This is a genomic window from Pseudohalioglobus sediminis (genome assembly GCF_008370495.1).
Classification (GTDB): Bacteria; Pseudomonadota; Gammaproteobacteria; order Pseudomonadales; family Halieaceae; genus Halioglobus.
On sequence record NZ_VTUX01000009.1, the window covers coordinates 172,274 to 228,147 of the forward strand.

A 55,874-nucleotide genomic window follows, 5' to 3' on the forward strand; every position below is an offset into this window, starting at 1 on the left:
TGTTGGAGCGGCTACAGCCGCGATTTGGTTTTGGTTTTTTCAAATACCGTTTGTTTTTCTGGGTTTATCGCGGCTGTGGCCGCTCCTACAGGGTTTGGGTCGGACCGTAGGAGCGGCTATAGCCGCGATGTCCTTTTGCCTTAACCCAACCTTGGTGTATTGCACCGACCTTATCGCGGCTGTGGCCGCTCCTACATGGCCTTGTTTCTGGATTGGTACTCTACCATCAAACGCTGGTCCTGCGGGTGCGCGGGGCGCCAGTCCAGGGCCTGTTTCTGGGCTTTTATGGCTTCTTTTGCCAGCGCGCCGCTCTGCTGCCAGTAGCTTTCCCAGGCCAGCTGGCTGGCCTGCAGGGCGTGGGCGCGGGCATCCTTCGGGGTGGCGGCCACCAGTTGCTCGATGCCGGCGCCGGTGCGTTCGCGGGTGCGCTCGGTGGGCAGGTATGCGCCGCGGCCCCAGAAGCTCACTTCGGTTTCCAATTGGGTGAAGGCCAGGTGCTGGCGCATCTTGGCCTGCGCCTGCCAGGCCAGTGCCAGCAGCAGGGCCAGGGGAATCAGGGCAAGCGGGCGCATGGCCATAAGCGGGCAGGCCTGCGCTTACAGGCTCAGCTCGGCCTCGATGAAGTACACGTTGCGGGAGTAGTCGAAGCTTGGCCGGTCGGAATCCCTGTCTTCGTAGCGGTAGCCGCCGCCGATGTCGAACCAGCGGTCCACGTTGTAGAGGTACTTCGCTTCCAGCTGCCAGCGTTCGTCTTCGCGGGTGTAGCCGGTGTAGTCGTCGTCACCCCACAGGCTGCGGACCTCGGTGCGCGAGCGGCCACTCCAGTCGTGGTCCCAGCGGATCTGGTACTCCTCCACGTCGATGGCGTCGCCGAGGCCGTTGGTCTCCTCGCTGAAACGGCGGGTGCCAAAGTTGAAGTTGGAGTAGCTGCGCGGCTTGTAGTCCACGTCCACTTCCCAGGAGAAGCCGTCGTCATCCGAGCGCCGGCGCGAGTCGTAGCTGCGGTCGTACCAACCCAGGCGCACGCTGCCGGAGGTCTTGGCGGTGGCCTGCCATTCCACACCCGCGAAGTAATTCCACTCCTCGCTGTCGTAGGAGCCGCCGGGGTCAGCCGGGTTGATTCTGTCGTATTCGTTGTCGATGTAGCGCACTTCCACCAGCGCGTCGGTGCGCGGCGCCACTTTCCAGAAGAAGGTGCCCTTGAGGGTGTCCTGCTCGCGGTCGCGGTACCGGGTGACGTCGCGGAAGTTCTGGTAGTCCAGGTCGAGGTAGTCGTAGGCCACGGTCAGGCGGCCGTCGGCACTACGGCTGCCGTAGGTGTAATCGCCGCCCCAGCGCCATTGCTCGTATTCCACCGGTTTGTCGATGAGCTGCGCAAGGCCGCCCTCGGCCAGGCCGGTACCGCGCTCTTCGTGGGCGTCAAAATATTCGGCGTAGGCGTTCAGGGTGTTGCGGGCGTTGAACTCGTGGTGGATGTCCAGGTTGACGCGGTGGTCGGTGTAGTCGTCGTCGTGGCTGGAGAAGTAGCGGTAGTCGGCCAGCTCATAGGCCAGGGAATAGGTGTTGTTGCCGTTTTTCAGCCAGGCCTGCACGCGGGGGCGTACGTCGGAAACCCAGGAGCTTTTTTCATCGCGGGCGCTGCGGAAGATGTTGTCCACGTAGCGCGCTTCGGCTTTCACGGTGGGCACGATGTAGACCGGGCCCGCCTTGATCGGCGCCGGTTCCACCGCCAGTGCGCCCTGGGCACACAGGTTCCCTACGGTGACCACTGCTAAAGTATAACGTTTCACGTCCTGGTCCCAGTGGGGGCCGCCACGTGCCCCTCTCATGTTTTGTCAATTATAAAGTTGATTTTACGGGAATTGAACGGTGATAGGTCACAATTTGCCTAAGTTTTCGCCTATAAAGCCTTGTTTCGCGGCAAGTTTCCGGAAATATACGCTAGCGCGAGCAAACTTACGAAGGTGAGCGCGTTGGCGGGGATCTGCAGGTTGAAATCCACCGTGGAGTGAATCGCGGCCCAGATCACCGCCATGGTCACCGCAAAACCGGCCCCGCGGTACAGCGGGTGGTGCCGTTTGCGCTGCACCTGCACCGCCTGCCACAGGCACAGCGCCACAAAGGCCACCAGCGCCAGCGCCGCCGGCAGGCCCAGCTCCGCGCTGAACTCCAGGTAGTCGTTGTGGCTGTGCAGGTAGAAGCCGCGCAGCTGCTCGCCCTGGAAGTTGGGGAAAATACCGTAAAAGGAGCCGCCCCCGGAGCCGGTGAAAGGAAACGCGCGGATGTAATCCAGGGTGTAGAAGTCCATCCAGTAGCGGGAGAACTCCTCCGCGGCCTTGCCTTCCAGGCCTTCCAGCCGCTCTACCAGTTTATCCAGCCCGAACCAGCGCCCGAGGATGATCATGTCCACCACGAACAGGCTGGCGAGAAAGCCCACCATGCGCCAGGAGAAGCGGCGCCCGCTGTACAGGGCCACGCAGCCGGCCAGGGCCAGGGCGCTGAAAAAGGCCACGTTGCCCATGCGCGAGCGCGTCAGCACCAGCGCCACCACCATCACCGCCAGGTAGAGGCGCAGGCGGAACTTGGGGCTGAGCAGCAGCCGCAGCCAGCTGCGCAGGCGCTCTTTCCAGCCGTGAATACGCTGGCGCGACAGCTGCGACAGCAGCAGCCCGGTGCCCGCCGCCAGGCACATCACCAGGTAGCCGGCGAGGTGGTTGCGGTTGACGAAGGTGCCGGTGGCCACGCCGCGGCCGGCGTACTTCTCCACGAAGAAGCCCAGTTCCAGGCCGCTGAGCACCATGAAGGCGCCATAGGCCGCCTGCGCGGTGCCGCTGAACACCAGCACCTGCAGGAACAGCCGCACCCGGCGCTCGCTGTTGACCAGGGCCAGCATCAGGAAAAACCCGAGGGTGATGCCGCAGCCGCGCAGCAGGTAGTAGTGGGTGGCGGCCCAGTCCAGTGACAGCGTGAGCCAGCCCTCGCGCACATGCCAGGCCGCCGCCCGGGGCGAGAGCGCCTCGATGACCGCCGGGGGCAAGGGGGTAATCTGCAGCAGCACCCAGGCCTGCACTGCCAGCAGGATGTACAGCGGCACTTTGGCGCGGCGCCAGATGCGCGGGTGGACCTGCGCCCTGCCGGCCAGCCACAGGGCCACCCAGGCGGCGGCCACGGCGGCCAGCAGCAGGGTGAGCAGGGAGCCGGCCCATTCACGGTTGGAGGCAAAGGGCAGCGGCGCCCACACCAGGATCGCCATGAAGGCGGCGAACAGTGCGCCCTCTAAAGCGCTGTGCTTCGTAGGAGCGGCTACAGCCGCGATATTTTTAGTGCCCTGGCCCGAAATCATGGTTTGGTTTTTGCGGGGGGTGATCGCGGCTGCAGCCGCTCCTACAGGGGGAGCGGCGACGGGGTGTTTGGGGGTTGGGTGCTGCGGGATCAGGACGCAGGGCTACCGGGCGGTAACAGGCCGCCGCCGGGGCGCGTGCCGCCACCGTGGCTGGTATCGGTGGGCGCGTAAGACGGCGGTGGGCGCAGGTCCTCGTCGTCATCGTCACAGCCGCCGGTGTCGTAGCTCGCAACCAGTGACTCTACCGTGTCGACCATGTCACCGCTGAGTTCGGTCAACAGGTCGGCGGCGATCCGCTCGGCCTCGGTGCTGTCCGTGGCGGCGCAGATACCGGCCTTGGCCAGTGCGGGCTGGTTCTCCACAGAAGCGGCGGCAACGGCCAGCATAGTGGCGGCGTCGAGTGTGCGCCCGTCATCGCGCAGCATCTGGATGATGCTGTCGGCAGATTGCCCACCGGCCAGTGCGTCCTGCACGGCCCGGGTGGCCTCGCCATCGGACATCGCGGCCACGGCGGCCAGCGGCGCAAGGGCCAGTGCGGCGATGAGGTTACGAGCGTTGATCATGACGGCTCTCCGTAGCGGCATTGATAGTCCTCGCCATGATAGGGGGCAAGGCCGGGAGGGTAAAGCGGCACAATTCACGGTGCCGGCGCGGCATCCTGCACAGTTTTGATCGCAAGCGAACGGGTTTGATGTGGCGTGAGCCCAGGGCCTGCATGATCATACGGGTAACATGAGATTATGGTATGGCCGCAATCGCGTTTGATACACTGAAGTTCGTCCGCCGGCTGAAAGAGGCGGGCGTACCCGAGACACAGGCGGAAGCGCAGGCGGAACTGATGGCGGAAGCGTTCGTATACAACATGGATTCGCTGGTAACAAAGGATCACCTCGAAGGGGCCCTGGATGCCCGATTTGCAGCGCAGGATCTCAGGTTCGAGAACCGTGTTTCCGATCTGTACCTGCGCATGGCAGACATTCGCGGAGAACTGAAACTGCAGCGCTGGATTCTTGCCGCCATCGCCGCCAGTACCGTCATTCCGGCCCTGATGACCCTGTTTGCCCCCTGAGCGGGCCACTGGCGCAGCCCTCTCCCACCCCGGCGGCGTGATCGCGCAGGGCCCGGTATACGGCGTCCATGCGCTCCAGGTTCCAGGGGCGGTGCACGCGGTACACGGGAATGCTGTCGGCCAGTTGCGCCAGCCAGCGCATGCGCTGCTCCTGCAGGAAGCGGAAGCTGTACAGGTAGTTGGGGATCAGTTCCTCGAACTTGCGAAAGCCGGTGACCTCGGTGATGGCTATCTCCGCGTCCGGCTCGCCCTGCTCAAGCAGGTAAACCGCGTGAATCGGCCTGGCGCGGGTGGCGAAGTTCTGCACCCGGTCGCCCAACACCTCGTATTCCCGCCAGGGGCGATGGTGCGGGTGCGAGGGCACCGCGTAGTACTGCCCCCCGTGCATCACGGTGGCGACCTTGTCATCGGAGAGCAGCGGGTGGCCCTGTTGCAGGAAATAATCCGCCAGTGTCGATTTGCCGCCGGTAGAGGGGGCCACAAACAGCACAGGCCGCGACGCCACTTCCACCGCCGCCGCATGCAGGAAATCGTGCCCCCGCTCCAGGGTGAGATACAGCGGCAGGAAGATGTGCACAAACCAGAACACCAGCCGCTCCTGCGTGCCCAGTGCATGGCACTGGTAATGGACCAGGTTGTCGCCACCACGCCAGTGAAAACTCACCACGTCGTTGACATCCATGCGCCATGACTGGCCCGCCACACTGTGCGCCAGCGCACGATCGCTTTGCAGGGACAGGTCGCGATTGTGGGCGTGGTAAAGCGAGAAGGTTTCCGGCAGTGTCGGCAGGGGCTGTTGCGCAGGCAACTCGCGCAGTTGCAGCGGCGCCTGCTCGGTAAAACCGGCCATCGCAGATGCTGCCGCGAACAACTCGAAGCCCGTGCGCACCGGCACGCCGTACAGCACCTGCTCAGCCATGTGAAGCGCCCCAGCGGAACGTGGACACCACGGTGAAAGCCTCGTGCCCTGCCCCGCCGTTCACAATCTGCGCCCCGCACTGCAGCCAGGCATGGGCCGAAAGCCCGGTGGGGTCGGCGCTGCGCTCGCAGCCGCGGCGTACGCCCAGGTAAAACTGGCCGGGTATGCCCTGCGCCGCCAGCAGCCGCTGCAGCACCAGCACCTGGGCCAGGCAGGTGCTCTGCCACGGCGTGTGGTTGGCGGCCACCGCTACCAGGTAACCCATGCGGCTGGCGGCCTGCAGTTGCTCTGCGCTGGGTTCAGCAGCAGGGACCGGCTGCGGCAGGTGTTCCAGTGAGGCCACCAGGCGCTTGAACGGGCGGGTGAGAATGGCAAGGCGGGCACAGCCGAGCAGCCACGTGGCGCGCAGCAGGAACCACTTGTCGGCAGCGTCGAGAGACTGAAACCTGCTGAGTTTACCGGGCACGGTTCAGCCAAACTGCTGCGCCAGGGCGCGCATAAACTGCAGGGCCTCGCGCTCGGTGGCGAAAGCGCCCGGGTACTGGCGGGTGATGGCCTGCGCCAGCTCGGCGCTGCTGCGGCTGCCGTCCATGTGCTGCAGGGCCCAGGCGACCGCCCTGCCCTTTTCGCCCAGCCGCGGCTGGTAGGCTTCGGCGCGCTTCATCAGGTCTGCCGGTTTCAGTGGCAGTGACAGGAAGCTGCTCTGGCGCTGGCTGCTGCCCTGGTGGCTTGTGATCCAGCTCCACTCGCCGTATTCCGGGCGGCTGAGGGTGAAATCGATGGTGTCGCCCTGTTGCAGTGACAGGGGCTCGGCCAGGGGCAGGAACACCTCGCTCCAGTGGGTGGGGCCGGCGGCGCGGCTGGTGTCGTACCACTCGTCGAGCAGGCGCATGGCGAACCAGCCCTGCCAGCCGTGCTGGGTGCCGGACTGCCCGGCCTGCACGCTGACGCTGGCCTTGCCGCCGGCGCGGTCTGCGCGGGCGAGGTCGAGGACCATCAGTTCTGCCGCCGGCGCCAGCGGTGTGACGGGCTGCTTGTCGCCACCCACGTCATACAGCAGGGTGTTGGCGGCATAGGGGCGCGCTGCGCTGTAGTCGATTGCGGGCAACTGGTTGTCGGCGCAAAAGTCACCGTAGCGCGCCCAGGTCTCCACCTTGTCCTGGTACACCGCCGGCGCCGAGGCCGGGCGCACCAGGATGCGCGCGGTATCCGGCAGCAGGGTGCCGCCGGGCTTGAGGAAACGGTCGCGCGCGTAAAACAGGGAGGGCAGCAGGTCTTCACCGAACAGCAGGTTGCCGGTGAACACCGAGATCAGCACATCCGCCTGGATGTCCTCCTGCACCTCTTCCACGCGGGCGCGCAGGCAGGTCACGTTATCCAGCCCGGAATCCCTGGCCGCCTGGCGCGCCACCTCGATGACCGGTTCCGGCTCCACCAGGTACACGTGCTTCGCACCCAGCCGCGCGGCAAACAGGCCCAGCACGCCGAGGCCGGCGCCGATGTCCAGCACCACGGTATCCGGGGTGACCAGCTGTTCCAGCGCGCGCACGTAGGCGGCGTTGCGCCGGGCGTCGTAAACCATACTCTGGTGGGAGGTAACTTCTGCGTAACTCATGGTCGCCCGATGCGGTTGCCAGTGGCGATTATTCGCGAGGCAAGGGGGGCAATGCAAATGCCGGGCGTGAGATCCACCACGGCGGTGCTGGCGCTGGGGCGCTGGCTTTGTGTAGGCTTGCGCTTTGCATACACCTTCGGCCCGCCATGAGAGAACTGCTGCGCCACATCACCCCGCCGCCCCGGGCGCTCGCCCTGAGCGTGCTGCTGATGCTGGCCGGCACGGTGCTGACCCTGCTGATCCCGCTGTTTGCCGGCCAGCTGACGCGCAGCATCCTCGCCGAGCCGGGGGTGGAGGTGTACCCGCTGCTGTGGATCGTGGTGGCCTGGGGCGCGGTGATGGTGTTGCGCACCGGGGTCAACCTGGCCGAAACCTACTACCTGGGCATGGTGGGGGAAAAGGTCGCCACCGGCCTGCGCGACCGGGTGTACGCGCACATGCAGGCCCTGCCCCTGCCCTGGCACCAGGCGCGCAAACGCGGCCAGGTGCTGAGCCTGCTCACCAGCGATGCCGATGAAGTCAGCGGCTTTGTCACCGGCACCCTGCTGCCGCTGTTGCCCACACTGCTCACCCTGCTCGGTGCCTTCGTGATGATGGCGCGGCTGGACACGACCCTGGCGCTGGCGGTGATCATCGGCCTGCCGGCCTACTTCCTGGCCATGAAAATCATCGGCCGCGAGATCCGCCCGCTGGCCCGCGCGTGGATGGACCAGTACAGCCAGCTGGTGGCCCGCGCGGAGGAAAACCTGGCCGTGCTGCCGGCGCTGAAGGCCTTCGGCCGCGAGCGTTTGGAGCAGCAGCATTTCCAGGGCGACAACCAGCAACTGCTGGCCATTGCCCAAAGGCAACTGCGCAGGCAGGCGCTGCTGTCGCCGGCGGTGAACCTGCTCGCAGGACTGGGGATACTGTTGCTGTTGTGGCTGGGCAGCCAGCGTATTGCCGCAGGCAGCCTGGAACCGGCGGACCTGGTCAGCCTGCTGCTGTATGCCGGTTTGCTGATGTCGCCGCTCAGCTCCCTGGCCGGGGTGTACGGGCAGGTACAGCGCGTGCGCGGTTCGGCAGAACGGTTGATCGGCTTTTTCCGCGAGCAGGGGGAAGATCTCGATGCGGGCGAAGCCCTGGGCGAGGTGCGCGGTGAAGTGCGCTTTGACAAGGTCAGCTTCGCCTACCCGGAGCGCGAGCCGATACTGCGCGGCCTCAACCTGCATATTGCCGCCGGGGAGACAGTGGCCATTACCGGGGTCAACGGTGCCGGCAAATCCACCGCCGCCCACCTGCTGCTGCGTTTTATTGCCCCCAGCGCCGGGGCCGTGTATCTCGACGGCATCGATATCGCCGGGGCCTCCATCGCCAGCGTGCGCCAACAGGTGGGACTGGTCGCCCAGCACGTGCAATTGCTGAACGGCACGGTGATGGAGAACATCGCCTACGGCCGCCCGGAGGCCTCGGCGGAGGACATCGAGCGCGCGGCGCGTGCCGCCCATGCCGATGAATTCATTGAGGCGTTGCCGCAGGGCTACCAGACCCTGATCGGCGACGAAGGCATCAAGTTGTCCGGCGGCCAGCGCCAGCGGCTGTCACTGGCGCGCACCCTGCTGCGCGACCCGGCGGTGCTGATTCTCGATGAGGCCACCGCCATGTTCGACCCGGCGGGGGAAGCGCGGTTTATTGAGGAGTGTCACCAGGTATTGCACAGCAAGACGGTGATTCTGATTACGCACAGACCGGCGAGCCTGGCGCTGGCGGATCGGGTGTTGGAGATGCGAGAGGGTGTGTTGGTGGAAGGTTCCGGTCAGGAAAAACCCGTTCAGGCGTGAAGCCGGCCGGGCATCAAACCAGGGCTGTCACATCATCATCTGCATGTCCGCCCGATTCATATTCACGCCGCCGTCGCCCAGGCTGCCACCCGAGCCCAGGGTCAGGCCCTGTACCGGGCCGAAGCGGGTCAAACGCGGGCTGGAATAGGTGGCCCTGGTCTTATCGACCGGCTGTCGCGGTGCCTGGCTGTCTGTTTTCTTGCTCATAGTGCCCCGTGGCGTAGCGCCACCTTTTCGTCTTGTCCTGGGGCGCAATCTAACGCAATACTGCTTGCTTGACAATTGGCGCAGCGGCGCGTTGCTGCGCGGCCATACAGCTGAACAGGAACCACAGGGCCCAGTCAGCTGTACCCGCCGGGCCGGCAAGGGCTGCCTGTAAACGGGCATCGAAGGCCTCTGGCTGCACCCAGCGCGCGCCGGTGGGCAAGCCTGAGGTTTTGACCAGGCCGGCCAGCTCCGCCGTCAGGCCGCGAAACGTGAAGGAGAATTCGGCCTTGTCTTCGCGCTGCAGAATCTCCGTCGGCAGCAACGTTGCCATGGCGTCGCGGTGCAGGCTGCGATTGTACCCGGGGCGATTCAGTACCCCGCGCGGCAGGCTGATCGAAAAATCGACCGCACGCCTGGACCAGTAGGGTCGGCGCATGTCGAGCCCGGACTCAGCTGCCAGCGCCTCCATGGTTTCGTGGGCCAGCAGGGCATAGGCGTTATTGGCCTGGTGCCACAGGGGGCGCTGCCAATGCACCCGCGTTGGCGCCTGGTTGAATGCGGCCCGCTGTGTTGCCTGCAGGCTGCGCAGGTGCTGAATGATCTCCGGCGCGAGGTGCTCCTCGTCCTCATCGGCGGCAGTGAGCAAATCACGCAGCGCGTGCCTGAATGCCGGGGGCAGGTTGCCACCCAGGCCGCCGCGCGCGAGGCGACTTAGCGCGTAGGGCCAGCCGTCGCGCCCCGCATGATCGCGCAACAAACGCCACAGCATCGTGACCCGCCCCCGTCCGAGCGCCTCGGCGTAGGCGGCGTCGCCGCCATCCAGCCATTCATCGCCACCGGTGCCATTCAACAGCACGCGGCTGCCATTGCGCGCGGCCTGCGCAAACAGCCCCATAGTCATCACCCCGTTGGGCGCGTTGCAGAATTCGCCCCGGGTTTTGCCACGCTGCAGGTACCAGTCCAGCGACTGGTATGTCGGCGCCACCAACTCGATGCTGCGCCCGCAGTGCCGCCCCACCGCCTGCGCATAGGCCACCTCGTCGGCATCGCCGCAGCCGCGGAAGTCCAGGGTATAGCCGGCGATATCCGGCGCCTGCAGCCGGCCGTGCCGGTGCAGGTCATCGGCCACCGCAAACAGCGCCGAGGAGTCCAAGCCGCCGCTGACTTCGAAGGCCACCGGGTAATCGCTGCGCGTTTGCCGGCGCACGATGTCGGTGATCAGCTCCAGGTAGTGTTCGCGGTAGTCGCTGTCATTGGGATAGTGCAAGGTATGCTGGAAATCCGGCTGCCAGTAGCGCTGCAGTGCAATACGGCCCTGCTCCACCAGCAGCGTGTGCGCCGGCGGCAGGCGCTTGCAGCCCTGCCAGAAGGTGTCCTCATTGCTCACCCAGCACTGGGCCAGGAACTGGGTGACCATGTCCTGGTTGGGCTGCAGCGCGCCCTCGGCCAGGTCCAGCAGTGGCGGCAGTTCGGTCGCGAAGGCGAAAAAGTGCTTGCCCAGGTGGTAGTAGAACGGCCGCGTGCCGGTGTGGTCACGTGCGCACAGCAGGCGCTCGCGTCCCGCATCCCAGATGGCAAAGGCAAAATCGCCGTCCAGTTGCGCGGCGCAGCTATCACCCCAGCGCAGGTAGGCCGCGGCCAGTAATTCGGGGTCCGGCGTGTCCGCAGCCAGGCCCAGGCTTTGTGCCAGTTCGGGGGCGTTGTCCAGGCGGCCGTCGAACACCAGGTGCAGGTTGGCGCCGGGTACGGAATACGGCAGCGGGGTGCGCGCGGCGGTGCGGGTTATATGAAAGCGGGCCTGGCCCAGTGCAACGGGGCCAATACAGGCGTGGTGCAGGCCGTCCGGCCCGCGGTAGTCCATGGCATCGAGCATGGCGCGAACCGGGGCTGGCTGCGCCGGGCGGCCATCAAGGTACAGCAGGCCACAGACCCCGCTCACGGGGCAGCCACCGGCCTAGGACATCTTGCTCCACTCGTCGATGCTCGCCCAGCCGACATCGGTCTTGCGGCGGCCGCGGGACGTCTTGCGCCGCTCTTCGTTGCCCACCAGCACGTATTGCTCCTCGGCGAGGCGGCCAAGAGCCCGGCGGTCGCCCTTGGGCTTGCGGCGGTCAGAGTGGTGGGTGTAGTGGCAGTTACAGCGTGCGGCAGTGCAGTCCGGGACCGGCAGTGGCGGCGCGTTGCTGGCGAGAAAACGCTTGTTCTTGTAGGACTTGAGCGCCGGGCAATCGCCCACCAGCGTAACGCAGTGGTAGGGTTCGGTTTGGGTGTCGGCATCCTTGCGCTGGTGCCGTTTGCCTTTGGCCCTGGTCTTGCTGTTGCTCCTGGAGTCAAGCGCACCGGCGCCCGCAGGCTTGCGCGATTTCTCCGTCTGCCACGACTGGTAAACGCGAAAGACCACCATCGCGAGCACCACGAGCACGGCAAAGAGCATGATGTTCTGGTACATCCTGTACCCTCCCCTTGGAGACTATCCCTCTCCAGTATAGCCAAAAACCGCGGCCGTAAAGGGGAAATTGCAGCGGCTGCGAGCCGGTGCTGGGGGACGTTGCCCGGCGGTGACGGCCGCGGGTTAGCGCGGCGGGGAATCACCGGGCCATCGGGCATTCAGGCCTCGAAGGGGTGGCGCAGCACGATGGTCTCCACCCGGTCCGGGCCGGTGGAGATGATATCGATGGGCGCGCCCACGACCTGCTCGATCTTGTTGATATAGTCGCGCGCCGCCTGGGGCAGTTCCTCCAGGGTCTTCGCCCCGAGGGTGGATTCGTTCCAGCCGGGCACTTCCTCATACACCGGGTACAGGCCGTCGTAGTCGTCGGAATCAATCGGATTGGGCACCGGGTTACCGTCGGCACAGGCATAGCCCACGCAGATGCGGATGGATTCCAGGCCGTCGAGCACGTCCAGCTTGGTCAGGCACAGACCGCTGACCGAGTTGATGTTGACCGCGATGCGCAGGGCCACGGCATCGAACCAGCCACAGCGGCGCGGGCGCCCGGTGGTGGCGCCGAACTCGTGCCCTTTCTTGGCCAGGTGCTCGCCGGTGGCGTCGAACAGTTCCGTGGGGAACGGCCCCGAGCCCACGCGGGTGGTGTAGGCCTTGGTAATACCGAGCACGTAGTCGAGGTACAGGGGGCCAAAGCCCGAACCGGTGGCGGTGCCGCCGGCGGTGGTGTTGGAGCTGGTCACGAAGGGGTAGGTGCCGTGGTCGATGTCCAGCAGTGAGCCCTGGGCGCCCTCGAACATGATCTTGGCATTGGTTTCACGCAGGTGGTGCAGGATGGCGGTGACATCGGCGATCATCGGCTTGAGCTGCTCGCCCATGGCCAGGGTGTCGGCCAGTACCTTGTCGTAGTCCAACGGCTCGGTGCGGTAATAGTGCTCCAGCGCGAAGTTGTGGTAATCCATGACCTCCTTCAGCTTGCGGGCGAAGCGCTCCTTGTGCTGCAGGTCACCGAGGCGCAGGCCGCGGCGGGCCACCTTGTCCTCGTAGGCAGGGCCGATACCGCGGCCGGTGGTGCCGATCTTCTCGTTGCCACGGCGCGCCTCGCGGGCCTGGTCCAGGGCCACGTGGTAAGGCAGGATCAGCGGACAGGCGGCAGAGATCTTCAGGCGCTCGCGCACCGGCACGCCCTTGTCTTCCAGTTCGCCCATTTCCTTGAGCAGGGCGTCGGGCGCCAGCACCACACCGTTGCCGATCAGGCACTGCACGTGGTCGCGCAGGATGCCTGAGGGAATCAGGTGCAGCACGGTTTTCTCCCCCTCGATCACCAGCGTGTGGCCGGCGTTGTGGCCACCCTGGAAGCGGACCACGGCGCTGGCCTGGTCAGTGAGAAGGTCGACGATTTTGCCCTTGCCCTCGTCACCCCACTGGGTGCCGAGCACGACTACGTTTTTGCTCATGTTTTAGCTCTGTTCCATTCCGCCGGCGGCGGGCTTCTATGTTTCCGGTTCTGGCGGATAATCGTTGCCTGTGGTGGCAATGGCTATCCGGCGTGTGTTCTCTATTCCAGCCTGTTTCAGCGCAGCGAGCTGATCGCGGCTGCGGCCGCTCCTACAATGACTCGCTCACGAACGGCCTTGTGGGAGCGGCTATAGCCGCGATGGCCATGCCTGTTTACCGGGCACGGCCTTGCTTACCCAACCTTTTCGCGGCTGTGGCCGCTCCTACAATGACTCGCGCACGGACGGCCTTGTGGGAGCGGCTATAGCCGCGATGGCCATGCCTGTTTACCGGGCACGGCCCTGCTTACCCAACCCTTTCGCGGCTGTGGCCGCTCCTACAATGACTCGCGCACGAACGGCCTTGTGGGAGCGGCTATAGCCGCGATGGCCATGCCTGTTTACCGGGCATGGCCTTGCTTACCCAACCCTTTCGCGGCTGTGGCCGCTCCTACAATGACTCGCGCACGAACGGCCTTGTGGGAGCGGCTATAGCCGCGATGGCCATGCCTGTTTACCGGGCACGGCCTTGCTTACCCAACCTTTTCGCGGCTGTGGCCGCTCCTACAGGGGCCGGGTTTGCCATTCACCCTCTATTTCAACCAACTCGCGATCGCAGCGCGGGTCGCGTCCTGCGCCGAGACTGTTTATCACGATCTCGCCGCTGGCGCGCAGGGCCTCTGCCTTTGCCAGCAGCTCCAGGTCATCCGAATCGGGCATGCTGATGGCACCCTGGCCGGACGCGCTCGCCGGCAGCAGGTTCATCAACGCTTTCAGGTCGGTGGCGAAGCCGGTGGCCGGGCGGGACCGACCGTACACTTCACCCACGCCGTTGTAGCGACCGCCATTGGCCAGCGCCTGGCCGTGGCCGGGCACGTAGGCGGCGAACACGATGCCGGTGTGATAGTGATAGCCGCGCAGTTCGGCCAGGTCAAAATAGATCGGCAGGTCGGGACGCTGGTGGCGCAGGTCGGTGGCGACGTCCTGCAGCGCATCCACGGCGGCCAGGGCCCGGGGGGCGCGGTCTGCAAACAGTTCGCGGGCGGCCAGTAGCACGTTGTCATCGCCGTGCAGGTCCACCAGCCCGATGATCAGGGTGGCAATGTCCTCGGGCACGTCATCCAGCGCCTGCATCAGATCCGGTACGGATTTGCGCTGCAGGCAGTCGAAGATGCGCGCTTCCTGTTCGTCATCCAGTTCCGCCGCGTCCAGCACCGCCTCGTAAATGCCCACGTGACCCAGGTCCAGGGTGTACCGGGCCGGCAGTTCGGCGGCGTCGAGCGTCGCCAGCATCAGGCGAATAATTTCCACGTCGGCGGCGACACTGTCATCGCCATAGAGCTCGGCGCCCAGCTGGATGGGCGACCGCGAGGCCATCAGTGACTTGGGCCGGGTGTGCAGGGTGGAGCCGGCATAGCACAGGCGCGAGACCCCGTCCGGCGCCAGGCTGTGGGCATCGATGCGCGCCACCTGCGGGGTGATGTCGGCGCGCACGCCCATGCTGCGGCCGGAAAGCTGGTCGGTAAGCTTGAAGGTCAGCAGGTCCAGGTCCTGGCCCAGGCCGGTGAGCAGGGAGTCGGTAAATTCCACCAGCGGCGGGATCACCAGTTCGTAGCCCCAGCTGCGGAACAGGTCCAGCAGGCGGCGGCGCAGCGCTTCCACGGTAGCGGCCTGCGCGGGAAGGACTTCCTCTATGCCGTCGGGCAGCTGCCAGCGATCAACCGATGTCATGCGGGGCCTTTAATTCACCAGGTAAAGCAGGATCACGCCCAGCATCATACTGCCGAAACCGATCCTGCGAATCACGCGATCATCCATCTGCGCCACCAGTGCCAGCATATTGCGCCAGTGGTTGGGGCTGATAAAGGGCATCAGCCCCTCGATGATCAACACCAGTGCCAGGGCTGCGGGGAATACCTGCCAAAAATCCAAAATTGCTCCCCAGAATCTGCCGGACACAAAAAACCGCGGGCCCATTGTCTGCAGCGCAAACGACGAGTCCCACGGTTGCGGAATGCTACCACAATGTATCGTGGTATTACCCGTGATTTTTTCCGGTTTGGGATGGGGGTTATCGCGGCTGTGGCCGCTCCTACGGGGTTGGTGCGCTGCACCTTGTAGGAGCGGCTACAGCCGCGAGCATGGCAGGTAACCCGCCCGGGGCTTATTTACCGCCCTGCGGGTCTTTCAGGTAACGGAAGAACTCGCTGTCAGGCTGCAGCAACAACACATCGCCCTGGCCGCTGAACGACTCCTGGTAAGCCTTGAGGCTGCGCGTGAAGGAGTAGAACTCCGGGTCCTGGTTGAAGGCATCGGCGTAGATGCGCGTGGCCTCGGCATCGCCCTGACCACGGATCTGCTCAGATTCCTTGTAGGCGTTGGCGCTGATCACCGTGACCTCGCGGTCGGCGGCGGCGCGGATACCCTCGGCCAGCTCCTGGCCCTGGGAGCGCAGCTCGCGCGCTTCCTTCTCACGCTCGGCGTTCATGCGCCGATACACCGACTCGGAAACATCCGGCGGCAGGTCGATCTTCTTCACCCGCACGTCTACCACCTGCACCCCCAGTTCCTTCAGGGCTACCTCGTTGAGTTCGGTGGTGATGTCTTCCATCAGTTGGTCACGTTCACCGGAAACCACTTCCTGCACCGTGCGCACGGCCACCTGGTTACGCAGGCCGTCGTTGATACGCTGGGCCAGCAGGCCCGCGGCACGCGCCTCTTCACCGTTGGTCGCGGTGTAGAACTTGGCAGTATCGGCCACCTGGAACTTGGCGTAGGAGTCCACGATCAGCGCTTTTTTCTCCTGGGTGAAGAAACGCTCGGGCTGTGAATCCACCGTCAGCACCCGGCCGTCGAACTTGCGTACGTTGTTGACGAAGGGAATCTTCACATGCAGGCCCGGCTTGATATCCGGGTTTACCACCTCACCGAAACGCAGCAGCACGCCGCGTTCCGTTTCCTTGATCACGTACAGGGCATTGCTGGCGATGAACACCACCAGGGCCAACCCAATCAAAAGTGTCATATTACGGCTGGACATGATCAGCGACCTCCCCTGCGTGCGGTGCTGCCGTTCGCGGCATCGCGACGCAGCTGTTCAGTTACGGCGTTGGTGATTTCGCGCAGCGAATTGGTATCCAGGCCCGGTGCGCGCATGGCGCGTGACTGGCTCTGCTCGGCGAGCTTGTCCAGCGGCAGGTACATCACGTTGTTGCCGCCCTCCACATCTACCATCACCTTGCTGGTGTTGCTGTAAACGCCCTGCACCGCGTCGAGGTAGAGACGCTCGCGCGTGACCTCGGGTGCCTTGCGGTATTCGGTCAGCAGTTTGCCGAAGCGATCCGCCTCACCCTGGGCGTTGGCGATCACCTGCTCCTTGTAGGCGCTGGCTTCCTCGATCACCCGCTGGGCGGCACCACGCGCTTCCGGCACGATGCCGTTGGCGTAGGCCTGGGCCTCGTTCTTCACGCGCTCCTCGTCCTCGCGGGCCTTGATCACGTCATCAAACGCGGCCTGCACCTGGCTGGGCGGCTTGGCGTCGTCGACGTTGATCTTGCTCACCAGGATGCCGGTCTCATAGGTGTTGAGGTAAGCCTGCAGGCGCTGCTGGACATCGCCGGCAATACGCGCACGACCTTCGGTCAGCACCAGGTCCATCACGGTTTCACCGACCACGTGACGCAGGGCGCTCTGCGCCGCGTGCTGCAGCGAGCGCTCGGGGTCGCGCACCTTGAGCACGAACTTGTCGGGATCGTTGATCACATACTGTACAGACATGTTCACCTCGACGATGTTCTCGTCCTTGGTGAGCATGATTTCGCGGAAGCTGGCCGCACGTACCTTGGTGGTGTTGACCTTGATGACTTCGTCGATCAGGGGCGGGTTCCACTGCAGGCCCGGCTGCACGGTTTCGTGGTACTTACCGAAACGCAGCACCACGGCGCGCTCCTGCTCGTCGATCTGGTAGAAACCCATCAGGGCCCAGATCACCAGCGCCACGATGGCGAGCACACCAAACAGTGCGCCCGACACGGCGGGACCACCGCCGCCACCGCCACCGCCACCGCCGGAACCGGGCTTGCGGCCAAACAGCCCGCCCATTTTTTCCTGCAGTTTCTTCAGCGCCTCGTCGAGGTCAGGGGGACCCTGGTTGCCACCACCCCAGGGATCGTTAGGCCCCTTGTTGTTACCGCCACCCGGTTCATTCCAGGCCATAGTCAGCTCCTGTGTTCAAAGTCGGAAGAGTCTAGCATTGTCGATGTCATATTCGCACCCTGTGTCGACCGGTACAGGGTGCTTCGGATTTTCCTGCCCCGCGGCGAAGTGCTCGCGGCCGCTAAAACAAGGGTTCCGGGCCCTTTTTCATCAATCGGTTCCAGTCTGCGCGCGGCAGGCGCACCTGCAGGTGGGCCACGCCGTCATCACTGTAGTTTTCCGCCTCCACCGCACCCAGTCGATAGAGGGCGGCGCGCAGGCTGCCCTGTTCCGGGGTCAGCTCCAGCTCTTCGTTGACCATGTCCTGGCCGATCAGTTCGCTTACCGCCTGCAGCAACAGCTCCACACCTTCACCGGTGGCGGCGCTGAGCCAGACGCGCTCGGGCCGCCCGTCAGCGTTTCTATCTATACGCGGTGACTGCTCCAATAGATCGAGCTTGTTGAACACTTCCAGCCGCGGGATCTGGTCGGCGCCGATCTCGCTGAGCACGTCGTGCACCTGGAAAATATTGTCCTCGCGCTCATCGCTGGCGGCATCGATCACGTGCAGCAGCAAGTCGGCGTTGAGGGTTTCTTCCAGTGTCGCCTTGAAGGCCTCCACCAGCTTGTGCGGCAGATGGGCGATAAAGCCCACGGTGTCGGCCAGCACCACGGGGCCGACATTATCCAGCTCTACCCGGCGCAGGGTGGGGTCGAGCGTGGCGAACAGCTGGTCGGCAGCGTACACACCCGACTCGGTAATGTAATTGAACAGGGTAGACTTGCCGGCGTTGGTATAGCCCACCAGCGACACCGTGGGAATCTCCTGCCGGCGGCGGGAGCGGCGGCCCTGCTCGCGCTGCTTGTGCACCTTTTCCAGGCGCGCGGTGATGGACTTGATGCGCACGCGCAGCAGGCGTCGGTCGGTCTCCAGCTGGGTCTCACCCGGGCCGCGCAGGCCGATACCGCCTTTCTGCCGCTCCAGGTGGGTCCAGCCGCGCACCAGCCGGGTGCTCATATGCTGTAACTGGGCCAGCTCAACCTGCAGCTTACCCTCGTGGGTGCGCGCGCGCTGGGCAAAAATATCGAGGATCAGCCCGGTGCGGTCCAGCACCCGGCATTTGAGTTCCTGTTCCAGGTTGCGTTCCTGGCTGGGGCTGAGGCTGTGATTGAACATCACCACCTCGGCCTCGTGCAAAGCCACGGCTTCGCGTATCTCTTCCAGCTTGCCGGAGCCGACAAAGGTGCGCGGGTGCGGCGCGCTGCGCTGGCCCATGAGGTAGGCAGCCGGGTCCCCTCCTGCCGAAAGCACGAGTTCTTCAAATTCGCGGGGGTCTTCCCGCTCGGATTCGCTGTCGAGATTCAGGTGCACGAGCACGGCTCGCTCCCCGGAATCGGGTCGATCAAAAAACAAACTTACCTCGGGTGGGGAATTGTATACGGCCGCCGTGGCGGCCGGGAACGCATCGCCTAGCTGTCACCGCCCTCTTCCGGCGGGTGCTGCATGGGCAGGCGCACCACGCGGCTTGGCACCACGGTGGAAATCGCATGCTTGTACACCATCTGGCTGACCGTATTCTTCAGCAGCACGACAAACTGGTCGAAAGACTCGATTTGTCCCTGCAGCTTGATGCCATTAACCAGATAGATGGAAACCGGTACGCGTTCCTTACGCAGAATGTTCAGGTAAGGGTCTTGTAGCGTGTGCCCTTTTGACATAGCTATTTCTCCTGGAGGCTCAACTCGAGCCGAAAAAAATAAAAAACTGGCCTTCTTGCCCCGTCGCTACCCGTGTAATCACGCCCCGGGTCAGCAAACAGGATGACGGGCCCTCGATACCGCTCTGCACAGTATAGTGCATCCGCGACAAACTACATGGGGTCGCCCTGCAAATAGTTCAAGGCACCTTCAAGCACTGATGTCACCGATGAAAGAGCATACGCGCTGGCGGCCGCGGCGGATGACCCACGGGCGCTCCCCGCGCCGGCCTCAACATGCGGTGGCAGCAGCATTTCCTCGAGGTTACCCTCTTTATCGGTGTATATCCATGCAAGATCAGGCCATTTGCGCAGCCACGTCAGCTGCCGCTTGGCCAGCTGCCGGGTCGCCGCCACCGCCCTGTCCACCGCCTCCTCCAGGCTGCACTCACCCGCCAGGTGCTGCCACAATTGCCGGTATCCCACCGCGCGGATAGCGGGCAGGTCTGCATGCAGGTCGCCGCGCTGGTACAGGGCGCGCACCTCGTCGAGGAAGCCCGCTTCCAGCATCAGCTCGAAGCGCAGCGCAATGCGCTGGTGCAGCACACTGCGCGGCCGCGGGCAGATCGCCAGCTGGCGGATATCATAGGTGGCAAACGGATCCGGGCCAGCGGCCTGCTCGCGGTGCCAGTCACTCAGGCTGCGGCCGCTGGCCCGGTACACCTCCAGGGCCCGTGTCAGGCGCTGGGAATGATTGGGGTGAATGCGCGCGGCGGCCTGTGGGTCAACCTCGGCCAGCTGCGCGTGAACGTGCGGCCAGCCATGCGCCGCGGCCTCCGCCTCGATCTCCCGGCGAATGGCGGCATCCGCCGACGGCATCTGTGCCAGGCCCTCGAGAAAGGCCTTGAAGTAAAGCATGGTGCCGCCCACCAGCAGCGGGATTTTCCCGCGGGCGGTGATTTCGGCCGCCAGGCGCGTGGCATCAGCGGCAAACTCGGCGGCGGAATAGGGTTCGGCGGGGTCGCGTATATCCACCAGGTGGTGTGGGTAATCCGGCTTGGCGCTGCCGATGTCCAAGCCGCGGTAGACCAGGGCGGAATCCACGCTCACCAGCTCGCAGTCCAGCTGTGCGGCGAGGTCGATGGCAAGATCGGTCTTGCCCGAGGCGGTCGGGCCCATCAGGCAGATGAGAAGAGGTTTAGCCATGGCGTCAGCGCCCGCGCAGGAACAGTTTGTCCAACTCCTCCAGACCCAGCTGCGTCCAGGTGGGGCGGCCGTGGTTGCACTGCCCGGAACGCTCGGTTGCCTCCATATCGCGCAGCAGTGCGTTCATCTCCGGCACCGTGAGCCGGCGGTTGGCGCGCACGCTGCCGTGGCAGGCCATGGTGGAGAGAATTTCGTCCAGGTGCGCCTCGATGCGCTCGGAACTGCCGAATTCGATCAGGTCGGCCAGCACGTCGCGCAGCAGCTGCTCGACATTGGAATCGCGCAGCAATACCGGGATTTCACGAATCACCAGCGATTCCTCGCCGGCCACGTCCACGGTCATACCCAGGCGCTGGAACAGTGCCGCGTGCTCCCCCGCCACCTGCACCTCGCGCTGGCTCACCGCCACCGACTGCGGCACCAGCAGCGGCTGGCTGCGGATGCCCTGCTGGTCGCGGGCCGCTTTCAGGCCCTCGTAGGTAATGCGTTCGTGGGCCGCGTGCATGTCCACCAGCACCAGGCCGGCGGCATTTTCAGCGAGAATATAAATGCCCTTGAGCTGGGCCAGCGCATAACCGAGGGGCGGGATATCCTCCTCCCCGGACTGCTCCGGCAGCGATGGATGTACCTGCTGGTAAGAAGACACCTGGGCCAGGGCCGCGCCACCCTGCAGGGGCCGCGAACCCGGATGTGGCTGCCCGCGCCCGGTGCCGAAGGAGGCGAAGCCGGCTTGCGGGCTGCCCGGCTCCGCCACGGCGTCGCCGCGCCATGCCAGCGACGCCTGCGTGGTGATCTCGCCGGTCCGGGTGTCGATGGCCATGCCATCCTCGGCGGCCACCGCGCCTGCGGGCAGGTTGTTCGCCGCGGATGCGCCGGGGCGCACTTCCGCCAGGGCCCGGTGCAGGGTAGAGAAAATAAAGTTGTGCACGCTGCGCCCGTCGCGAAAGCGCACCTCGTGCTTGGTGGGATGCACGTTCACATCCACCTGCGCCGGGTCGACTTCAAGATAGAGCACAAAAGCCGGGTGGCGGCCGTGATAGAGCACGTCGCGATAGGCCTGCTTGACCGCGTGGGCGATCAGCTTGTCGCGAATCACCCGGCCGTTGACGAAGAAATACTGCAGATCCGCCTGGCTGCGCGAGAACGTGGGCAGGCCCACCCAGCCCCACAGGCGCAGCCCGTAAGCCGCCTCGCTGCCGCGCTCATTCTCGATATAGATCGCCTGTTCCATGAACGCAGGGCCACACACCGTGGCCACGCGACGCTGCTGCTCGACCTGGCCGGTACCGGCCTTGAGCTGGTGAATGGTGCGACCGTTGTGGCGCAGGCTGAAGGCCACATCAAAGCGCGACAGGGCCAGGCGCTTGACCACTTCTTCCAGGTGGTTGAACTCGGTTTTCTCGGTGCGCAGGAACTTGCGCCGGGCCGGGGTATTGAAGAACAGGTCGCGCACTTCCACCGTGGTGCCCCGCGGATGCGGCGCCGGTTTCACCAGCACCTCCATTTCGCGGCCCTCACAGGCGGCGGAGTTGCCCTCGCTGCCTGTTTCCGCGGCGTTGCTGGTCAGGGTGAGCCGCGATACCGAGCCGATACTGGCCAGCGCCTCGCCGCGAAAGCCCAGGCTGCCTACTGCTTCCAGGTCTTCCAGCGAGTGGATTTTGCTGGTGGCGTGGCGCGCCATGGCCAGGGGCAGGTCATCCGGCTCGATACCACCGCCGTTATCGCGAATGCGGATCAGCTTGACGCCACCGGACTCAACGTCGATATCAATGCGGGTAGCACCCGCGTCCAGGCTGTTTTCCAGCACTTCCTTGACCACCGAGGCCGGACGCTCCACCACCTCACCGGCGGCGATCTGGTTGGCAAGGCGGGTGGAGAGGCGGTGGATCCTGGACATCAGGTTTCAGTAACGGCTCGCGCTGAGGGCTGGCTGTGCCTGCGAGGGCGCAAGTCCAGCGTGGATTAGACCGGCGATGTTACTGGATTCCGCAGGGGCCGGCCACCGGGGTGAGGCTATGAGCAGGGTGCCGGGTGTGGTGCGGGGTTTATCGCGGCTGCGGCCGCTCCTACGGGTTGGTTGCTGAGCCCGCACCTGTTGGAGCGGCTGCAGCCGCGATTGCTATGCCTGTTTACCCGGCACTGCGTTGCTTACACAACTCTTTCGCGGCTGTGGCCGCTCCTACGGGTTGGTTGCTGAGCCCACACCTGTTGGAGCGGCTACAGCCGCGATCAGGTTGCCGGGATGGTCAGTTTCTGGCCCACGCGGATAGTGGAGCTGCTCAGGTTATTGGTGCTCTTGAGTACCGACAGCGACACATTAAAGCGCTGGGCGATACCCGACAGTGTGTCGCCGCTGGCGATGGTGTACTCGGTGCCGCCCTGGGACTTGCGCCAGGCCACCAGTGTGCCTGAGGGCGGGTGGGCCATCAGGTAGTTCTTGATGCCGGCGTGGATGGCGCGCGCGACCCGTTGCTGGTGGCTGCGCGTGGAGAGTTTCCTGGCCTCGGTGGGGTTGGAGATAAACCCGGTTTCGACAAGTATCGAGGGAATATCCGGTGACTTCAGCACCGCAAACCCGGCCTGCTCGACGTTGCGCTTGTGCAAGCGGGTGACGTTGTTCATGTTGCGCAGCACCTCCGCACCGACCTGCAGGCTGGCGTCCAGGGTGGAGGTCATGGACAGGTCTGCGAGCACACCGGCGAGCACGTCGTCCTTGTCCGACAGGCGCACCCCGCCGACCAGGTCCGCGGCGTTCTCGCGCTGGGCCAGGTAGCGGGCGGCGGTACTGGTGGCGCCGCTGGTGGACAGCGCGTAAACGGAGGCGCCATTCGCCTCCCGGCGCTTGAAGGCATCCGCGTGGATGGAAACAAACAGGTCCGCCTGGCGTTTGCGGGCCAGGTCGCGGCGGCCCTTCAGGCTGATGTAATAATCGCCGGTGCGGATCAGCGTGGGGGAAAAACCGGTGTCGGCCTTGAACAGGGCATAGACATCGCGGGCGATGGCCATCACCACGTCTTTTTCCCGGCTTTTGCCGGGGCCCAGGGCCCCGGGGTCCTCGCCACCGTGCCCGGCGTCGATGGCGATAACGATATCGCGCTTGCTGTTCTGGCTGGCGGTTTTCCTGACCGCCGGCTGGGCGCTCGCCGCCTGCTGGTCGTAGAGATCCAGCACCAGGCGATCGCCGGTTTTCTCGTTGGCCTTGAGAGTGAAACTGCGCGGGTCCACGGCGGCGCTGACGTCGAGCACGATACGCAGGTCATTGCCCTCGCGCACTGCGGAGCGCACCTGGCGGATCGGCGTGTCTGCCAGCGGCAGATCGGACAGGTTGGATTTCAGGCGGGTGTTCTCCACATCGAGCACGATGCGGTCCGGGTTGTTGAGCATGAACAGCTTGTGATCCACCGGACCGGTGAGGTCGAATACCACGCGTGTGTGATCCGGCGCACGCCACAGGCGCACGTCATGCACTTCCGCCGCCTGCACGGTGACGGCCGTCAGCAAACCCAGGATCGCCCCGATCCACGCCCTGCCCATGTCACTCCCGCGTTAGTACGCTTTTTTGTTATGACGCCCCTGGCTCAGGTGCGCAACTGCAGGCACTTGATCACCGCGAACCCCTCCGCGGTATTGGCCTTAAGTTGCAGCGATCGCCCCGATCCTTTGCGCTCTATGTTAATCACTAAATCCGCCGGGGGCAAAACACCTTCTCCCCGCGCCGGCCACTCCACCAGGCAGATGGAATCTGTGGTGAAGTAATCGCGAATACCCATGAACTCCAGTTCCTCGGCATCGCCCAGTCGATATAGATCAAAATGGTACAGGTTTAGTTCCCCGAGTTCGTAGGGCTCTACCAGTGTATAGGTCGGGCTTTTTACCGCGCCGCGATGACCCAGGGCCTGCACAATGCCGCGGCTCAGGGTGGTTTTGCCCATGCCCAGATCGCCCTGCAGGTATAGCACCAGGCCCGGTTGCAGCGCCGCGGCCAGGCGCGCGCCGCAGGCCACCATCGCCTCCTCGCCGTCTGCCTCCAGCACCATTTCCGCGTCGTTCATCCCAGTAACTCCCGCAATACCGGGGCCAAGTCGCTGGCGGCGAGGCCGCGCTGCCCCTCCTCGGCGGCAATATCAGCGGCGGCACCATGCAGGCATACACCCAGCGCCGCAGACTGCAGCGGGGCCATGCCCTGTGCCAGCAGTGAACCAATCACCCCGCTGAGCACGTCACCCATACCGCCGCTGGCCATGCCCGGGTTGCCGTAATCGCTGAGCAGCAGCGCGTCGTCGCCGGCGACCAGTGAGCCGTTGCCCTTGAGCACCACCACGGCGCCGAACTTGTCCTGCAGGGCGCGCGCGGCAGCGAAGCGATCCGCCTGTACCGCAGCCGTGCTGATGCCGAGCAGGCGTGCTGCCTCGCCCGGGTGCGGGGTGAGAATCATCCCCGGCCGCGGCTGTACCGCCTGCGCCGCCAGCAGGTTGAGCCCGTCCGCGTCGAGCACCATGGGCTTGCCGCTAGCCACGGCTGCCTGCAACAGGTATTGCGCCCAGGGTGATTGCCCGAGCCCGGGGCCGACTACCAGCACGTCGGCCGCCTCGAGCAAAGGCTGTAGCTCCTCGCCCGACTCGACCCCGCGGGGCATCACTTCCGGGGTGCGCGCTACCAGCGCGGCCACATGCTCGGGTCGCGTTGCCACGCGCACCAGGCCAGCACCGCAGCGCAACGCCGCTTCTGCCGCCAGCGCCGCTGCCCCGGCCATGCCGTAGTCGCCACCGACTACCAGCACCGTGCCATACAGGCCCTTGTGCGCGGTGGCCGGGCGCGGGACCAGGTCATCGAGCAGGGCCTCCAGTTCCAGTCGATGGCAGTCGGCCGGGACCTGCCGGTAGATCTGCGCCGGCACCATCAGGTCGGCAAACTGCAGTTCCCCGGTGTAGTCCATGGCCTGGAGGGTGAACAATCCGCGCTTGAGGCCGATAAAGGTCACCGTGAGGTCGGCGCGCACTGCGTGCCCGAGCACGCGGCCGGTGTCGGCGCACAGGCCGGAGGGGATATCCATCGCCAGCACGGCGGTGCCGGCGGCATTGATCTCAGCGATGGCGGTAGCGTACTCGCCGCGCACATCGCCCCCCAGCCCGGTGCCGAGCAGGGCATCCACCACCACCCCGATGGGCAGCACGGCGCCCTCTGCAAAGGGCAGGATCTCAACACCGTTGGCCAGCGCCTGTTGCCGGGCCAGCAGGGCGTCGCCGGTAATTTTTTCCGCATCACCCACCTGCAGCACCGTGGTGCGGATGCCGCGCTTGTGGGCCATGTCGGCAACCAGGAAACCGTCGCCGCCGTTATTGCCGGTACCGCAAAGTACCTGCACGCACTCCGGTTGCGGCCAGGTACTTATCAGGCAATCGAAAGCCGCGCGCGCGGCGCGTGACATCAGGGTAATGCCCGGCACCTTGTGGGTGTCGATGGCGCAGCGATCCAGCGCGCGGGTCTGCTCTGCGGTGTACAATGTTTCGAATCTGGTTAAATCCATTTTATCCTCTCCGTCACAACGGGAATTATACGCCGATGTCATCACAAGATGACCCTCAAATTCCGCTGCTGGAACGACAGGCACTGTGGCGTGATGTCGAGCGCTGGGCAGGCGAGCTTGGTTTCCAGCAGGTGGGCGTGACCGACGTGGACCTGGGTGTGCACGAGGACTACCTGCAGCGCTGGCTGGACGCAGGCTACCACGGCAGCATGGATTACATGGCGCGCCACGGCAGCAAGCGCGCGCGGCCGGCGGAGCTGGTGCCGGAAACCTGCCGCGTGTTGTCACTGCGCATGAATTACCGGGTGGATGAGCGCGCCGAGGCAGTGCTGGCCGCAAAGGACAAGGCCTACATCTCGCGTTACACGCTCGGCCGTGACTACCACAAGCTGATGCGCAAGCGCCTGGCGCAGCTGGCACAGCGCATTGAGGAACGTGCCGGCGGCGGCCGCTACCGGGCCTTTGTCGACAGCGCGCCGGTGCTGGAACGCGCCATTGCCGAACAGGCCGGACTGGGCTGGATCGCCAAGAACACCATGCTGATCAACCAGGACGCCGGTTCCTGGTTCTTTCTCGGCGAGATCTATACCGACCTGCCACTGCCGCCCACCGGGGCGCAAAAGAGCAAGCATTGCGGTACCTGCACTGCCTGCCTGGACATCTGCCCCACTGACGCCTTTGTCGGCCCGTTCCAGCTCGACGCACGGCGCTGCATTTCCTACCTCACCATCGAACACCACGGCAGCATCGACCCGCAACTGCGCCCGCTGATGGGCAACCGCGTGTTCGGCTGTGATGACTGCCAGCTGGTGTGCCCGTGGAACAAGTTCGCCCAGCCCAGCGACGAGGCCGACTTCCAACCGCGCCACGGGCTCGATGACAGCGCGCTGGCGGATCTGTTCATGTGGGATGAGGCGACCTTCCTCGCCCGCACTGAAGGCTCGGCTATTCGCCGTATCGGCTTCGAGCGCTGGTTGCGCAACCTGGCCGTGGGCCTGGGCAATGGCCCCGCCTCGGCGGCGGCCATCAGTGCCCTGCGCAGCCGCCTGGACTACCCATCGGAGCTGGTACGCGAACACGTGCAGTGGGCACTGGATCGGCTGCTGGCCTGATAGCAATAGGGGCCTTGCGGCCTTTCGCGGCTGTGTCCGCTCCTACAAGTTCACGCGACAAGCCCACCTCCGTGGGAGCGGCCACAGCCGCGAGCCCTCTACACGATGCACTCCCACGCGGCTATGGGTGCTTGGGTTCGGGGTGCAACTGCAGGAAATGCTCGCGGTAGTAGCGCATTTCCGCGATCGACTCGCGGATGTCATCCAGCGCCAGGTGGGTGCCGGTCTTGGTAAATCCGGCTTCCAGTTCCGGGCGCCAGCGCTGCATGAGAATCTTGAGCGTGCTGACATCCAGGTTGCGGTAATGGAAAAACGCCTCCAGCGCAGGCATGTGCCTGGCCATGAAACGACGATCCTGGCAAATGGTGTTGCCACACATTGGCGAGGCCCCGGCAGGGACCCACTGCTCGAGAAAGGCGATGGTTTCGGCGCTGGCGCGCTGTTCGTCGTAATCGCTGGCGCGGACCCGGTCCACCAGCCCGGAGCGGGTATGATGCGTGGTGTTCCACTCATCCATGGCGCTCAAAGTGGCGTCGCCCTGGTGGATGGCCAGCACCGGCCCCTCCGCCAGGGTTTGCAGATCCGTGTCGGTGACAATGGTGGCGATCTCGATCACCACATCCTGCTCCGGGTCCAGACCGGTCATCTCCATATCCACCCAGATCAGGTTGGTGGGGCTCTGCATCGCTATCGACCTCAACTCAAGACTTGGCCCGCAGTGTAACAAATTGCCTCGACAGGCCCGAGGGCTGCCCCAATAATGCACCCATGTCGAAACGCAAGCTCAGCCGCCAGCAGACCTGGCGAGTGGAAAAGATCCAGGAGGAACGCGCCCGGCGCGCCGCCCGGCGGGATACCGCCGCGGAGGAAGCGCTCAGCGGCGGCGAACTGGGGCCGGAACAGGAGGGCCTGGTGATTGCCCACTATGGCACCCAGGTGGCGATCGAGTCCGCGCCCGGGGTCAGCCAGCGCTGTCATATCCGCGCCAACATCGACGGCCTGGTCACCGGCGATCGCGTGGTGTGGTGCGAGGGCGAACCCACCGGCGTGGTGGTGGCGCAACTGGAGCGCAATAGCGTGCTGTGCCGACCCGATCCCTACGGTAAACTGAAAGCAGTGGCGGCCAACATAGACCAGATCATGGTCGTGATCGCGCCCTACCCGGAGCCGCATGCCAACCTGGTAGACCGCTACCTGGTGGCTGCCGAGGTGGTCGGCATCGAACCAGTGATCGTGATCAACAAGCAGGACTTGCTGGCGCAGGATCCCGCCCTGCGTGAGCAGATGGCAGCGCTGACCGCAGTCTACCCCGGGTTGGGCTACAAGGTGCTGTATACCGCCAACAACGAGGCCGGCCTTGCCGGGTTGCAGGAAGCACTGCGCGAGCGTACCAGCGTGTTCGTTGGCCAGTCCGGGGTGGGGAAGTCATCGCTGGTCAACGCCCTGCTGCCGGAAGCGGCGCTGCGCGTGGGCGCCTTATCCGAGAATCGCCAGAAAGGCACCCATACCACCACCACGGCGCAGCTGTTTCATCTCGACTGCGGCGGCAGCCTGATCGATTCACCGGGTATCCGGGAATTCGGTCTCTGGCATATGAGCAAGCAGGAAGTCGAACAGGGCTTTCGCGAGTTCCGCCCCTGTCTCGGCCTGTGCAAGTTCCGCGATTGCCGGCACGAACAGGAACCGGGCTGCGCGATTCTCGACGCAGTCGAAGAGGGCAGGATCACCGCATCCCGTCTGGACAGCTACCGCCACATCGTGTCCACGCTCGAGGCCTCGGGCTGATCGCGGCTGTGGCCGCTCCTGCGGGGACGTTTGGCGCGATGCATATTTTGTAGGAGCGGCTATAGCCGCGAGGATAGTTTCCGCCCTGGCAACATTGTACGCATTCGCGGGATTGATCGCGGCTGTGGCCGCTCCTACGGGGGAGTTTGGCGTAATACATATGTTGTAGGAGCGGCTACAGCCGCGAGGATGGTTTCCGCCCTGGCAACATCGCACGCGTTCGCGGGATTGATCGCGGCTGTGGCCGCTCCTGCGGGGGAGTTTGGCGTAATACATATCTTGTGGGAGCGGCTACAGCCGCGACAATCGTTTCCCGCTCAACAGCAAGTCCACCTGTTTTCTAGCAAGCCACCGCAGCGAACCTTAGAGCCACTGCGCATCCCAGAGTGGGTAGTCGCCCACTCGTTCTACCAGACCCGCACGCAGGGGATTGGCGATGACATAGCGCGCACAGTTGAGGATGTGTTCCTCCCGGCGCAGGGCGTGATCGTGGAAGCCCCGTTGCCATACTGGCGTCTGCGTGCCCAAACGCTGCTGAACGGCATGGGAGGATCGCGACTTCACATGGCGGATCACGGCAGAAAGGTCAGGCCCGGCCTGCAACTGCATAAGCCAGTGCAGGTGATCCGGCATCACCACAAAGGCCAGCGTGCGCGCAGCCCCATGCGCGTCACGCAGGCTGTGCACCACGCAACGCCCCAATACCAGGTCGCTGAAAATGGGTTGACGACCATAAGTCGCCGTGGTGATGAGATAGATCTGCCCCGGGCGAGAAACCCGCCCGCGTCGGAGTCGATGAGTATTGTGTTTCTGTCCCGGCATACCCTTGGACAATGAAAAGGATAGACCACAAGCTTAGGCGCCTGGCCAATGAAGCACCACGATCAATTGTGCGCATTCTCGGGATTCATCGCGGCTGTAGCCGCTCATACGGGGATACGTGGCGTGATGCATATCTTGTAGGAGCGGCTACAGCCGCGTGGATGGTTTCCGCCCTGGCAACATCGCTCGCATGCGCGGGATTAATCGCGGCTATAGCCGCTCCTACGAGGGAGGTGTTACGAAATAGCGGTGGTTGCGTTCGGTCGCCGCGCCAGCGCTTCGCCGAGGCGTGTGGGCGCGCCTGCCAGGTAGCGTTCATCCCACTCAACGCCACCCTCGGGGAACAGCAGGATAACGGTGGAGCCCAGCTTGAAGCGCCCCATCTCCTCGCCCTTGGCTAACTCAACCGCATCGGGAAGACGCTGGTAGTCGAGGCGCGTGGGTGCGCTCGGCGGCGGGGCCACCTGCCCGCCCCACACGGTCTCGATGCCGGCGACCACCATGGCGCCCACCAGGATCAGCGCCATCGGCCCCGCCGCGGTATCGAAGTAACACACCAGGCGTTCGTTGCGCGCGAACAGGCGGTCAACATTCTGCGCGGTAACCGTATTCACGGAATACAGGTCGCCCGGGATATAGGTGGTGCCCAGCAGGCGCCCTGCTACGGGCATATGTACCCGGTGATAATCGCGCGGTGACAGGTAGATGGTGGCGAATTTTCCACCCGCGAAGCGTTCGGCCCATTCGGGGTCGCCGCCCAGCAGTTCGACACAGCTGTAATCCTGGCCCTTGGCCTGGAAGATACGTCCGCCGACAATATCCCCCAATTGACTCACCGCGCCGTCCGCCGGGCAGACCACATCCGCCTCGGCAATAGGCCGTGCGCCCTCGCGCAGGGGGCGGGTAAAGAACGCGTTGAAATTGGCGTAGCGACGGTGATCAGTTTCCCTGGCCTCGCTCATGTCCACGTCGAAGTGCTTGATGAACCGCCCGATAACCCAGTTCTTCAAGGCCGCAGGATGCTCGAGCTCTGCCAGCCAGCCGGTAAGGCGGGACAGCAAATGCTGCGGCACAAGATGCTGAAAAAAGATGAATAATGTGTCCATGCGGCGTAGTGTAACGTCAATAAAGACAAAGGTAATCAGGGCGTTAACGTGAACAATTGGCTTGCCATTTCCCTGCTGGTGGCTGCAACGACGATGGTGCCGCCCGCGTCGGCGCAGTCTGCATCCGGCGCGCCCGCCGACGCCAGAGAGGAAGATGAGGTGCTCGGCTGGGAACCCGTGCTGCCTGAGGACAATGCGGAACGCATCGAAGAGGCCGAAGACGAGCTGGTGGAAGTGCCCTGGGCCGATGAGCCCGAGGACGTGCCGGTCAACTGGGTGGATACCAGCCACGCCATAGCCACCAACCAGGCACAGGCACTCAGCGAATGGCTGGACGCCTTCTTTGGCGACCCTGAATATGACGCCGAACAGGCTGAATCCCTGCTGCGCCTCGAGTTCGTCAACGAGTGGGACGAGGACGACGGCAACGACTTCAATGTGCGCCTGCGCGGCAAGGTGCAGCTGCCAAAGATTTCCCGTCGACTCAACCTGGTATTTGCCGGCGAAGATGGCGAACCTGAAACCGAGGAAGAGCGCCGCGAGGAAGACCGCATCGGCCTGCAGTACAAGGTTCGCGAGGGTGGTCGCTCGCGTTTCGATATGACGCTGAATTACTCTTCGGGCTCACTGCGCCCGGGCGTGCGCTACCGCAATGAAGGCCGTTACACCGAAGAGACCAGCTATCGCTTCATCCAGCGCCTGCAATGGGATAACGACGAAGAATTCTTTACCACCGCCAATTACGACATCAACCATATGCTGGATGCAGACAGCATTCTGCGCTGGGCCAACCGGATACGCTGGGGCGAAGACACCAACGGCGTGGAGTGGCGCACCCGCCTGGCCCTGCGCGAACGCAAGTTGCCCGAGAGCAGGCGGCCCATTGCGATCTCCTATTTCGGCAGCATTAACGGCGAAACGCGCCCCGACTCACTGGTGAAGAATTACCGTTTAGGCGTGGTGTGGCGGCGACAGATTTACCGCGATTACCTGTTCGCAGAAATCGAGCCGGCCTACAACTACCGCCGCCGCACGCTGGAAGACGACCGTGAACCCGCCTGGAGCATCGTGCTGCGACTGGAAGTTGCGCTGCAGCGGGATTTGCGCAGGGTGCGATAGGGTTTATCGCGGCTGTGGCCGCTCCTACGGGGGTGGTGCTGGACTTGTAGGAGCGGCCACTGCCGCGAGAGGGCTGTACGGCTAGAGGTTCTCCTCGGCAAATGCCGCCAGCCGTGAGCGCACGATGCCATTGACGTGCATGATCCCGGCATGGGGATATTGCTTGCTCTTCTCCACCAGGTAGGTCAGCCCGGAAGTGAGCGGGCTGATGTACTTGTTGTCGATTTGCGCCAGATTTCCCAGCACCACGATCTTTGAATCCGCCCCTACCCGGCTGATCACGCTCTTGAGCTGGAACTGGGTCAGGCCCTGGCTCTCGTCGATGATCACGTAGGCGTTGTTGAACGAGCGGCCACGCATGAAGTTGAGCGATTTGAACTGGATATTGGCGCGCTCCTTCACGTAATCGATACTGCCGTGACAGGACTCGTCAGTGCCGTGCAGGATCTCCAGGTTGTCATCGAAGGCGGCCAGCCAGGGCGCCATCTTCTCTTCCTCCGTACCCGGGAGGAAGCCGATCTCCTCTGCTATGGGCGGCGTGGAGCGCGCCACGATCAGCTTGGAGTACTTTTTTTCCTCGAGAATGGCATGCAAGCCATAGGCCAGCGCCATCAGGGTTTTGCCCGAGCCCGCCGGGCCGGTGAGCACGGTCATGTCCACGTTGTCGTCGTCCAGCAGCGACATCGCCATGGCCTGCTCCAGGTTCCGCGGCGACAGCCCCCAGAAACGCCTGTGCATCAGGTTGTCACGGCTGTCACAACGCAGGTACACATACTCGCTGTCCACGCGCTTGACGAAGGCCATGAATTCCTGGTCGTCATAGAGAAACTGGTTGGGGTAGGCGTTGGGCACCGACTTGCGCGGCAGCCGGTGCAGGGTGCAATCGCCCTCGCGCAGGGTATCGACCTCGCTGATACCGGACCAGAAATCACCCTCAATATGCTCATAGCCCTTGGCCAGCAGGTCGATGTCGTCGAGCACGCGGTCGCGGCGATAGTCCTCAACGTGCACCAGGCCCGAGCCCTTGGCCTTGATGCGCATGTTGATGTCTTTGGTTACCAGGCAGATGAACTCCTCGGGGTTTTCCGCCTGCAGGCGCAGCGCCACATTGATAATGCGATTGTCATTGGCCTGGTCCGGCGTGCCGTCGAGATAGGGCACATCGGTGTTATCACCGAGCAGCTGGTCCGGGAAAATGGCCAGGGTGCCGGGAGGCAGGCCCTCGATACCCGAGCCTGGCACCTCCACCCCCTCCTGTATCTCTTGCGGCGAGGCGGCATCGACGACCTTGTCAATCATCTGGATGGCGATTCGCGCCTCGCGGCTGACGGTCTTGTCGCGCCGGTCCTTGATGTGGTCGAGTTCCTCGAGCACGGTCATGGGAATGACAACGTGGTGTTGCTTGAAGGCGGTGACGGCGGTGGGGTCGTGCAGCAGGACATTGGTGTCCAGTACATAGGTTTTTTTGACAACGGGTTTCAGGGTGGCTGATTTTTCTACGCGCAGGGCGGAGCCTGAATCCATAGAGTATTCCTCTCGGGTAAATGGCAGGTTGGGTGTGGGGGATCTTGCGGCGGGCAAGGCAGGGTCACATTGCAGCGACCTGCCGATATTATGGCCGGCACGGCCCCAGGGGGGATGCCAGCGGGCTTCTTGCTCGAGATCGGGGCCGACTTCTGTGTTCGACCGGGGTTGGATGGAAACGGGTGGTGTGGTGCTGCCGGTGCTTTCGCGCCCGCGATAGTGCAGCGCGTAGCGGTTCTGGGCAGGTGAGGCCCGGTGGCAGCGCAGCAGCGCTGGTTGGATGACGCGTGACGGCCTGGTGTCACTGGCCGGCCTGCGTCGGGCACTGTTTCAAATTCAGCTTCCTGACGGATCGCGCACAGCGTGAATTTCAATATCAACACCCTGCGCCGAAACTGTCAATGCCTGTAACCGCATTAAGCAAATTGAAGCGGCAAAGCGCCGCCGCGCACTGACAGGGCAGCTGTTTTCCGCTACGATAGGCGGCTTGAATTGCTGATCTTAAGAACCCCCTTCCATGCTCAATCAGGACTCCCTCGCCCAGCTTAAGGGCCTCAAAACGCAGATGGAGGCGGAAAAAGAGCGCGCCGAGGCGGTGGTCAAGGGCACCCAGGCCCGCTATGGCTTCGCTGTGCTCGACGACGGGCGGGAAGTGTTCATTCCCCCCGACGAGATGCTCAAGGTGTTCCCCGAGGACCGGGTGCAGGTGTGCATCCGCCCGACCAAAGACAACAAGACCATCGCTGACATCGAGAAACTGATCGATTGCCCGCTGGGGGACTTTACCGGTCGCTGCGTGCGCAAGGGCAAAGCCCTGTTCGTGGAGCCGGACCTGCCGCAACTGCGGCGCTGGCTGTTCATTCCGCCCCATGCGCGCAATGGCGTCAAGGACGGTGATTACGTGCGCGCCGCCGTGCTGCGCCACCCCATTCGCGACGGCAAACCGCAGGCAAAGATTCTCAGCGTGATCGGTGATGAAACCACACCGGGCATAGAAAACCTGTATTCCATGGCCAAGTACCACCTGTCTGCCGAGTGGGCCACGGCAAGCCGCAAGGAGCTGGAACAGCTACTGCAGGATTGCCGGCCGCTGGAACAGGAACATCGTCGCGACCTCACCGACCTGGAATTCATCTCCATCGATGCGGCCAAGACCCAGGATATCGACGACGCACTCTATGCGCAGATTTCCGATGAAGGCTGGACGCTGTTCGTGGCCATCGCTGATCCCACGTCCTATATCCCCATGGACTCCAGCCTGTATCGCGATGTGGCCGCGCGCGGCACTTCGGTGTACTTCCATGGCGACGTGCTGCCCATGTTGCCCGAGGAGCTGTCACAGGAAACCTGCGCCCTGTCCGAGGGCGCGGATCGTCCGGCCCTGGTCTGCAAGATTGCGATCAACGACAGCGGCCAGGTGGGGGAATACGAATTTATCGAAGCCACCATCCGCTCCCGGGCGAAGCTGTCCTACTACGCGGTAGACAAGTACCTGACTGGCCAGAACCAGGAATTGATGATGCACGCCTCGCCGCTGGAGGCGCTCTACCAGGTGTACCGGGCCCTGCGCGGTCATCGCGAGGAACATCACCTGGTGATGGAAGATCGCCAGGAATACCGCTGGATCATGGGCGACGACAAGCAAATCGACCACATCGAGCCATTCGAGAAACTGCTGTCACAGAAGCTGGTGGAAGAGTGCATGATCGCCGCCAACCGCTGTGCCGCGCGCCACCTCGCCGAGAGTAGCGCCTCCGGCCCCTTCATCACCCACCCGGGCTTTCGCAGCGACCGCCAGAAGGAAGCGCAAAAGTTCCTGGAGATGCACGCGGCCGATGTGGCCGCTGCGGACCTGTCCACGGTGGATGGCTATCGCAAGGTCATCCGTGAATTGTCCCGGCCCGAACACGAGCTGCCCCTGCGCACCATGGTCAACCGCCTGCTGACACGCGCGGAGATCAGCGCCCAGCCGGCGCCACACATGGGCATGGCATTGGAGTACTACACCAACTGCACGTCGCCGTTGCGCAAGTACCTGGATTTCCTGGTGCACCTGCAAATCAAGGCCAGCCTGCACGAGCAACCGGCCAAGCTGGTGGACACCGCCCTGCTCGAAAACCTCGCCGGCCGCATCAGCACGGCGCGCTCGGCCACGCTGGAGGCCGAGCGCTGGCTTGCTGGCAAGCACCTCGCTCGCGTGGTGGAGCGCCAGCCCGAGAAGACCTTCAAGGCGACGGTAGTGCACGTCAACAGCAGCGGCTTCAATGTACGCCTGACTGACAACGGGCTGGATGGCTTCGTCGACCTGCGCAAGGATCCGGAAAAATTCAGCTACGACAAATGGACTGCCAGCCTGACCAGCACCACCCGTCGCTTCCAACTGGAGCAGGAAGTGGAAGTGTTGTTCACAGGTGTGGATCGGGAAAACCAGCACCAGGCCAGCTTTGAACTGGTGGCGGGCTGCGGGCTGAAACCGCCCAGGGAAGACAAGAAAGCCGAGGAATAGCGGGCGCGCTAGTGCGTCGGGCGATCCAGCATGCTTGTACGGGGCGCGCGGGACTCACCGCCGGCAGGGCTTGTCGGCATATCCAGCAGCAATTGCGCCTGCACGGCGCTGACCAGCTTGATCATTTCGCCGACGCCGAGAGCCCGCAGATAGGCCCCCATATCGCGGTGTGAATCAAAAACCACGTTGTTGTCCACCGCCCGAAAGGCCTGGATAATCAGCAGTTCCCGGTTGCTGTACTGACTCTCTTCACCAAAAATCAACTTGGTGAAGGTGTCGACGATGGCCATCTCACTGACCGGGCCCATGTGCATACTCGCTTTGACGCGTTTCATTTTCTTCCCTACCTTGCTGCGTCCGGTGCCGCCCGACTCCCTGGGTCGACATTACCTTGCCTTGTTCCGGCGCGCCTATTCTCATTGTTACGATCTCAGTATGACCCACAGCAGCGGGGCAACTGTCTAAATATTAGGCAATATTTCACATTCTGCCGCCGGAAATGGCGCTTTTTACCCGAATTGGGCAGGAAAAACGCCCTCCGGGCGCTGCCTGGGGCTGGCAGGGCGCGCTACCGGCGCCAATAACGCCGGCGCTGGAAAGGCCGCGGGAACCCGGTTCAGAAGTGCGCGCTGCCCGGCGTACGCGGGAATGGAATCGCATCGCGAACGTTTTCCATACCGGTGACGTAGTTCAGCAGGCGCTCAAAGCCGAGGCCGAAACCGGCGTGAGGTACGGTTCCGTAGCGGCGCAGATCGCGATACCACCACAGTTCATCGCGCAGGTGCGGGTCCATGCGCGCATCCAGCACCTCGAGACGCTCCTCGCGCTGGCTCCCACCGATGATCTCTCCGATGCCGGGCGCGAGCACATCCATGGCCGCCACCGTCTTTTCGTCATCGTTGAGGCGCATGTAGAAAGCCTTGATGTCCTTCGGATAGTTCATCACCACCACCGGCCTGCCCACGTGCTCCTCGGAGAGGAAGCGCTCGTGCTCCGAGGCCAGGTCCACGCCCCACTCCACCGGAAACTCAAATTGCTTGCCACTGTTCCTGAGAATGTCGATGGCCTGGGTGTAATCCATGCGTTCAAAGCTGTTGTCGATCACAGTGCGCAGGCGATCAATCACGGTGTTATCAATGCGCTGCTGGAAAAAAGCCATATCATCCTCGCGCTCGTCCAGCACCCGGGTAAACACGTGCTTGAGCAGGTCCTCCGCAAGGTCGGCGTCGTCGTTGAGGTCAGCGAAGGCGATCTCCGGCTCTACCATCCAGAATTCTGCAAGGTGCCGGCTGGTGTGCGAGTTCTCGGCGCGGAAGGTTGGCCCGAAGGTGTAAACCTTGCTCATCGCCAGGCAATACGACTCCACCTCCAATTGGCCGGACACGGTGAGAAAAGCCTCGTCGTGGAAGAAGTCCTGGCTGTAATCCACCGCCCCGCTTTCGGTGTGCGGCAGATTGGCCATATCGAGGGTGCTGACCCGGAACAGTTCACCGGCGCCCTCGCAGTCGCTGCCGGTAATGATGGGGGTATTGATCCAGTTGAAACCGTTCTCGTGGAAGTAATTGTGAATGGCATTGGCAAGCGTGGTGCGCACGCGAGTGATGGCGCCAAAAGTATTGGTACGCGGCCGCAGGTGGGCCTGGGTGCGCAGGTACTCAAAGCTGTGGCGCTTCTTGGCGATAGGGTAACTCTCGGCATCGTCCACCCAGCCCACAACCTGCACATCAGTGGCCTGGATTTCCACGCTCTGGCCCTTGCCCTGCGACTCGACCAGTTCGCCGCTGACGATCACAGCGCAGCCAGTAGAGAGCCTCAGCACATCTGACTCGTAATTTTCCAGGGTGTTTGGCACCACGGCCTGGATGGCGTCGAACGCGGTACCGTCATGCACCGCCAGGAAAGAAATGCCGGCCTTGGAATCCCGTTTACTGCGCAGCCAGCCCTTCACGGTAACCTGGCTACCGGTGTCGACATGGCCCTTTAACGCGGCGAAAACGGTGGTGAATGCTGACATGGACTGTTCTCCTGTAGTTCAAGCCGCGGAGGATACCGGAATCAGTTTGTAGCGTCATGCGGGAACTGCGCTGTTTGGTTCTACCGGCATTACGGCAGCCGCTGATGGCCACTTTTCAGGGGGACAGGCCCGCGTGCTCTGTGTTTCCTCCTGAAAAACGCAAAAGCGCCGTCCATGGCAGCTCGGGCTCGGCCATCCCTGGCCTCGCACGTTTTCTGGAGCAAACACAGAGCCCACAGGCCTCTATCTACAGGGAGGCTCTGCCCAGTCGGAGGCCACGATCATGCGATGCAGGCCGGCGTGTAAAGCAGCGGCACCCGCGACTACCGGGCCAGACGCGTAATCTTCGACCCCTCCAACGTCAGGTTCGCCATCAGGCCCTCGTTGGAGAAAATAAAGGCGACCACAGGCTTATCGAATTCCCGCGTGGAGAACGTCGCCCCGCCACCGGCATTGAACAACGCCACGCTGGTGTCGACACCAACCTCCCAGCCACGGTTTTTGCGGAACGCCGCCAGCGCCTCGTCGGTGCGGAACACAATGACCTTGGACTTGATCTGTGCGCCCAGTTGCAGCCCGAAGGATGCGCCGGAGGTCGCGTAATACGACTGCGGCTCGTCATCCACCAGCAGCACGCCTTCACCGTATTCACCGCCGACGCCAAAACCCAGTTTGACGATGTCGGGAAACACCAGCACACCCGCGGCGGTATTGATCAGCTTGTCAGTGCCCTCGACATGAGACTGCAGGGCATCGAGCGCGGTACTGCTGCCGGAGTTGATCTGCTCAACGGAGTCAGCGCGCAGCGACTGGGAGACCAGGGCGAGCGCCAGGCAAAGTAGAGCAAGTATTTGTCGGTATGTTGCCATGGTCATTTGCTTATTCCTTGAAGTTAAAACGTTGACCCACCAGTGCTTCCGAGAGCTGCCACAGTTTGTCCGCCTCGCCCGGGTCCAGGGCGTAGGCCTCCACGCCGCCCTCCGCCTCGGCTGTCGCCGGCTCGGCGACATGGCAATCCTCCAGGTAGAGCCCGCCCTTTCCATCCAGGTCTGGCGAGGTAGCAGCCCAGACACTGGTAGCGGAACCCTGGGCAACCGATTTGAACGGCAGTTCCTCGGGTTTGCGGCCACGAGCGATCAGTTCGAAATCGGAGGCCTCCATATGCCGACCCAGCTCGGTCATGATCATCCCCGGGTGGACCGCAAATGCGCGCACGCCGTGTTCCCGCAGACGCTGGTCCAGGCCTACCGAAAACAGGGCGTTGGCCGTCTTGGACTGGCCGTAGGACTGCCACTTGTCATATTCCCGCTGCTGGTAATTTGGGTCATCCATATCCACCGGCGCGAAGCGATGGCCGGCGGAACTGAGATTCACCACCCGTGCCGGGGCGCCGGCCAGCAGGGCCGGGGCCAGAAGGCCGGTGAGCAGGAAGTGTCCGAGATGATTGGTGCCAAACTGCATCTCAAAGCCCTGCGCGGTGCGCGAGAGCGGGCAGGCCATTACCCCGGCATTGTTTACCAGCAGGTTGATCACGGGCGCTTTCTGCAGGATATCGGCAGCACCCGCGCGCACGCTATCGAGGTCGGCCAGGTCCAGCAGCGCCGTATCGAGGGTCGCTGCAGGCACGGACTCTCGCACCTCGGCAACCGCGGCTTCGAGCTTGGCCGCATCGCGAGCCACCATCAACACGGCGGCACCGCGGCTGGCCAGTACCCTCGCCGTCTCCACCCCCAGGCCGGAAGACGCGCCAGTGATCACCGCCCGGCGCCCGCTGAGATCTATGCCCTCGGCGACATCTTCTGCCGTGGACTGGAAACCAAATTCGCTCATCGCTGCTCTCCTTCCGGGTATAACCTGTTATTGTCATGGGGCATTTGCCCTTGAATTATCATGGCGCCCAGGCGCCCGTGTCCCGGAGAACAGCTTCAACCATGAATGCGCAACAAATCAAGCAATTTGAGGCCGGAGAGTACATGAGCTTCGCCACCCTGAAGAAATCCGGCGATTTCGTGGCCACACCGGTGTGGTTCGCACCACTGGACGGTGCCTACTACGTATTCTCGGCAGGAGACGCCGGCAAGGTAAAGCGCCTGCGCAACTTCAGCGATGCGCGCATTGCCCGCTGCACGGTGACAGGCAGGGTTACCGGCGAGACCTTCGACGCCGATGCCTACCTGCTGGACACCCCGGAAGACGAGGCCACCGCACTGCGCGCGCTGCACAAAAAATATGGCATGAAAATGAAATTTACCGATGTGCTGTCGGCCCTGACCGGCAAAAAACAGAAACGGGCGTACATCCGCGTGGTGCCGCGCTGAAGCCGGGCTAGCGGGATGCCGCCAGCTGGCGGGTCAGCTCCAGCCAGGTCGCTTCGTAGCTCTGCTTTTCTGACATCAGTGAGGCCTGCTCGCGCGCCCGACCCACGTAGCGCAGGGCGGCCCTGGGCTCACCCAGTTCCCGGTAAATCAGGCCAACGCTGAATAACAGGCCCGCGTCCTCCGGTGCCAGCGACAGGGCCTGGCGATAATGGCCCAGTGCGCCCCGCCAATCGCCCTCCTCAGCGGCCTGGTCGCCCAGCCAGGCATGGTAGTAGGGATTGCCGTCGCGGTGGCGCTCCACCCGCGCCTGCCAGTAATCACGCTCTTCGTGCCGGCCCTGCAGTTCGTACAGCACCGTGAGGTTGTTCATGGCGGAGCGCTCGTGCGAGTCCAGGCCCAGGGCCGCCAGATAGGCCGTTTCCGCCGCGTCGTACTGGGCGGAACGCCGGTAAACCACACCCAGATTGACCCAGAGGTGGGGCATTTCCGGGCTCAACTGCAGAGCGCGCATGGCATTTGCCCAGGCCTGCTGCAGCTGCTCGTCCGCCAGCGCATCCATGGCCACATTACTGTGATAGAGGGCCTGTGCGTCCCGGTCACTGATCTCCCTGGCATCGGTAATGTCCCGTGACGGCAGCGGATCAAGATCTACCATGAAGCGATCCCTGGCGCTCAGGTGCACCACCGCGTTGACGTGCAGCCGCACTGCCACCCGCTCGCCCATGCGCGTCCACTGGGGACGCACATCAAGCCACTGGTAACGGGCATCAAGGCCGGCCTCGCGAGCAAGGGCGATGAACAGGTTGGCGTAGGAAAGACAGTTGGCGGTTTGCGCATGAAAGGCTTCGCTGGCGGTCCCCTGCGCCGCGGGATCATAGTCGATACCCAGTGTCGCCCGCCCCCTGATGGCCCGGTGCAGGCTGAGCAGGCGCTGGCGTTCGGAGCCGATATCGCCGGTATAGCGGGCCACAAAATCGAGCATGGCGTCGTCGGTGTGCAACAGCTCCGGCGTCGGCGCCAGTGCGGCCACCTCGCTGATCTCGACCCGCCGGTCCTGCAGTTGCAACGGTGGCATCTGCGCGAGCTTGGCACCACCGACACCGCCGGTCACGCAGGCGGAGAGCAATACGCTGCAGGCCAGCAGGAAACAGCGCCCCGCGCGCACCCACACTGCAACCCTCTGCGTCACCACGGTTACCTCACCTCCCACACCAGTATAGCGGAGTTTGATCGAGGTCAATGCACAGCGCGCCGGCCGGGCGCAGCCTATACTGGTGAGACGTGTATCCGACTAACTCTAAAAATGGAGCATGGACATGACGCAACATATACTCGAACAGGATACCCTGGAAGACACTCGTACCATGAGACGCCTGGCCGCGGTGATCGGCGGTTTCCTGGTGGCCACCGTAATCCTCGCCCTGGCCGTGGGCATGGCGATGGGGTGACCGCGCTGCGGCTGAGGTATCAGGCCGCCGTGTGCAGGCCGCATTCGCGGCCGTCGTGAACCTTGGTGGGGTCGAAGTAGTGGCGGCAGGAGGGCAACTCGTGCTCTTCCATATAGGCTTCCACATCGTCTTCTGACCAGTTGAAGATCGGGGCCACCTTGATAATGCCCCGATTATCCAGTGAGACGATATCCAGCGTCTTGCGGTGCTCTGTCTCCTCGCGGCGTATGCCGGTCAACCAGATATCCGGGCTGAATTCCTCGAGGGCACGGGCGAAGGGCTCCAGCTTAACCTGGCGGGTGAATTCCTGGTGGCGCTCTTCCTCGTCCACCGTGGGCACGCCACCCATGATGGCGTTGCGCCGTTCCGACGTCATCTGTGGTGAATAGACGTGTATGTTCAGCTCCAGGTCACGGATCAGGCGCTCCGCCACCACATAGGTGTCGCGCAGGTTATACCCGGTATCAACCCAGATTGTCGGCACGCTTTTGTCCACCTCGCTGACCAGGTGCAACATCACCGCGGCATTCTTGCCCATGCTGGTGGTGGCGATGGTTCGGGCCTGCAGGGATAGTGCCCAGCGCACGATGTCGCTGGCGCTGGCATTGCGCAAAGAGGCGTTAACGCTGTCCAGGTCGAGATCCAGCAAGGCAGTAGTTTCCAGCAGAGTTTCGGGAAGGTCGAACTTTAAAGAATCAAAACCACAGATACAAATAACCAAAGTTTATATGGTTATTACCCCGGGTACGCCGGCCAGGGCCCCTCAACGGCGGCGATAGTCACCCCGGTGACCGCCACCGGCCACTACAATGGCGGCCAGTGCGGGGCTACGGCCAACCTAGGCCGCAACTCTCGCTGCGGTCTTTTCCAGTTCTGTGTGCAGGTCCAGAAACTGGCCGGTAAGCTTGTGACTGGGCGCAAGGTCTATGAGCGGGCGATGTTCCCGGTGCGACTCTTTCATCTTTACCGAGGTATTGAGATAGGTATCGAAAATTGGATACCCCTCCTCCTCCAGCTCGGCCACCAGTTCCCCCGGCAGGCGCGCCTGGGAATTGAACTGGTTGATGACAATGCCTTCCACTTCGAGGTCGGGATTGTGGTCTTCCTGCAGTTCCGCCAGGTTGTCCATCAGCGAATACAGGCTCTGGCGTGCAAAACTGTCGCAATCAAAGGGCACCAGTACTGAGTCCGCGGCGATCAGGGCCGACTTGGAATAGAAATTGAAATTGGGCGGGGTATCAATGTAGATACGATCGTACTCGCCATCCAGCTTTTGCAGGGCGTCGCGCAACTTGTAGATCTTGTAGCGCGATTCCAGCTCTTTTTCCATGTCTGACAACACCGGGCTGGACGGCATCAGGTACAGGTTCTCGTAGGGCGTTTCCCAGACAAAGGAATCCGGGTTCTTCTGCATGCGCCGCGAACCGACAGTCTGCTTGAACAAACCCGCCACACCCTGCGCCTCGGCGGGAAAAGCCTCGGCATCGATCTCGCCGACCAGGTAGTGAGTGGTATTGCCCTGCACATCGAGGTCTATGACCAGGGTGCGATAGCCCATGGCGGCACCGATGGCAGCCAGGTTACAGGTGATGCTGGTCTTGCCGACCCCGCCTTTCTGATTGAATACGACACGTTTCATGCTGGTGTTACCGCGCTGACTGGTGGTGAACAGGAAGAATCCAGAGTGTAATCAATCGCGGTTTTCAATGTAAGCGTGGCGGCGTTTTTTCTGGCCGCCAGAGCGGGTTTTTTAGTGCTCCATCGCCGATTACGGCGTGATCGCAGGGTCTTGCGACAACAGTCTTCAACCCGCCCAGACGCGTTGGTACAGCACAATGATGTCGTCCGCCTCGGGCACCCGTGGGTTGTTGGCCGGCGACCCCGAGGCCAGGGCCTGCTCTGCCATCAGGGCCAGGGAGTCGTGCCAGGTGTTTTCGTCGATGCCGTAGTCGCGAGGTGTCGGCACGGCGAGGTCGGCATTGAGCTGGCGCAGGCCGTCGCTCAGCTTGCCCAGAGCCAGTGAATCAGCATCACCGGCGTCCGCCAGGTTCATGGCGCGCGCGGCGGTGGCATAGCGTTCGGTAGCGTGGCCCACGGACCACGCCGTGACCTCGGGCAGCAGCATGGCATTACTCAGGCCGTGGGGCACGTGAAACAGGCCGCCAATGGGCCGACTCATGCCGTGTATGAGCGTGACCGAGGCATTGGAGAAAGCCATGCCGCCCTGGGTCGCAGCCAGCATCATCGCTTCCCGGGCGACGCGATTGTCCGGTTCGGCGCAGGCTGTGCGGATATGCTGGTGTATGGCATGCATGGCGGTCAGGGCAATGCCGTCGGTAAACGGATTGGCCTTGCGGCTGACATACGCCTCGAGAGCGTGACACAGGCTGTCGATACCGGTATCGGCAGTGAGCCGATAAGGCATGGTAAGGGTCAGCTCATAATCGACCAGCGCGGCCACGGGCATGAAGCCCAGGCCCATGCACAGCATTTTTTCGCTGGTCTCTGAATCGGTAATCACAGCGGCCCGCGTGGCCTCTGACCCGGTGCCGGCGGTGGTGGGGATGGCGATGACGGGCAGGCCGCTGTCGATCTGCTGCGGGACCTTGTAATCGCGCATGGGGCCCTGCCGCTCGACCATCACGGCCATGGCCTTGGCGGTATCAATCGCACTGCCGCCACCCAGCGCCACCAGGCAGTCATAGTCGCCTGCGCGCAGCGTTTCCAGACCGAGTTCGACACTGTCGGTCGTGGGGTCAGGCACGGAATCTGAAAACTGGCCGCAGGGCACCGACGCCGCGCCAAGTGCGCCCGAGATACGCTCGGCATAGCCGCACTGCACCATGAATGGGTCAGTGACCAACAGGGGGCGCTGCAAACCCAACTGGCGCAGCACATCGGCGACCTCGGCGCTGGCACCCGCGCCAACCCGCAGAATCCGCGGGAGGTTGATATTTGCTGTCGTCATACTGCCCCCTGCGCGGTCATCAATCCTTGATTTCGATGAGGTGAATTTCAAACACCAGGGCGGTATTGGGCGGGATGCTGTCGCCGGCACCCTGCTCGCCGTAGGCCAGGCTGGGCGGGCAGGCAATGCGCCACTTGTCACCCACCGACATTAATTGCAGGGCCTCGGTCCACCCCGGGATAACCTGGGATACGCCAAATTCGGCCGGCTGGCCGCGTTCGATGGAGCTGTCAAACACGGTGCCATCGACAAAGGTGCCGTGATAATGCGTCACCACCGTCGATTGCGCCGAGGGGCTGGCGCCGCTGCCGGACTCCAGCACCTCGTACTGCAGGCCACTGGCCGTTACCGACACTTCATCCCGCTGCGCGTTGGCACGCATGAACTGTTCGGCGAGCGCCTTGCGCTTACTTTCCAGCTCAGCCGCCCTGGCCTCCTGCTGCGCCTGGATCACCTGGTACGCGGCATTGATTTCGTCGTCCGTCAGCGCAGACTGACGCTCCCGATACCAATGCTGAACGCCGGCGATCACGGCCTCCAGGTCGAGGCCGTCAAAGGCGTTGCGCGCCAGCTGGTCGCCAAATTGCAGGCCGAAGCCGTAGCTGGCTTTCTGCTCGTCGGTGGTCAGGTCCACCTCGGGATTGAGTGCCATGAGAAATTTCCACTATGCTGATAAAACCAGCCCCGCACCATAGCATATTGCGCCGCGACAGGGAGGACAGGCATGACACAGGAGATCGAGGAAGTGCTCACTTTCTGGTTTGGCGAACTGGACGAGTTCGGAATGAGCCCCGCCGACCGCCGCGCCCTGTGGTTCAAGCCCAGCGAGGATACCGATACCTTCTGTCGCCTGCGCTTTGGCGAGCTCGTGGAGCAGGCGCTGGCCGGCGGGCTGCAGGACTGGGAACAGTCAGACCACGGCACCATCGCCCTGGTGCTGTTACTGGACCAGTTCACCCGCAATATTTTTCGCGGCACTGCGCGGGCCTTTGCCGGCGACCCCCGCGCCCGGGCAATCTCACGTCACTGTATCGCCCATGGCCATCACCAGCGCATGCCTGCCATTCACCAGGTATTCCTGTATTTACCGCTGGAACACAGTGAAGACCCGGAACTGCAGGATGAGTGCGTCATGCTGTTCCAGCAACTGGCCGAGATCACCGGCTCGCAGGAGATCGCTGATTTCACACGCTATGCGGTGGCACACCGTGATGTCATCGCCCGCTTCGGCCGTTTTCCCCATCGCAACAGCATCCTCGGGCGTGAATCCACTCCCGATGAACTGGCACATCTCGAACGACATGGAGGCTTCTGATGCAAGCATTGCTGGTTACACTGATATTGTTGCTATTGCCCCTGGCCGGCAGCGCGCAGACCCGGCCCTTCGATTGTGTCAATTCGGAACCCCACCGCCGTTTTGACTTCTGGCTGGGAGCCTGGGAGGTGCGTGACGGCGAGGGCACTCTGCAGGGGCACAACGAGATCACCTCGGTAGAGAAAGGCTGCGCGCTGCTTGAGCAGTGGCGCAGCGTCAACGGCGGCACCGGGCGCAGCCTGAACTACTTCGATCCCGAGACCGGCACGTGGCGGCAGTTGTGGCTGGACGCCGGCGCCAGCATTATCGACATCAGCGGCAACGTCGATGACGGCAGCATGGTGCTGGAGGGGGATATCTACTACCTGCAAAGACAGCTTTCCCGGCCCTTTCGCGGCACCTGGACACCACTGCCTGACGGCCGGGTGCGGCAATTCTTTCAGCAGCAGGATGCGTCGGGACAGTGGCAGACCTGGTTCGAAGGCTTTTACAGCCGGGTCGAGGAGTAAGTCGTCTCAGCGCTCGGCCACGGACCAGAAGTCGTAGCGTCCCTCGGTCATTTCCGCCTGCCAGACGTCAAAGCGCCCGGTTTCCAGGTCGGCGTAGGCCTGCAGCACCGAGTCATTGACCTCGGGGTAGGCGACCTGGTCCCAGGGGCAGTCTTCCTGCGAGAAAAAACCACAGTCCAGGGACTCGGTACCCGGATCACAGAAATCGGTGTCCACGCGTGCGCGGAAACCGATATAGACCTGGTTGATAAAGGTGATGGTGCCAGTCATATACAGCTGCAGCTGTTCGGGCGGCAGCAGGATACCGGATTCTTCGTGCAACTCCCGCGCTGCGGCCTGCGCCAGGGTCTCACCACTTTCCATAAAGCCGCCGGGAATGGCCCAGGCGCCCAGGCGCGGCTGAATGCCCCGCTGCACCCAGAGCAGGCGATCCTCATGGGCAACGAAACAGGTGACCACGATCATCGGATAGGCATAGTCCAACTCGCCGCAACCCGTGCAGCGCCAGTGGTTACGTGTTTCCCCTGCGACCACACGGCGTTCAAGCGCCGCGCCGCAGTCGGGACAGTATTTATGTTCGCTCAACAGCAGGCCTCCCGCCCTGGTACAAAAACCATAGCACTTTGCTCCAGTGAAAGCATTGGCGCTATGCTTAGCCACTTATTCGAATCTGCGAGACACCAGCATGACAAACCATACGCCACGGGTGCAGCTCCTGCTGACCGGGAACGAGATCATGAGCGGCGACACCGTGGACTCCAATTCCGCCCTCATCGCCAAGCGTCTCGATGAACTGGCGATAAGCGTTTATCGCAAGGTCACGGTCGGAGACGATCCGGCGCTGCTGAAAAGCGAGCTGGCGTCGATGGCGCAGGCTGCGGACGTGGTCATCATAAACGGGGGCCTGGGACCAACAGTGGATGACCTGACCGCAGAGATACTGGCTGCCGTCGCCGGCGTTGAACTGGCTGAGCACCCGGAGGCGCTGGCGCACCTGGAAAGCTGGTGTGCGGGACGCAACCTGCCGTTGAATGCCGCCAACCGCAAGCAGGCCCTGCTGCCGGCGGGCTGCCATGTGATAGACAATCCGATAGGCAGCGCGGTGGGGTTTGAAATGACGGTGTCAGACTGCCGCATCATCTGCACGCCGGGCGTGCCCGGTGAACTGCGCGCCATGCTCGACTGGATCATCAGCGACCTGGCCAGGGGACTGCAGCGCCCGGTAGAAAGGGACATACTGCGCCTGCAAACCTTCGGCCTCGGTGAATCCTCTGCCCAGCAACTGATTTCAGACCAGATACCAGACTGGCCGCAGGAAGTGGAACTGGGCTTTCGCGCCGGCGCACCGCAGATGGAGATCAAACTGAGCATCGATCGCAATGAAGACCAGCCGGCCCGGGCACATTGCCTGGCACAGCTGGAGGCTTTGTTCGGCGATCACATCATCGGCCAGGGTGACACCCTGCTTGCCGGGCGAGTGCTGTCCCTGTTGCGCGAACGCAAGGCAACGCTGGCCACTGCCGAGTCCTGCACCGGCGGTCTTATCGCCTCCATGCTGACACAAATCCCCGGCTCTTCAGACGCTTTTCACGCCGGTTTCGTCACCTATGCCAACGACATCAAGCGCGACGTCCTGGGTGTATCCCAGGCCGACCTCGATACCCATGGTGCCGTCAGCGAGGAGGTGGTGAGAGCCATGGCGCTGGGTGCCATGGACAGGGCCCGGGCAAATTACGCCGTGGCGGTGTCCGGGATTGCCGGCCCCGGCGGTGGCAGCGACGACAAACCGGTCGGCACAGTCTGGCTGGCCTGGGGCGAGCGCGAGCACCTGCGTACCCGCTGCCTGTGCTGGCCGGTGGAGCGCTCACTGTTCCAGACCATGATCGCCGCGGCGGCGCTGGATATGATCCGCCGCATGCTGCTGGGCATTGATGAAGAACCGCGCTATTTCCGCCAGCGCCGGGCCCGGTAGCCAGGGTTACTCAGGAACCTGCCTCCAGCGGCGGGTCCTGCTCTGTCGGCGATGATTTGTGCCACACCAGTGAATGAAAGCGCTCGACGCCGCCGACCATGTCCTTGCCACTGAGCACCAGGGTCTGGCCATCCAGTTCCGCGTGACGCAATTGTTCGGTACCGGGAAAGTTGGGATTCAGGCTCATGCTCACATAGTGAATCACATCGCCGTCCTGCACCCGGTAGCGACCGGCGTAATGGAAGTAGGAGGTGTAGGCCTCGCCCTTGGCAGCATCCGGTATTTTGCGGAAGGCCACGTCTTCCGGAAACCGCTGCCGCTGCGGCCGCGCAATGGCTGCGCTCATCCAGCCATCCTCCGTGTACAGCAACAGGCCCCGGGGTTCTTCGCCGTAGGGATAACTCAGGTCATCACGGTCGGCATAGCCGATCGCCCAGGACTCCAGCTCCCACGCCCCGACCAGATCTGATTTACTGATCATGCTCTGCTCCTCCAGTTACGGTTGCAACTGTTCAATTTGCCAGCTGTCATCGGCCTGGCGTCGATACTGGAAGCGGTCATGCAGACGGTGCTCTCCTCCCTGCCAGAACTCGATGCGCTGGGGGATGACCCGATAACCGCCCCAGAAATCCGGCAACGGGATCTCGCCCTTGCCAAAGCGTTCCCTGAGCACAGCCACCTGCTTTTCCAGCAGGGCCCTGGCCGATATGGGGCGGCTCTGCCTGGAAGCCCAGGCCGCGATCTGGCTCTCTCGCGGACGGGTGACGAAATAGGCCGCAGATTCGGCTACGCTCATTTTCTCGGCGCGGCCGCCGATAGTTACCTGGCGATCAAGTTCGTTCCAGGGAAAGTTCAGCGATACCAGCGGATTCGCCGCGATAGCCTGCGCCTTGTCACTGCCGTAATTGGTGTAGAACACAAAGCCGCCATGGGACAGCCCCTTCAGTAACACGATCCGCTGCCAGGGCAGGCCCTCGTCGTCCACTGTAGCCAGCACCATCGCGGTGGGGTCAGTGAGACCGGCGCGCACAGCCTGCTCCAGCCAGCTCTCGAACTGGCGCAGGGGGCAGCTGTCCAGCATCTCCCGGTGGAGCCCGCCGGCGGTGTATTCGCGCCTGAATGCCTCGTAATGCAATGTTCTTTCCTGCTAACCTGCCCAGCTTGAGGGCGACCATATTAGCGGCCGCGCGCAAGGGACGTAAAGGGGACTGTCATGCAAGGCTTACCGGACATCATCGACGCGGACGCGGCGCATACTGAAACCCTGGCCGATGTGCTTGCCGACGCCTTCGCGGAGGACCCGGTAATGAACTGGGTGCTGCCGGCACAGAGCCTGTACCCGGAATTTTTCCACCTGTTGGTGCGCGATGTTTTCCTGCCGGGGGGCATCATGCACTATGAATCAGCCGAGCGCGGTGCGGCCCTGTGGCTGCCACCCGGCGGCAGCTTTACCGTGCCGCCCAGCCTCGCCCTGGCTGGGCTGTTCGCACGATTGCTGCTGCGCTGCGGGCCGGCACCGATACTGCGTATTCCCCAGCAGGGGCGGGTATTCGACCGCCATCACCCGAAAGCGCCCCACTACCACCTGGTCTTTGTCGGCGCGCGACAGAGCTGCCAGGGCCTGGGCGTGGGTTCGGCACTTATCAAGCAGGGATTGCGGATTTGCGACCAGCAGCACATGCCCGCCTACCTGGAGAGCTCCAATGAAAAGAACGTGCCGCTATACCAGCGTCACGGTTTTGAGGTTATCGCGGAAGAGGCCATGCCCGGCGGCGGCCCCAAAGCCTGGTTCATGTGGCGAGAAGCCCGCTAGGCAGGCGGGAACTGTGCGAAAATGGCGGCTGCCGCTTCCTGGCGACGGACATCGGCCCGCTCCTGGTCCGGCTCGGGCTGCAGGCGCGACTCAATGATCGAGCGCCACACTGACTGGTTCCTGGCCGGATCAATCATATCCACGATAAACGTACCCTGCGTGTATTGGCGCACACTGACATCAGACACCGCAGGCCCACAGCGCCAGCAATTGTAGTAGCTCATGCTGTTATAGGTGCGTACATCCGTGCGCTCTTCCGTCACCAGGTGCCAGGTGAGATACATATCCGCCTGGCTGTTGTCACTGACAATTTCAAAACCCTTGCGCTGCAGCTCGTCTGCCAGCGCCTGGTCGATGCGCTGCACCTGGATATCGCTGATCCTGATGTTGGAGAGCTCGGTTCTGTCCACCGGCTGCAGGGCGATCTTGCGCACCTTGGAGAAATCAAACTGCCCGTCGTAATCCATATTGGCCTCAAGCGTGGACGCACAAGCGACCAGCACACTGACCAGGGTAAGCAATCCAAGCGAGCGAACAACGTTAGCGACCATGGGCAAAAATCCTCTTTAGTTACAGCGCATTATAGTCAATCTTTGGTGCTGGGATATACCGGCGCGCGCTGCGCGATCGCGGGTATCTGCGGGAAGGGAAACAGTGTAGCCCAGTCCTCCCCGAAGGTCGCGGCAAGGCTCTCACCAAAGGCATCCCTGTGGCAGGCGGCGATGGCCGCACGCAACTCCGCCTCGCTGGCAGCGCCAGCCAATACCAGGGCCTCCATCATGCCCTCAGCGCGCAATCGCGGGCCCGGAGGCAGATCCTCGCCCCGCGAGAGCGCATCGAACATGATGCGCCACCGCCTGTTGAGTTCATCTACGACCGCCTGCATTGCGTACCCCCCGTTATAGGATCCCGGTGCAGTATGACGTCAATCACTGCATTTTTCAGTACATCGAGCAGCGTATATACTTTCTATTGCACACGAACACGTTGTGGACACGACTGCCGCGGGCAGCCAGCGCGAGAGAGGTAATGAGCAAAACGTCCATCACAGCTTTATGGTCATGCATTGTCCTGCTCGCGGGCACGATGAGCGTGCACGCCGCGGCCAACAGTGCGATACCGGAAACGGCTGCCGCCGAGCCGCTGATGCCGTCGCCGAGAGACGAGGCGCTGACCGCGGAAGAATACCGGGCGCTGGTCACCGACCTGGAATCATCGGCCGGCGCCTATGCGTCGCAACTGCCTGAGTCACTATTCAGCCTGGGCGTTAGCCTGCAAAGCGAGGGTGAACACCGCGCGGCGATCGCTGCCTTCAAGCGCGGCGTGCACCTGGCACGTATTAACGATGGCCTGTACTGTGAACAGCAGGTTCCGATGTTACAACGGGAGATTGCCAGCCACCTGGCACTGGGGCAGTACGCCGAGGCCGACGAGCGCCAGTCCTACCTGTACCGGGTACAGATGCGCGCGGTGGAAAACGGCAAGGCGCGCGCGCAGGCATTCATGCAACAGGCGCACTGGCAGTACACCGCCTACCGATTGGACCTCGACGGCCAGGGTTTTGCCCGCCTGATGAGCATGTGGGACCTCTATCGCCTGGCACTCAACGACATTGCCGGACGCGAGGGGCAAGCGTCACCCGCCCTGCTGGAACCCCTGGAAGGCATGCTGCTGGCGCAATACCTGATTGCTGACCAGGAACCGCAGGGCATAAATGGTTACCAGGCCAATATCGACAATTTCTCCATGCAGCAACAGATGAACCGCTTCAATGCCTATCGCGGGCAGAGCTACAAGAAAGGACAGGCCGTGATTCAGGCCATTTATGACATTCAGCGCGCTGAACACGGCGAACACAGCCTGGAAACGGCACAGGCTCGCAGGATGCTGGGCGACTGGAAGCTTTGGCACGGCGAGCGGGAATCCGCTATGCGCGCCTACCGCGAGGCGATAGCGGAACTTACCCCGCGGGATGATGCCGAAGAAATGATAGGGACACTTTTCGGCAAGCCTGTTCCCCTGCCTGATGTTGCCGGGGCAAGCCAACTGCCACCGGAAGCGGATGCAGGCGAAAACTCGCTGCAACTGCGCTTCACCGTGAACCAGCGCGGCAAGGTGGAAGAACTGGAACGTGTGGACGACAACGAACTCGATGATGCGGCGGCAAATCGCCTCATGCGCACGCTGCGCAAGACCCCGTTTCGGCCGCGGTTTGCGCTCGGCGAACCCCAGGTGACGGAGGCAGTAACAAGATCTTATGCAATTCAACCCTGATATGCCCTCGCTCCTGACCCGCACGCTGGTGCCTGCGGCCATGGTTTGCGCCTGCCTGCTGTTGACCGGCTGCCCCAGCGCCAGCAATCCGACCCAGCCGCAGCCGCCCTTCCCCCCCACCAGCGGCGGTTCCAGCGCGCCACCCTCGTCGAGCGGCACCCCCGCCAGCGAGAACTCATCGGCAAGCCAGTCAACGTCAAGCAGTTCCAGTTCCGGCAGTGCCGGCGCGGCCGAGCCCGGCGCCAACCAGTCCGCATCCACGGGCGACTCAGACGCTAACAGCGCTGCCGAAGCGTCGGCGGAAAACACGGGCGACCCTGCAGGCGATATCGCGTCTGACTCAGCTGGACAAGCCGGGGGTGAAGGCAGCCCGGGAGAAAGTGGCTTCGAGCCTGCTGGCACAGGCGGCGCTGGCGAACCCGGCTTTGAGCCAGCTGGCGATACCGGCATTGTGGACATGCGCGACACCCCCACATTCGAAGACATCAGCGGGGGCATGGGCAACGGCATGGAGGGCGCAGCGGGCAGCGCCGGCGAGGCCGCTGCTGCAGGAACGAGCCCGGGAACCGGCACGGGAACTGGTGCTGGAACAGGAACAGTCCTCCAACCCGGCAATGACAGCAGCCAATACCCTGGAGGCGTGCCCGGCCAGGGTGCAGAACCCGGGGTGCCTTCTGGCCAGGGCACAGGTCGCGGGCCGCTGACCCCGGCGGAACAGGTGGCCATCCTCGACGCCAGGCTGGAACAGGGCACCGGTGATTTCGACACCATGATACTGGAGGAGCAGGCGCGCCAGAGGCAGGCAACCCGCGAGGGTGCCGCAGAGCAAGCCAGCACCGCCGCCAGCACATCCAGTGGCGCCTCCGGCGGCAGCGAAAAACGCAGCGAGTATGAAACCGCCAGCGCTGGCAGCGGCAGCTACGGAGGCGGCATCGGCGGGCCCAGCGGCGGCGGACGAGTACCTCAAAACACTGCCAAATATCCCCCGCCCGCCGATATTCCGTCCGGTGACAATGACGATGTGGTAGCGCGGCAGCTGCGCGAAGCCGCCATGCGCGAACCAGACCCGGCAGTGCGGGAGAAACTGTGGGATGAATACCGCAAATACAAGGGCATAGAGAAGTGATCATGACGGCGGGGCGCACATGGGTTTACCTGGTGCTGGCGGCGCTGCTGTCGGGCTGTGTCAGCCAGACTATCAAAACCACCTCGGTACCTGCCATCAATACACCCGGCGAAGCGGTGTCCGAAGCCCTGCTCCTGGACGTGGGCATCGCCCTCTTCGACCCCGGACTCGACGATTATGACGAGGACCAGCGCATCTACCCGGAAGTACGCAAGGCCGAAGCCCGCTTCATGCCCAACCTGTTGTCGCAGGCCATGCAGGAAAGCGGCGCCTGGGGCGCAGTGCGCGTGGTGCCAGATCCCGAGCGCATCTCCGACCTGTCAGTGCACGGCACAATTCTTTACTCCGACGGCGAAACACTGGAGCTGGCCATTCGCGCCGAGGACTCGCGCGGCTACGAATGGCTGGACAAGACCTACAAGGGGAAGGCCAGCGCCTATGCCTACAAGGCCAGCACCCGGGAACGCTACGACCCGTTCCAGGCCGTCTACAACACCATCGCCAATGACCTGCTCGAAGCGCTCGACAAGCTGCGCCCGCAGGACCGGGAAAATGTTCGTCTTACCACCGAGTTATTGTTCGCACAGAGTTTTTCCGAGGAAGCCTTCGCCGGCTACCTGGCCAGGAATCGCAGCGACGTCTACCTGGTCATGCGCCTGCCCGCGGAGAATGACCCGATGCTGGAGCGCGTGCGCACCATTCGCGAGCGTGATCACCTGTATATCGACACCATGCAGGAATACTACAACGGCTTCAGTTCGCAAATGGCCGGGCCATACAACGAGTGGCGTAAAGACACCTACGATGAAGCAGTGGAACTGGCGGAGTTGCGGCGACGCAGCAACGCACAGATTGTCGGCGGTATTCTCTCGGTAGTGGCTGGCGTATACGGCGCCACGCGCTGTGACAATACACAAAACGACAGTGCCTGCCGCGCGGCCAGCACCGTGGCAATCGGCGGCGGCGCTGCCATCCTCAAGAGCGGTATGGAGAAGCGCGCGGAAGCGCAGATCCACGTGCAGGCGCTGGAAGAGCTGGGCCTCTCCCTGGAAGCCGAAATCACACCGCAGATCATCGAGCTCGAGGACAGATCGATCACGCTCAGCGGTAACGTGGAAGAGCAGTACGCGCAGTGGCGCCAGCTGCTGGCAGATATTTACGCTGCAGAGATCGGCGCACTGGCCGGTCCTGCGGACGATGCTGTCACCACTGATACACTGTAGACTGGATTCTACCCATTCCGGGGCACAGGGGTTTCACGCGGTAAATGTCTTCCCATAACGAGCAACTGGAGCCGACGCCCTTTGAGCCTGCGCCGGCCCCGAAGGCTGATGCGCAGTCCGCATCACCGGGCACACCAACCTGGGTGTGGCCAACGCTTGCAGGGCTTGCCGCACTGGCGGTGCTGGTTGTGTTCTGGTTACCCTCCAAGGTGGGCCAGCGCTCGCCTGACGCTGCCGGGACGGCCGCGGCGACAGCAACCGAAACGACACAGGACACCACGCCGCCGGCCACGCGCACACCCGTGGACCAGCCCGCTGCAGCAGATGCCTCACCCTGGTCCGAAGCCCAGGCAGCACGTTTGCGCAAGGAGGCAAAATCGGTACTGCAGAGCCTGCTGGACCTGCAGTTCACGCTCGAGGAACGCGGTGCCGCGCAATGGGCCGCGGATGACTGGGCCACGGCCACCGCTTCAGCACAGGCCGGCGACGAACTTTACCGTCAGCGCCAGTATGTCGACGCCAGGGATCAATATGCCCAGGCCCTGCAGCAACTGGAGGCCATCGAGTCACAGATACCGGCAACGATAGACACCACCATCGAGACGATTCGTGCTGGCCTGGAAGCGGGATCCCGGCAACAGGTAACCGCAGGGATAGAGACACTGACGCTGCTGGCGCCGGATCACGACCAGCTTGCAGGACTGCAGGCGCGCGCAGCGGCGCTGGAAGCCGTGGCGGAGCGCCTGGCGACCGCGGCATCGGCAGAAGCCGAAGGTGATCTCGGCCGTGCCGAAACCCTGCTGGGCGAGGCGGTGGCACTGGACCCGCAGCACCAGCGCGCTGCTGCCGAGCTGGCTCGCGTCAGCGCGGCCTATATCGACCAGCGCTTCAACGACGCCATGAGCGAAGGCTACGCAGCACTGGACCGGGGCGCCTACGACAGCGCCCGCGAACAGTTTCGCACCGCTGCGGCACTCAAGCCCGGCGCCGGCGAAGCAGGCAGTGCCATCGTGGAAGTGGACAGCGCGCAGCAGGCGAGCAGGCTCAGCGCCATCAAATCACGGGGAAACCGGCTTGAGCAAGGCGAACAATGGCAGCAGGCGGTTGCCGCCTACCGCAGTGCCCTGGAGCTGGACCCGAACATACTGTTTGCCCGCGAAGGCCTGCAGCGCAGCCAGGCGCGGGCGCGACTGGATAAGCAGTTACGGCAGTTCATGGAAAAACCGGAGCGGCTATCTGACATCGCCGTGGCAGAATCCGCGGGCACACTGTTAAGAAACGCACGCGCCATTGAACCCAGGGGAGCGCTACTCACCCAGCAGATAGCGGCGCTGGAAAACCTGCTACAGGATTACAACAGGACAATACCGGTAACCCTGCGCTC

Annotated in this window: 56 protein-coding genes (1 of these 56 cut by a window edge); 16 read left to right on the top strand and 40 right to left on the bottom strand. The window is 63.5% G+C overall.

The window, feature by feature from the left end:
- Nucleotides 1-191: 191 nt before the first annotated feature.
- The 4 genes from F0M18_RS17250 to F0M18_RS17265 form a co-directional block, all read right to left on the bottom strand.
- Nucleotides 192-578, bottom strand: coding sequence for a hypothetical protein (locus F0M18_RS17250; RefSeq protein WP_149612712.1), 387 nt, complete (start codon nt 576-578; stop codon nt 192-194).
- Nucleotides 579-596: 18 nt separating this feature from the next.
- Nucleotides 597-1,790 (bottom strand): outer membrane beta-barrel protein, encoded by a 1,194-nt coding sequence (locus tag F0M18_RS17255; protein WP_188109786.1) that lies wholly within the window; start codon nt 1,788-1,790, stop codon nt 597-599.
- A 110-nt stretch (nt 1,791-1,900) separates the two neighbouring features.
- Nucleotides 1,901-3,343, bottom strand: a complete 1,443-nt coding sequence (locus tag F0M18_RS17260) for an O-antigen ligase family protein (protein ID WP_149612714.1) — start codon at nt 3,341-3,343, stop codon at nt 1,901-1,903.
- Nucleotides 3,344-3,432: 89 nt separating this feature from the next.
- Nucleotides 3,433-3,906: a hypothetical protein gene (locus F0M18_RS17265; RefSeq protein ID WP_149612715.1), complete on the bottom strand. Its 474-nt coding sequence runs from the start codon at nt 3,904-3,906 to the stop codon at nt 3,433-3,435.
- 182 nt (nt 3,907-4,088) lie between these two features.
- Here F0M18_RS17265 and F0M18_RS17270 point away from each other — a divergent pair, with 182 nt between their 5' ends.
- The gene (locus tag F0M18_RS17270) at nt 4,089-4,412 is read left to right on the top strand and encodes a CCDC90 family protein (RefSeq protein ID WP_149612716.1); all 324 of its coding nucleotides are present in this window, start codon (nt 4,089-4,091) and stop codon (nt 4,410-4,412) included.
- Here F0M18_RS17270 and F0M18_RS17275 read toward each other — a convergent pair.
- From F0M18_RS17275 to F0M18_RS17285, 3 genes are read right to left on the bottom strand one after another with little or no spacing between them, the layout of a single operon-like run.
- Entirely contained in the window at nt 4,378-5,331 is a 954-nt protein-coding gene (locus tag F0M18_RS17275; RefSeq protein ID WP_149612717.1) for a hypothetical protein, read from the bottom strand. The genes F0M18_RS17270 and F0M18_RS17275 overlap by 35 nt on opposite strands.
- Entirely contained in the window at nt 5,324-5,797 is a 474-nt protein-coding gene (locus F0M18_RS17280; RefSeq protein WP_149612718.1) for a lasso peptide biosynthesis B2 protein, read from the bottom strand. The genes F0M18_RS17275 and F0M18_RS17280 overlap by 8 nt, the downstream gene beginning before the upstream one ends.
- 3 nt (nt 5,798-5,800) lie before the next feature.
- Complete coding sequence (locus F0M18_RS17285) at nt 5,801-6,946, bottom strand: methyltransferase domain-containing protein (protein ID WP_149612719.1); 1,146 nt, start codon at nt 6,944-6,946, stop codon at nt 5,801-5,803.
- 146 nt (nt 6,947-7,092) lie between these two features.
- Between F0M18_RS17285 and F0M18_RS17290 the strand changes: the two genes are divergently transcribed.
- Entirely contained in the window at nt 7,093-8,763 is a 1,671-nt protein-coding gene (locus F0M18_RS17290; RefSeq protein WP_149612720.1) for an ABC transporter ATP-binding protein, read from the top strand.
- Between the two features lie 27 nt (nt 8,764-8,790).
- Here the strand turns inward: F0M18_RS17290 and F0M18_RS17295 are convergent, their stop codons facing one another.
- From F0M18_RS17295 to F0M18_RS17365, 15 genes are all read right to left on the bottom strand, one after another.
- Nucleotides 8,791-8,970 (bottom strand): hypothetical protein, encoded by a 180-nt coding sequence (locus tag F0M18_RS17295; protein WP_149612721.1) that lies wholly within the window; start codon nt 8,968-8,970, stop codon nt 8,791-8,793.
- 49 nt (nt 8,971-9,019) lie between these two features.
- A complete protein-coding gene (locus F0M18_RS17300) occupies nt 9,020-10,909 on the bottom strand; it encodes an asparagine synthetase B family protein (RefSeq protein WP_149612722.1) in 1,890 nt (629 codons plus the stop codon).
- Nucleotides 10,910-10,924: 15 nt separating this feature from the next.
- Nucleotides 10,925-11,419 carry a hypothetical protein gene (locus F0M18_RS17305; RefSeq protein WP_149612723.1) on the bottom strand — a complete coding sequence of 165 codons (495 nt, stop codon included), beginning with the start codon at nt 11,417-11,419 and terminating at the stop codon, nt 10,925-10,927.
- A 158-nt stretch (nt 11,420-11,577) separates the two neighbouring features.
- Entirely contained in the window at nt 11,578-12,873 is a 1,296-nt protein-coding gene (locus F0M18_RS17310; protein ID WP_149612724.1) for an adenylosuccinate synthase, read from the bottom strand.
- Nucleotides 12,874-13,476: 603 nt separating this feature from the next.
- The gene (locus F0M18_RS17315) at nt 13,477-14,643 is read right to left on the bottom strand and encodes an ATP phosphoribosyltransferase regulatory subunit (RefSeq protein ID WP_149612725.1); all 1,167 of its coding nucleotides are present in this window, start codon (nt 14,641-14,643) and stop codon (nt 13,477-13,479) included.
- A gap of 9 nt (nt 14,644-14,652) precedes the next feature.
- Nucleotides 14,653-14,844 carry a DUF2065 domain-containing protein gene (locus F0M18_RS17320; protein ID WP_262500984.1) on the bottom strand — a complete coding sequence of 64 codons (192 nt, stop codon included), beginning with the start codon at nt 14,842-14,844 and terminating at the stop codon, nt 14,653-14,655.
- 232 nt (nt 14,845-15,076) lie between these two features.
- Nucleotides 15,077-15,952 carry a protease modulator HflC gene (hflC, locus tag F0M18_RS17325; protein ID WP_149612727.1) on the bottom strand — a complete coding sequence of 292 codons (876 nt, stop codon included), beginning with the start codon at nt 15,950-15,952 and terminating at the stop codon, nt 15,077-15,079.
- A 2-nt stretch (nt 15,953-15,954) separates the two neighbouring features.
- A complete protein-coding gene (gene hflK, locus F0M18_RS17330; RefSeq protein ID WP_149612728.1) occupies nt 15,955-17,127 on the bottom strand; it encodes an FtsH protease activity modulator HflK in 1,173 nt (390 codons plus the stop codon).
- Nucleotides 17,128-17,248: 121 nt separating this feature from the next.
- Nucleotides 17,249-18,520 (bottom strand): ribosome rescue GTPase HflX, encoded by a 1,272-nt coding sequence (hflX, locus tag F0M18_RS17335; RefSeq protein ID WP_149612729.1) that lies wholly within the window; start codon nt 18,518-18,520, stop codon nt 17,249-17,251.
- 56 nt (nt 18,521-18,576) lie between these two features.
- Complete coding sequence (gene hfq / locus F0M18_RS17340) at nt 18,577-18,825, bottom strand: RNA chaperone Hfq (protein ID WP_066052834.1); 249 nt, start codon at nt 18,823-18,825, stop codon at nt 18,577-18,579.
- A 152-nt stretch (nt 18,826-18,977) separates the two neighbouring features.
- Nucleotides 18,978-20,009 (bottom strand): tRNA (adenosine(37)-N6)-dimethylallyltransferase MiaA, encoded by a 1,032-nt coding sequence (miaA, locus tag F0M18_RS17345; RefSeq protein WP_149612730.1) that lies wholly within the window; start codon nt 20,007-20,009, stop codon nt 18,978-18,980.
- Between the two features lie 4 nt (nt 20,010-20,013).
- Complete coding sequence (mutL, locus tag F0M18_RS17350) at nt 20,014-21,906, bottom strand: DNA mismatch repair endonuclease MutL (RefSeq protein ID WP_149612731.1); 1,893 nt, start codon at nt 21,904-21,906, stop codon at nt 20,014-20,016.
- A gap of 332 nt (nt 21,907-22,238) precedes the next feature.
- Nucleotides 22,239-23,543, bottom strand: a complete 1,305-nt coding sequence (locus tag F0M18_RS17355) for an N-acetylmuramoyl-L-alanine amidase (protein WP_149612732.1) — start codon at nt 23,541-23,543, stop codon at nt 22,239-22,241.
- Nucleotides 23,544-23,587: 44 nt separating this feature from the next.
- Nucleotides 23,588-24,061, bottom strand: a complete 474-nt coding sequence (gene tsaE, locus F0M18_RS17360) for a tRNA (adenosine(37)-N6)-threonylcarbamoyltransferase complex ATPase subunit type 1 TsaE (RefSeq protein ID WP_149612733.1) — start codon at nt 24,059-24,061, stop codon at nt 23,588-23,590.
- The gene (locus tag F0M18_RS17365; RefSeq protein WP_149612734.1) at nt 24,058-25,536 is read right to left on the bottom strand and encodes an NAD(P)H-hydrate dehydratase; all 1,479 of its coding nucleotides are present in this window, start codon (nt 25,534-25,536) and stop codon (nt 24,058-24,060) included. Before F0M18_RS17365 ends, tsaE begins: the two co-directional genes overlap by 4 nt.
- Nucleotides 25,537-25,571: 35 nt before the next feature.
- Here F0M18_RS17365 and queG point away from each other — a divergent pair, with 35 nt between their 5' ends.
- Nucleotides 25,572-26,648 carry a tRNA epoxyqueuosine(34) reductase QueG gene (gene queG / locus F0M18_RS17370; protein WP_149612735.1) on the top strand — a complete coding sequence of 359 codons (1,077 nt, stop codon included), beginning with the start codon at nt 25,572-25,574 and terminating at the stop codon, nt 26,646-26,648.
- A gap of 121 nt (nt 26,649-26,769) precedes the next feature.
- Here queG and orn read toward each other — a convergent pair whose 3' ends face one another.
- Nucleotides 26,770-27,333, bottom strand: coding sequence for an oligoribonuclease (orn, locus tag F0M18_RS17375; RefSeq protein WP_149612736.1), 564 nt, complete (start codon nt 27,331-27,333; stop codon nt 26,770-26,772).
- An 83-nt stretch (nt 27,334-27,416) separates the two neighbouring features.
- Here orn and rsgA point away from each other — a divergent pair, with 83 nt between their 5' ends.
- Nucleotides 27,417-28,433 carry a small ribosomal subunit biogenesis GTPase RsgA gene (gene rsgA, locus F0M18_RS17380; RefSeq protein ID WP_149612737.1) on the top strand — a complete coding sequence of 339 codons (1,017 nt, stop codon included), beginning with the start codon at nt 27,417-27,419 and terminating at the stop codon, nt 28,431-28,433.
- A 363-nt stretch (nt 28,434-28,796) separates the two neighbouring features.
- On the opposite strand, the gene F0M18_RS17385 is transcribed toward rsgA, so the two are convergent.
- Together F0M18_RS17385 and asd are read right to left on the bottom strand one after the other, a co-directional pair.
- A complete protein-coding gene (locus tag F0M18_RS17385; RefSeq protein ID WP_149612738.1) occupies nt 28,797-29,255 on the bottom strand; it encodes an REP-associated tyrosine transposase in 459 nt (152 codons plus the stop codon).
- Nucleotides 29,256-29,491: 236 nt separating this feature from the next.
- The gene (asd, locus tag F0M18_RS17390; RefSeq protein WP_149612739.1) at nt 29,492-30,361 is read right to left on the bottom strand and encodes an archaetidylserine decarboxylase; all 870 of its coding nucleotides are present in this window, start codon (nt 30,359-30,361) and stop codon (nt 29,492-29,494) included.
- A 48-nt stretch (nt 30,362-30,409) separates the two neighbouring features.
- On the opposite strand from asd, the gene F0M18_RS17395 reads away from it, so the two are divergent.
- On the top strand, nt 30,410-31,480 hold the full coding sequence (locus F0M18_RS17395; RefSeq protein WP_149612740.1) for a hypothetical protein: 1,071 nt from the start codon (nt 30,410-30,412) through the stop codon (nt 31,478-31,480).
- A gap of 81 nt (nt 31,481-31,561) precedes the next feature.
- Here F0M18_RS17395 and F0M18_RS17400 read toward each other — a convergent pair whose 3' ends face one another.
- Entirely contained in the window at nt 31,562-33,004 is a 1,443-nt protein-coding gene (locus F0M18_RS17400; RefSeq protein ID WP_149612741.1) for a PhoH family protein, read from the bottom strand.
- 517 nt (nt 33,005-33,521) lie between these two features.
- Here F0M18_RS17400 and F0M18_RS17405 point away from each other — a divergent pair.
- The gene (locus F0M18_RS17405) at nt 33,522-35,510 is read left to right on the top strand and encodes a ribonuclease R family protein (protein WP_149612742.1); all 1,989 of its coding nucleotides are present in this window, start codon (nt 33,522-33,524) and stop codon (nt 35,508-35,510) included.
- Nucleotides 35,511-35,518: 8 nt separating this feature from the next.
- Here F0M18_RS17405 and F0M18_RS17410 read toward each other — a convergent pair whose 3' ends face one another.
- The 4 genes from F0M18_RS17410 to F0M18_RS17425 all read right to left on the bottom strand — a co-directional run bounded on the left by F0M18_RS17410 (nt 35,519) and on the right by F0M18_RS17425 (nt 39,354).
- Nucleotides 35,519-35,845, bottom strand: a complete 327-nt coding sequence (locus F0M18_RS17410) for a hypothetical protein (protein ID WP_149612743.1) — start codon at nt 35,843-35,845, stop codon at nt 35,519-35,521.
- A gap of 281 nt (nt 35,846-36,126) precedes the next feature.
- On the bottom strand, nt 36,127-37,524 hold the full coding sequence (gene asnS / locus F0M18_RS17415) for an asparagine--tRNA ligase (RefSeq protein WP_149612744.1): 1,398 nt from the start codon (nt 37,522-37,524) through the stop codon (nt 36,127-36,129).
- Between the two features lie 323 nt (nt 37,525-37,847).
- Entirely contained in the window at nt 37,848-38,399 is a 552-nt protein-coding gene (locus F0M18_RS17420; RefSeq protein ID WP_149612745.1) for a lipid-binding SYLF domain-containing protein, read from the bottom strand.
- A 4-nt stretch (nt 38,400-38,403) separates the two neighbouring features.
- Nucleotides 38,404-39,354, bottom strand: coding sequence for an SDR family NAD(P)-dependent oxidoreductase (locus tag F0M18_RS17425; protein WP_149612746.1), 951 nt, complete (start codon nt 39,352-39,354; stop codon nt 38,404-38,406).
- Between the two features lie 101 nt (nt 39,355-39,455).
- Here F0M18_RS17425 and F0M18_RS17430 point away from each other — a divergent pair, with 101 nt between their 5' ends.
- On the top strand, nt 39,456-39,842 hold the full coding sequence (locus F0M18_RS17430) for a PPOX class F420-dependent oxidoreductase (protein WP_188109787.1): 387 nt from the start codon (nt 39,456-39,458) through the stop codon (nt 39,840-39,842).
- Nucleotides 39,843-39,849: 7 nt separating this feature from the next.
- Here the strand turns inward: F0M18_RS17430 and F0M18_RS17435 are convergent, their stop codons facing one another.
- Nucleotides 39,850-41,031 (bottom strand): transglutaminase-like domain-containing protein, encoded by a 1,182-nt coding sequence (locus F0M18_RS17435; protein WP_149612748.1) that lies wholly within the window; start codon nt 41,029-41,031, stop codon nt 39,850-39,852.
- A gap of 127 nt (nt 41,032-41,158) precedes the next feature.
- Between F0M18_RS17435 and F0M18_RS20145 the strand changes: the two genes are divergently transcribed.
- Nucleotides 41,159-41,290, top strand: coding sequence for a hypothetical protein (locus tag F0M18_RS20145; protein ID WP_262500985.1), 132 nt, complete (start codon nt 41,159-41,161; stop codon nt 41,288-41,290).
- Nucleotides 41,291-41,309: 19 nt separating this feature from the next.
- Here the strand turns inward: F0M18_RS20145 and F0M18_RS17440 are convergent, their stop codons facing one another.
- From F0M18_RS17440 to F0M18_RS17455, 4 genes are all read right to left on the bottom strand, one after another.
- Nucleotides 41,310-41,939 carry a phosphoadenylyl-sulfate reductase gene (locus F0M18_RS17440; protein WP_262500986.1) on the bottom strand — a complete coding sequence of 210 codons (630 nt, stop codon included), beginning with the start codon at nt 41,937-41,939 and terminating at the stop codon, nt 41,310-41,312.
- Nucleotides 41,940-42,128: 189 nt separating this feature from the next.
- Complete coding sequence (locus F0M18_RS17445) at nt 42,129-42,929, bottom strand: ParA family protein (RefSeq protein ID WP_149612749.1); 801 nt, start codon at nt 42,927-42,929, stop codon at nt 42,129-42,131.
- 165 nt (nt 42,930-43,094) lie between these two features.
- Entirely contained in the window at nt 43,095-44,258 is a 1,164-nt protein-coding gene (locus F0M18_RS17450; protein ID WP_149612750.1) for an iron-containing alcohol dehydrogenase, read from the bottom strand.
- A 19-nt stretch (nt 44,259-44,277) separates the two neighbouring features.
- Entirely contained in the window at nt 44,278-44,910 is a 633-nt protein-coding gene (locus tag F0M18_RS17455; protein WP_149612751.1) for an FKBP-type peptidyl-prolyl cis-trans isomerase, read from the bottom strand.
- Between the two features lie 72 nt (nt 44,911-44,982).
- Between F0M18_RS17455 and F0M18_RS17460 the strand changes: the two genes are divergently transcribed.
- Entirely contained in the window at nt 44,983-45,573 is a 591-nt protein-coding gene (locus F0M18_RS17460) for a DUF924 family protein (protein ID WP_149612752.1), read from the top strand.
- Nucleotides 45,573-46,082 carry a hypothetical protein gene (locus F0M18_RS17465; RefSeq protein WP_149612753.1) on the top strand — a complete coding sequence of 170 codons (510 nt, stop codon included), beginning with the start codon at nt 45,573-45,575 and terminating at the stop codon, nt 46,080-46,082. The genes F0M18_RS17460 and F0M18_RS17465 overlap by 1 nt, the downstream gene beginning before the upstream one ends.
- Before the next feature lie 6 nt (nt 46,083-46,088).
- On the opposite strand, the gene F0M18_RS17470 is transcribed toward F0M18_RS17465, so the two are convergent.
- On the bottom strand, nt 46,089-46,667 hold the full coding sequence (locus tag F0M18_RS17470; RefSeq protein ID WP_188109788.1) for an NUDIX hydrolase: 579 nt from the start codon (nt 46,665-46,667) through the stop codon (nt 46,089-46,091).
- Nucleotides 46,668-46,767: 100 nt separating this feature from the next.
- On the opposite strand from F0M18_RS17470, the gene F0M18_RS17475 reads away from it, so the two are divergent.
- Nucleotides 46,768-48,054, top strand: coding sequence for a CinA family nicotinamide mononucleotide deamidase-related protein (locus F0M18_RS17475; RefSeq protein WP_149612755.1), 1,287 nt, complete (start codon nt 46,768-46,770; stop codon nt 48,052-48,054).
- A 10-nt stretch (nt 48,055-48,064) separates the two neighbouring features.
- Here F0M18_RS17475 and F0M18_RS17480 read toward each other — a convergent pair whose 3' ends face one another.
- Together F0M18_RS17480 and pdxH are read right to left on the bottom strand one after the other, a co-directional pair.
- Entirely contained in the window at nt 48,065-48,535 is a 471-nt protein-coding gene (locus tag F0M18_RS17480; RefSeq protein WP_149612756.1) for a lipocalin-like domain-containing protein, read from the bottom strand.
- A 15-nt stretch (nt 48,536-48,550) separates the two neighbouring features.
- Nucleotides 48,551-49,189, bottom strand: a complete 639-nt coding sequence (gene pdxH / locus F0M18_RS17485; RefSeq protein WP_149612757.1) for a pyridoxamine 5'-phosphate oxidase — start codon at nt 49,187-49,189, stop codon at nt 48,551-48,553.
- A gap of 78 nt (nt 49,190-49,267) precedes the next feature.
- Between pdxH and F0M18_RS17490 the strand changes: the two genes are divergently transcribed.
- Entirely contained in the window at nt 49,268-49,867 is a 600-nt protein-coding gene (locus tag F0M18_RS17490; protein ID WP_149612758.1) for a GNAT family N-acetyltransferase, read from the top strand.
- Here F0M18_RS17490 and F0M18_RS17495 read toward each other — a convergent pair.
- Nucleotides 49,864-50,418: a DUF4136 domain-containing protein gene (locus tag F0M18_RS17495; RefSeq protein WP_149612759.1), complete on the bottom strand. Its 555-nt coding sequence runs from the start codon at nt 50,416-50,418 to the stop codon at nt 49,864-49,866. The two genes, F0M18_RS17490 and F0M18_RS17495, sit on opposite strands and share 4 nt — an antisense overlap.
- A gap of 35 nt (nt 50,419-50,453) precedes the next feature.
- Nucleotides 50,454-50,753, bottom strand: a complete 300-nt coding sequence (locus F0M18_RS17500) for a hypothetical protein (RefSeq protein WP_149612760.1) — start codon at nt 50,751-50,753, stop codon at nt 50,454-50,456.
- 143 nt (nt 50,754-50,896) lie between these two features.
- On the opposite strand from F0M18_RS17500, the gene F0M18_RS17505 reads away from it, so the two are divergent.
- The 4 genes in view from F0M18_RS17505 to F0M18_RS17520 are tightly spaced (at most 44 nt apart) and all read left to right on the top strand, a layout consistent with a single transcriptional unit that may run on beyond the window.
- Entirely contained in the window at nt 50,897-52,141 is a 1,245-nt protein-coding gene (locus tag F0M18_RS17505) for an energy transducer TonB (protein WP_149612761.1), read from the top strand.
- Nucleotides 52,125-53,267, top strand: coding sequence for a hypothetical protein (locus tag F0M18_RS17510; RefSeq protein WP_149612762.1), 1,143 nt, complete (start codon nt 52,125-52,127; stop codon nt 53,265-53,267). The genes F0M18_RS17505 and F0M18_RS17510 overlap by 17 nt, the downstream gene beginning before the upstream one ends.
- A 2-nt stretch (nt 53,268-53,269) precedes the next feature.
- Nucleotides 53,270-54,490: a hypothetical protein gene (locus tag F0M18_RS17515; protein WP_149612763.1), complete on the top strand. Its 1,221-nt coding sequence runs from the start codon at nt 53,270-53,272 to the stop codon at nt 54,488-54,490.
- Nucleotides 54,491-54,534: 44 nt separating this feature from the next.
- Nucleotides 54,535-55,874, top strand: partial view of a tetratricopeptide repeat protein gene (locus F0M18_RS17520; protein ID WP_149612764.1) — the 5' portion only. The gene runs 199 nt beyond the window's last position; the window shows 1,340 of its 1,539 coding nt (coding positions 1-1,340); it begins with the start codon at nt 54,535-54,537; the stop codon falls past the right edge of the window.

Coding starts and splice junctions, on each gene's coding strand:
- F0M18_RS17505 (WP_149612761.1), top strand. CDS start 50,897: ATGAGCAAAACGTCCATCACAGCTTTATGGTCATGCATTGTCCTGCTC.
- tsaE (WP_149612733.1), bottom strand. CDS start 24,061: ATGAACGACGCGGAAATGGTGCTGGAGGCAGACGGCGAGGAGGCGATG.
- F0M18_RS17500 (WP_149612760.1), bottom strand. CDS start 50,753: ATGCAGGCGGTCGTAGATGAACTCAACAGGCGGTGGCGCATCATGTTC.
- F0M18_RS17510 (WP_149612762.1), top strand. CDS start 52,125: ATGCAATTCAACCCTGATATGCCCTCGCTCCTGACCCGCACGCTGGTG.
- F0M18_RS17465 (WP_149612753.1), top strand. CDS start 45,573: ATGCAAGCATTGCTGGTTACACTGATATTGTTGCTATTGCCCCTGGCC.
- F0M18_RS20145 (WP_262500985.1), top strand. CDS start 41,159: ATGACGCAACATATACTCGAACAGGATACCCTGGAAGACACTCGTACC.
- F0M18_RS17455 (WP_149612751.1), bottom strand. CDS start 44,910: ATGGCACTCAATCCCGAGGTGGACCTGACCACCGACGAGCAGAAAGCC.
- F0M18_RS17265 (WP_149612715.1), bottom strand. CDS start 3,906: ATGATCAACGCTCGTAACCTCATCGCCGCACTGGCCCTTGCGCCGCTG.
- F0M18_RS17310 (WP_149612724.1), bottom strand. CDS start 12,873: ATGAGCAAAAACGTAGTCGTGCTCGGCACCCAGTGGGGTGACGAGGGC.
- F0M18_RS17480 (WP_149612756.1), bottom strand. CDS start 48,535: ATGATCAGTAAATCAGATCTGGTCGGGGCGTGGGAGCTGGAGTCCTGG.
- F0M18_RS17405 (WP_149612742.1), top strand. CDS start 33,522: ATGCTCAATCAGGACTCCCTCGCCCAGCTTAAGGGCCTCAAAACGCAG.
- F0M18_RS17305 (WP_149612723.1), bottom strand. CDS start 11,419: ATGTACCAGAACATCATGCTCTTTGCCGTGCTCGTGGTGCTCGCGATG.
- queG (WP_149612735.1), top strand. CDS start 25,572: ATGTCATCACAAGATGACCCTCAAATTCCGCTGCTGGAACGACAGGCA.
- F0M18_RS17475 (WP_149612755.1), top strand. CDS start 46,768: ATGACAAACCATACGCCACGGGTGCAGCTCCTGCTGACCGGGAACGAG.
- rsgA (WP_149612737.1), top strand. CDS start 27,417: ATGTCGAAACGCAAGCTCAGCCGCCAGCAGACCTGGCGAGTGGAAAAG.
- miaA (WP_149612730.1), bottom strand. CDS start 20,009: ATGGCTAAACCTCTTCTCATCTGCCTGATGGGCCCGACCGCCTCGGGC.
- asnS (WP_149612744.1), bottom strand. CDS start 37,524: ATGTCAGCATTCACCACCGTTTTCGCCGCGTTAAAGGGCCATGTCGAC.
- orn (WP_149612736.1), bottom strand. CDS start 27,333: ATGCAGAGCCCCACCAACCTGATCTGGGTGGATATGGAGATGACCGGT.
- F0M18_RS17515 (WP_149612763.1), top strand. CDS start 53,270: ATGACGGCGGGGCGCACATGGGTTTACCTGGTGCTGGCGGCGCTGCTG.
- hflK (WP_149612728.1), bottom strand. CDS start 17,127: ATGGCCTGGAATGAACCGGGTGGCGGTAACAACAAGGGGCCTAACGAT.
- F0M18_RS17420 (WP_149612745.1), bottom strand. CDS start 38,399: ATGACCATGGCAACATACCGACAAATACTTGCTCTACTTTGCCTGGCG.
- F0M18_RS17295 (WP_149612721.1), bottom strand. CDS start 8,970: ATGAGCAAGAAAACAGACAGCCAGGCACCGCGACAGCCGGTCGATAAG.
- F0M18_RS17355 (WP_149612732.1), bottom strand. CDS start 23,543: ATGGGCAGGGCGTGGATCGGGGCGATCCTGGGTTTGCTGACGGCCGTC.
- mutL (WP_149612731.1), bottom strand. CDS start 21,906: ATGTCCAGGATCCACCGCCTCTCCACCCGCCTTGCCAACCAGATCGCC.
- F0M18_RS17460 (WP_149612752.1), top strand. CDS start 44,983: ATGACACAGGAGATCGAGGAAGTGCTCACTTTCTGGTTTGGCGAACTG.
- F0M18_RS17260 (WP_149612714.1), bottom strand. CDS start 3,343: ATGATTTCGGGCCAGGGCACTAAAAATATCGCGGCTGTAGCCGCTCCT.
- F0M18_RS17285 (WP_149612719.1), bottom strand. CDS start 6,946: ATGAGTTACGCAGAAGTTACCTCCCACCAGAGTATGGTTTACGACGCC.
- F0M18_RS17445 (WP_149612749.1), bottom strand. CDS start 42,929: ATGAAACGTGTCGTATTCAATCAGAAAGGCGGGGTCGGCAAGACCAGC.
- hfq (WP_066052834.1), bottom strand. CDS start 18,825: ATGTCAAAAGGGCACACGCTACAAGACCCTTACCTGAACATTCTGCGT.
- F0M18_RS17490 (WP_149612758.1), top strand. CDS start 49,268: ATGCAAGGCTTACCGGACATCATCGACGCGGACGCGGCGCATACTGAA.
- F0M18_RS17495 (WP_149612759.1), bottom strand. CDS start 50,418: ATGGTCGCTAACGTTGTTCGCTCGCTTGGATTGCTTACCCTGGTCAGT.
- hflC (WP_149612727.1), bottom strand. CDS start 15,952: ATGTCCAGCCGTAATATGACACTTTTGATTGGGTTGGCCCTGGTGGTG.
- F0M18_RS17430 (WP_188109787.1), top strand. CDS start 39,456: ATGAATGCGCAACAAATCAAGCAATTTGAGGCCGGAGAGTACATGAGC.
- F0M18_RS17290 (WP_149612720.1), top strand. CDS start 7,093: ATGAGAGAACTGCTGCGCCACATCACCCCGCCGCCCCGGGCGCTCGCC.
- F0M18_RS17250 (WP_149612712.1), bottom strand. CDS start 578: ATGGCCATGCGCCCGCTTGCCCTGATTCCCCTGGCCCTGCTGCTGGCA.
- F0M18_RS17410 (WP_149612743.1), bottom strand. CDS start 35,845: ATGAAACGCGTCAAAGCGAGTATGCACATGGGCCCGGTCAGTGAGATG.
- F0M18_RS17425 (WP_149612746.1), bottom strand. CDS start 39,354: ATGAGCGAATTTGGTTTCCAGTCCACGGCAGAAGATGTCGCCGAGGGC.
- F0M18_RS17400 (WP_149612741.1), bottom strand. CDS start 33,004: ATGGATTCAGGCTCCGCCCTGCGCGTAGAAAAATCAGCCACCCTGAAA.
- F0M18_RS17450 (WP_149612750.1), bottom strand. CDS start 44,258: ATGACGACAGCAAATATCAACCTCCCGCGGATTCTGCGGGTTGGCGCG.
- F0M18_RS17275 (WP_149612717.1), bottom strand. CDS start 5,331: ATGGCTGAGCAGGTGCTGTACGGCGTGCCGGTGCGCACGGGCTTCGAG.
- asd (WP_149612739.1), bottom strand. CDS start 30,361: ATGGACACATTATTCATCTTTTTTCAGCATCTTGTGCCGCAGCATTTG.
- F0M18_RS17270 (WP_149612716.1), top strand. CDS start 4,089: ATGGCCGCAATCGCGTTTGATACACTGAAGTTCGTCCGCCGGCTGAAA.
- F0M18_RS17365 (WP_149612734.1), bottom strand. CDS start 25,536: ATGGATTTAACCAGATTCGAAACATTGTACACCGCAGAGCAGACCCGC.
- F0M18_RS17315 (WP_149612725.1), bottom strand. CDS start 14,643: ATGACATCGGTTGATCGCTGGCAGCTGCCCGACGGCATAGAGGAAGTC.
- F0M18_RS17385 (WP_149612738.1), bottom strand. CDS start 29,255: ATGCCGGGACAGAAACACAATACTCATCGACTCCGACGCGGGCGGGTT.